Origin of the sequence: Neisseria sp. 27098_8_139 (assembly GCF_041433195.1) — a bacterium.
GTDB lineage: Bacteria > Pseudomonadota > Gammaproteobacteria > Burkholderiales > Neisseriaceae > Neisseria > Neisseria subflava.
The window spans coordinates 113,836-171,506 of sequence record NZ_JAPWBA010000002.1 but is presented as its reverse complement, the minus strand read 5'-3'; the positions used below and the strand labels follow the sequence as shown (position 1 = coordinate 171,506).

General features: G+C 49.3%; 52 protein-coding genes, 4 tRNA genes, 1 other RNA gene and 2 pseudogenes (1 of these 59 running past the window's edge). 43 read left to right on the top strand and 16 right to left on the bottom strand.

The window, feature by feature from the left end:
* The 13 genes from plsX to O3660_RS03440 all read left to right on the top strand — a co-directional run.
* Nucleotides 1–757: the 3' portion of a phosphate acyltransferase PlsX gene (gene plsX, locus O3660_RS03500; protein ID WP_049351994.1), read on the top strand. Its footprint begins 314 nt before the window's first position; 757 of the gene's 1,071 nt are visible here — the last part of the coding sequence; its start codon lies off the left edge, out of view; its stop codon occupies nucleotides 755–757.
* Between the two features lie 152 nt (nucleotides 758–909).
* The gene (locus O3660_RS03495) at nucleotides 910–1,872 is read left to right on the top strand and encodes a beta-ketoacyl-ACP synthase III (protein ID WP_049351992.1); all 963 of its coding nucleotides are present in this window, start codon (nucleotides 910–912) and stop codon (nucleotides 1,870–1,872) included.
* Between the two features lie 51 nt (nucleotides 1,873–1,923).
* Nucleotides 1,924–2,271, top strand: a complete 348-nt coding sequence (locus O3660_RS03490) for a DUF1294 domain-containing protein (protein WP_036472721.1) — start codon at nucleotides 1,924–1,926, stop codon at nucleotides 2,269–2,271.
* A 9-nt stretch (nucleotides 2,272–2,280) separates the two neighbouring features.
* Nucleotides 2,281–3,207: an ACP S-malonyltransferase gene (gene fabD, locus O3660_RS03485; protein ID WP_049351989.1), complete on the top strand. Its 927-nt coding sequence runs from the start codon at nucleotides 2,281–2,283 to the stop codon at nucleotides 3,205–3,207.
* A gap of 298 nt (nucleotides 3,208–3,505) precedes the next feature.
* Nucleotides 3,506–4,555, top strand: coding sequence for a hypothetical protein (locus tag O3660_RS03480; protein ID WP_049328892.1), 1,050 nt, complete (start codon nucleotides 3,506–3,508; stop codon nucleotides 4,553–4,555).
* Between the two features lie 121 nt (nucleotides 4,556–4,676).
* A complete protein-coding gene (locus O3660_RS03475; RefSeq protein WP_049351986.1) occupies nucleotides 4,677–5,525 on the top strand; it encodes a glycosyltransferase family A protein in 849 nt (282 codons plus the stop codon).
* A 6-nt stretch (nucleotides 5,526–5,531) separates the two neighbouring features.
* On the top strand, nucleotides 5,532–6,356 hold the full coding sequence (locus O3660_RS03470; protein WP_049351969.1) for a capsular polysaccharide synthesis protein: 825 nt from the start codon (nucleotides 5,532–5,534) through the stop codon (nucleotides 6,354–6,356).
* 81 nt (nucleotides 6,357–6,437) lie between these two features.
* Entirely contained in the window at nucleotides 6,438–7,184 is a 747-nt protein-coding gene (gene fabG, locus O3660_RS03465) for a 3-oxoacyl-ACP reductase FabG (RefSeq protein WP_003682193.1), read from the top strand.
* Between the two features lie 268 nt (nucleotides 7,185–7,452).
* On the top strand, nucleotides 7,453–9,435 hold the full coding sequence (locus tag O3660_RS03460; RefSeq protein ID WP_049351965.1) for a monovalent cation:proton antiporter family protein: 1,983 nt from the start codon (nucleotides 7,453–7,455) through the stop codon (nucleotides 9,433–9,435).
* 69 nt (nucleotides 9,436–9,504) lie between these two features.
* Nucleotides 9,505–9,580, top strand: a tRNA-Val gene (locus O3660_RS03455).
* 33 nt (nucleotides 9,581–9,613) lie between these two features.
* Nucleotides 9,614–9,690, top strand: a tRNA-Asp gene (locus O3660_RS03450).
* Nucleotides 9,691–9,729: 39 nt separating this feature from the next.
* Nucleotides 9,730–9,805, top strand: a tRNA-Val gene (locus O3660_RS03445).
* A 32-nt stretch (nucleotides 9,806–9,837) separates the two neighbouring features.
* A tRNA-Asp gene (locus O3660_RS03440) sits at nucleotides 9,838–9,914 on the top strand.
* A 289-nt stretch (nucleotides 9,915–10,203) separates the two neighbouring features.
* On the opposite strand, the gene dacB is transcribed toward O3660_RS03440, so the two are convergent.
* Together dacB and O3660_RS03430 are read right to left on the bottom strand one after the other, a co-directional pair.
* Nucleotides 10,204–11,616 (bottom strand): D-alanyl-D-alanine carboxypeptidase/D-alanyl-D-alanine-endopeptidase, encoded by a 1,413-nt coding sequence (gene dacB / locus O3660_RS03435; RefSeq protein ID WP_049352497.1) that lies wholly within the window; start codon nucleotides 11,614–11,616, stop codon nucleotides 10,204–10,206.
* A gap of 71 nt (nucleotides 11,617–11,687) precedes the next feature.
* A pseudogene (locus tag O3660_RS03430) lies at nucleotides 11,688–13,115 on the bottom strand (MFS transporter).
* Nucleotides 13,116–13,251: 136 nt separating this feature from the next.
* Between O3660_RS03430 and O3660_RS03425 the strand changes: the two are divergent.
* From O3660_RS03425 to O3660_RS03415, 3 genes are all read left to right on the top strand, one after another.
* Complete coding sequence (locus tag O3660_RS03425) at nucleotides 13,252–13,818, top strand: NADPH-dependent FMN reductase (RefSeq protein ID WP_049328898.1); 567 nt, start codon at nucleotides 13,252–13,254, stop codon at nucleotides 13,816–13,818.
* Between the two features lie 146 nt (nucleotides 13,819–13,964).
* Nucleotides 13,965–14,642 carry a response regulator gene (locus O3660_RS03420; RefSeq protein WP_049352498.1) on the top strand — a complete coding sequence of 226 codons (678 nt, stop codon included), beginning with the start codon at nucleotides 13,965–13,967 and terminating at the stop codon, nucleotides 14,640–14,642.
* 29 nt (nucleotides 14,643–14,671) lie between these two features.
* The gene (locus O3660_RS03415; protein WP_049352500.1) at nucleotides 14,672–15,985 is read left to right on the top strand and encodes an ATP-binding protein; all 1,314 of its coding nucleotides are present in this window, start codon (nucleotides 14,672–14,674) and stop codon (nucleotides 15,983–15,985) included.
* 129 nt (nucleotides 15,986–16,114) lie between these two features.
* Here O3660_RS03415 and aroB read toward each other — a convergent pair whose 3' ends face one another.
* The 7 genes from aroB to pilM form a co-directional block, all read right to left on the bottom strand.
* Nucleotides 16,115–17,194: a 3-dehydroquinate synthase gene (gene aroB, locus O3660_RS03410; RefSeq protein ID WP_371464561.1), complete on the bottom strand. Its 1,080-nt coding sequence runs from the start codon at nucleotides 17,192–17,194 to the stop codon at nucleotides 16,115–16,117.
* Nucleotides 17,195–17,216: 22 nt separating this feature from the next.
* Entirely contained in the window at nucleotides 17,217–17,729 is a 513-nt protein-coding gene (locus tag O3660_RS03405; RefSeq protein WP_003684491.1) for a shikimate kinase, read from the bottom strand.
* Between the two features lie 132 nt (nucleotides 17,730–17,861).
* Entirely contained in the window at nucleotides 17,862–19,994 is a 2,133-nt protein-coding gene (gene pilQ, locus O3660_RS03400) for a type IV pilus secretin PilQ (RefSeq protein ID WP_049328902.1), read from the bottom strand.
* Between the two features lie 20 nt (nucleotides 19,995–20,014).
* The gene (locus O3660_RS03395) at nucleotides 20,015–20,557 is read right to left on the bottom strand and encodes a pilus assembly protein PilP (protein WP_003684527.1); all 543 of its coding nucleotides are present in this window, start codon (nucleotides 20,555–20,557) and stop codon (nucleotides 20,015–20,017) included.
* A gap of 15 nt (nucleotides 20,558–20,572) precedes the next feature.
* Nucleotides 20,573–21,244 (bottom strand): type 4a pilus biogenesis protein PilO, encoded by a 672-nt coding sequence (locus O3660_RS03390; RefSeq protein WP_003684514.1) that lies wholly within the window; start codon nucleotides 21,242–21,244, stop codon nucleotides 20,573–20,575.
* The gene (locus O3660_RS03385; protein WP_049328903.1) at nucleotides 21,244–21,867 is read right to left on the bottom strand and encodes a PilN domain-containing protein; all 624 of its coding nucleotides are present in this window, start codon (nucleotides 21,865–21,867) and stop codon (nucleotides 21,244–21,246) included. Before O3660_RS03385 ends, O3660_RS03390 begins: the two co-directional genes overlap by 1 nt.
* Before the next feature lie 4 nt (nucleotides 21,868–21,871).
* Nucleotides 21,872–22,963, bottom strand: a complete 1,092-nt coding sequence (gene pilM, locus O3660_RS03380) for a type IV pilus assembly protein PilM (protein WP_070749533.1) — start codon at nucleotides 22,961–22,963, stop codon at nucleotides 21,872–21,874.
* Between the two features lie 153 nt (nucleotides 22,964–23,116).
* Between pilM and O3660_RS03375 the strand changes: the two genes are divergently transcribed.
* The 3 genes from O3660_RS03375 (at nucleotide 23,117) to O3660_RS03365 (ending at nucleotide 26,853) form a co-directional block, all read left to right on the top strand.
* Nucleotides 23,117–25,513, top strand: coding sequence for a penicillin-binding protein 1A (locus tag O3660_RS03375; RefSeq protein WP_371464559.1), 2,397 nt, complete (start codon nucleotides 23,117–23,119; stop codon nucleotides 25,511–25,513).
* Between the two features lie 65 nt (nucleotides 25,514–25,578).
* Nucleotides 25,579–26,415, top strand: coding sequence for a PHP domain-containing protein (locus O3660_RS03370; protein WP_049352508.1), 837 nt, complete (start codon nucleotides 25,579–25,581; stop codon nucleotides 26,413–26,415).
* Nucleotides 26,416–26,853, top strand: a complete 438-nt coding sequence (locus O3660_RS03365; protein ID WP_241479500.1) for a hypothetical protein — start codon at nucleotides 26,416–26,418, stop codon at nucleotides 26,851–26,853.
* Between the two features lie 46 nt (nucleotides 26,854–26,899).
* Here the strand turns inward: O3660_RS03365 and O3660_RS03360 are convergent, their stop codons facing one another.
* The 7 genes and pseudogenes from O3660_RS03360 to O3660_RS03330 form a co-directional block, all read right to left on the bottom strand.
* Complete coding sequence (locus O3660_RS03360; protein WP_318250443.1) at nucleotides 26,900–28,087, bottom strand: hypothetical protein; 1,188 nt, start codon at nucleotides 28,085–28,087, stop codon at nucleotides 26,900–26,902.
* A gap of 111 nt (nucleotides 28,088–28,198) precedes the next feature.
* On the bottom strand, nucleotides 28,199–28,723 hold the full coding sequence (locus O3660_RS03355) for a hypothetical protein (RefSeq protein ID WP_318250442.1): 525 nt from the start codon (nucleotides 28,721–28,723) through the stop codon (nucleotides 28,199–28,201).
* 31 nt (nucleotides 28,724–28,754) lie between these two features.
* A complete protein-coding gene (locus tag O3660_RS03350; RefSeq protein WP_107810729.1) occupies nucleotides 28,755–29,501 on the bottom strand; it encodes a hypothetical protein in 747 nt (248 codons plus the stop codon).
* Between the two features lie 284 nt (nucleotides 29,502–29,785).
* The gene (locus O3660_RS03345) at nucleotides 29,786–31,000 is read right to left on the bottom strand and encodes an MFS transporter (RefSeq protein WP_049350753.1); all 1,215 of its coding nucleotides are present in this window, start codon (nucleotides 30,998–31,000) and stop codon (nucleotides 29,786–29,788) included.
* Nucleotides 31,001–31,265: 265 nt separating this feature from the next.
* Nucleotides 31,266–32,705 (bottom strand): surface lipoprotein assembly modifier, encoded by a 1,440-nt coding sequence (locus O3660_RS03340; RefSeq protein ID WP_371464556.1) that lies wholly within the window; start codon nucleotides 32,703–32,705, stop codon nucleotides 31,266–31,268.
* 121 nt (nucleotides 32,706–32,826) lie between these two features.
* Nucleotides 32,827–33,270: a Slam-dependent surface lipoprotein gene (locus tag O3660_RS03335; protein ID WP_318250428.1), complete on the bottom strand. Its 444-nt coding sequence runs from the start codon at nucleotides 33,268–33,270 to the stop codon at nucleotides 32,827–32,829.
* Nucleotides 33,269–33,400 (bottom strand): annotated as a pseudogene (locus O3660_RS03330) (hypothetical protein); the annotation flags it as partial. The pseudogene O3660_RS03330 and the gene O3660_RS03335, both read right to left, overlap by 2 nt.
* Before the next feature lie 452 nt (nucleotides 33,401–33,852).
* On the opposite strand from O3660_RS03330, the gene O3660_RS03325 reads away from it, so the two are divergent.
* The 24 genes from O3660_RS03325 (at nucleotide 33,853) to O3660_RS03210 (ending at nucleotide 57,388) form a co-directional block, all read left to right on the top strand.
* Entirely contained in the window at nucleotides 33,853–34,695 is an 843-nt protein-coding gene (locus O3660_RS03325) for a class II glutamine amidotransferase (RefSeq protein ID WP_049350755.1), read from the top strand.
* A gap of 199 nt (nucleotides 34,696–34,894) precedes the next feature.
* Nucleotides 34,895–35,347 carry a transcriptional regulator NrdR gene (gene nrdR, locus O3660_RS03320; protein WP_049350756.1) on the top strand — a complete coding sequence of 151 codons (453 nt, stop codon included), beginning with the start codon at nucleotides 34,895–34,897 and terminating at the stop codon, nucleotides 35,345–35,347.
* Between the two features lie 14 nt (nucleotides 35,348–35,361).
* Nucleotides 35,362–36,465, top strand: coding sequence for a bifunctional diaminohydroxyphosphoribosylaminopyrimidine deaminase/5-amino-6-(5-phosphoribosylamino)uracil reductase RibD (gene ribD / locus O3660_RS03315; RefSeq protein ID WP_049350757.1), 1,104 nt, complete (start codon nucleotides 35,362–35,364; stop codon nucleotides 36,463–36,465).
* A 573-nt stretch (nucleotides 36,466–37,038) separates the two neighbouring features.
* Complete coding sequence (locus O3660_RS03310) at nucleotides 37,039–38,346, top strand: nucleotide sugar dehydrogenase (RefSeq protein ID WP_049350758.1); 1,308 nt, start codon at nucleotides 37,039–37,041, stop codon at nucleotides 38,344–38,346.
* 167 nt (nucleotides 38,347–38,513) lie between these two features.
* Nucleotides 38,514–39,941, top strand: a complete 1,428-nt coding sequence (locus O3660_RS03305) for an oligosaccharide flippase family protein (protein ID WP_049350759.1) — start codon at nucleotides 38,514–38,516, stop codon at nucleotides 39,939–39,941.
* Nucleotides 39,942–39,983: 42 nt separating this feature from the next.
* On the top strand, nucleotides 39,984–41,294 hold the full coding sequence (locus tag O3660_RS03300) for an O-antigen ligase family protein (protein ID WP_049350760.1): 1,311 nt from the start codon (nucleotides 39,984–39,986) through the stop codon (nucleotides 41,292–41,294).
* Complete coding sequence (locus O3660_RS03295) at nucleotides 41,291–42,361, top strand: glycosyltransferase family 4 protein (RefSeq protein WP_049350761.1); 1,071 nt, start codon at nucleotides 41,291–41,293, stop codon at nucleotides 42,359–42,361. Before O3660_RS03300 ends, O3660_RS03295 begins: the two co-directional genes overlap by 4 nt.
* A gap of 14 nt (nucleotides 42,362–42,375) precedes the next feature.
* The gene (locus O3660_RS03290; RefSeq protein WP_049350762.1) at nucleotides 42,376–43,548 is read left to right on the top strand and encodes a glycosyltransferase; all 1,173 of its coding nucleotides are present in this window, start codon (nucleotides 42,376–42,378) and stop codon (nucleotides 43,546–43,548) included.
* Nucleotides 43,541–44,158, top strand: coding sequence for a sugar transferase (locus tag O3660_RS03285; protein WP_049350763.1), 618 nt, complete (start codon nucleotides 43,541–43,543; stop codon nucleotides 44,156–44,158). The genes O3660_RS03290 and O3660_RS03285 overlap by 8 nt, the downstream gene beginning before the upstream one ends.
* The gene (locus O3660_RS03280; protein ID WP_049350764.1) at nucleotides 44,145–45,119 is read left to right on the top strand and encodes an ATP-grasp domain-containing protein; all 975 of its coding nucleotides are present in this window, start codon (nucleotides 44,145–44,147) and stop codon (nucleotides 45,117–45,119) included. The genes O3660_RS03285 and O3660_RS03280 overlap by 14 nt, the downstream gene beginning before the upstream one ends.
* A complete protein-coding gene (locus tag O3660_RS03275) occupies nucleotides 45,112–45,804 on the top strand; it encodes an HAD family hydrolase (RefSeq protein WP_049350765.1) in 693 nt (230 codons plus the stop codon). Before O3660_RS03280 ends, O3660_RS03275 begins: the two co-directional genes overlap by 8 nt.
* 13 nt (nucleotides 45,805–45,817) lie before the next feature.
* Nucleotides 45,818–46,597, top strand: coding sequence for a methionyl-tRNA formyltransferase (locus tag O3660_RS03270; RefSeq protein WP_049328301.1), 780 nt, complete (start codon nucleotides 45,818–45,820; stop codon nucleotides 46,595–46,597).
* On the top strand, nucleotides 46,590–47,765 hold the full coding sequence (locus tag O3660_RS03265; protein WP_371464553.1) for a DegT/DnrJ/EryC1/StrS family aminotransferase: 1,176 nt from the start codon (nucleotides 46,590–46,592) through the stop codon (nucleotides 47,763–47,765). The genes O3660_RS03270 and O3660_RS03265 overlap by 8 nt, the downstream gene beginning before the upstream one ends.
* Before the next feature lie 108 nt (nucleotides 47,766–47,873).
* Nucleotides 47,874–49,775, top strand: coding sequence for a polysaccharide biosynthesis protein (locus O3660_RS03260; protein WP_371464552.1), 1,902 nt, complete (start codon nucleotides 47,874–47,876; stop codon nucleotides 49,773–49,775).
* A 43-nt stretch (nucleotides 49,776–49,818) separates the two neighbouring features.
* Complete coding sequence (locus tag O3660_RS03255) at nucleotides 49,819–50,946, top strand: polysaccharide export protein (protein WP_003684536.1); 1,128 nt, start codon at nucleotides 49,819–49,821, stop codon at nucleotides 50,944–50,946.
* Between the two features lie 171 nt (nucleotides 50,947–51,117).
* A complete protein-coding gene (locus tag O3660_RS03250) occupies nucleotides 51,118–51,567 on the top strand; it encodes a low molecular weight protein-tyrosine-phosphatase (RefSeq protein WP_049328305.1) in 450 nt (149 codons plus the stop codon).
* A 26-nt stretch (nucleotides 51,568–51,593) separates the two neighbouring features.
* Complete coding sequence (locus O3660_RS03245) at nucleotides 51,594–53,753, top strand: polysaccharide biosynthesis tyrosine autokinase (protein ID WP_049350769.1); 2,160 nt, start codon at nucleotides 51,594–51,596, stop codon at nucleotides 53,751–53,753.
* A gap of 135 nt (nucleotides 53,754–53,888) precedes the next feature.
* Nucleotides 53,889–54,878, top strand: a complete 990-nt coding sequence (locus O3660_RS03240) for an NAD(P)H-dependent glycerol-3-phosphate dehydrogenase (protein WP_049350770.1) — start codon at nucleotides 53,889–53,891, stop codon at nucleotides 54,876–54,878.
* 74 nt (nucleotides 54,879–54,952) lie between these two features.
* Nucleotides 54,953–55,276, top strand: coding sequence for a hypothetical protein (locus O3660_RS03235; RefSeq protein WP_036494022.1), 324 nt, complete (start codon nucleotides 54,953–54,955; stop codon nucleotides 55,274–55,276).
* Nucleotides 55,277–55,287: 11 nt separating this feature from the next.
* On the top strand, nucleotides 55,288–55,590 hold the full coding sequence (locus O3660_RS03230) for a cell division protein ZapA (RefSeq protein WP_003681511.1): 303 nt from the start codon (nucleotides 55,288–55,290) through the stop codon (nucleotides 55,588–55,590).
* Between the two features lie 8 nt (nucleotides 55,591–55,598).
* Nucleotides 55,599–55,779, top strand: a non-coding RNA gene (gene ssrS / locus O3660_RS03225) — 6S RNA.
* A 178-nt stretch (nucleotides 55,780–55,957) separates the two neighbouring features.
* Nucleotides 55,958–56,389 carry a 50S ribosomal protein L13 gene (gene rplM / locus O3660_RS03220; RefSeq protein ID WP_049350771.1) on the top strand — a complete coding sequence of 144 codons (432 nt, stop codon included), beginning with the start codon at nucleotides 55,958–55,960 and terminating at the stop codon, nucleotides 56,387–56,389.
* 12 nt (nucleotides 56,390–56,401) lie between these two features.
* Entirely contained in the window at nucleotides 56,402–56,794 is a 393-nt protein-coding gene (gene rpsI, locus O3660_RS03215) for a 30S ribosomal protein S9 (protein WP_003681515.1), read from the top strand.
* An 84-nt stretch (nucleotides 56,795–56,878) separates the two neighbouring features.
* Nucleotides 56,879–57,388 (top strand): protein disulfide oxidoreductase, encoded by a 510-nt coding sequence (locus O3660_RS03210; RefSeq protein WP_318250425.1) that lies wholly within the window; start codon nucleotides 56,879–56,881, stop codon nucleotides 57,386–57,388.
* Nucleotides 57,389–57,671 lie beyond the last annotated feature (283 nt).

Sequence of the window (57,671 nt, the reverse complement as noted above, 5' to 3'; positions counted from 1 at the left end):
CGGAGCACTGATGGCGACCGCCCGATTCGTCCTCAAAACCATTCCCGGCATTGAGCGCCCTGCCATCGCCAAATTCCTGCCTTCCGACAGCGAACACGTTACCCTGGCTTTGGATTTGGGTGCCAACGTCGACTGTACGCCCGAACAACTGGTTCAATTTGCCATCATCGGCAGCGAGCTGGTACACGCGCTATACCCTGAAAAAGGCAGCCCTCGTGTCGCCCTTTTGAACGTCGGCACTGAAGACATCAAGGGCACGGATGCCGTCAAACAAACCTTTCAACTGTTGAGCAGCAGCAAACTCAACTTTATCGGCAATATCGAAAGCAACAGCGTTTTGTATGGCGAAGCCGATGTCGTTGTCGCAGACGGATTTGTCGGCAACGTTATGCTCAAAACCATCGAAGGCGCGGTTAAATTCATGAGCGGCGCCATCCGCCGTGAATTCCAAAGCACCCTGTTCAACAAACTTGCCGCCATTGCCGCCCTGCCCGCGCTCAAAGGTTTGAAAGGCAAATTGGATCCGCGCAAATTTAACGGTGCCATCCTTCTTGGTTTACGCGGCATCGTGATTAAGAGCCACGGCGGAACTGACGAAGTCGGCTTCCGTTATGCTTTGGAAGAAGCCTACCACGAAGCCAAATCTGCCGGCCTCGCCCAAATCGAACAAGGCGTAGCCACCCAGTTGGCTGCTTTGGAAGCCGCCAAAGCAGCAGCCGAACTGGAAGAAGCCGCTACTCCAGCAACGGAAGCTTAAGGCTGATATACACAGGCCGTCTGAAACTTCAAAATGTTCAGACGGCCTGTTTTTATCTTTGATTACCGGCTTCATTCTTAATATTGGGAATTTTCCCATTTTCGCTTACAATACCCGACTATCTGAATCAATTCTCTAAAAAGGCCGTTCTCATGCAATATGCCAAAATTTCCGGTACAGGCAGCTACCTTCCTGCCAACCGCGTCAGCAATGACGACCTTGCCAAAAAAGTGGACACTTCCGACGAGTGGATTACCACGCGTACAGGTATCAAATTTCGCCATATTGCAGACGACAGCGAAAAAACCAGCGATTTGGCCGCCGAGTCAGCACGCCGCGCCTTGGCAGATGCCGATTTACAGGCTGACGATATCGACCTGATTATCGTCGCCACAGCCACTCCCGATATGCAGTTCCCTTCTACGGCAACCATCGTGCAGCAAAAATTGGGCATTGTCAACGGCTGCCCTGCCTTTGACGTACAAGCCGTGTGCGCCGGTTTTATGTATGCCCTGACCACTGCCAATGCCTACATCAAAAGCGGCATGGCGAAAAACGCTTTGGTTATCGGCGCGGAAACCTTCAGCCGCATCGTCGATTGGAACGACCGTACCACCTGTGTCCTCTTTGGTGACGGTGCGGGCGCGGTTGTCTTAAGCGCATCTGACGAACCGGGCATCATCCACAGCAAACTCAAAGCCGATGGCAACTACCTCAATCTTTTAAACGTCCCCGGACAAATCGCCAACGGCCAGATTTGCGGTTCACCCTACATCAGCATGGACGGCCCCGGCGTATTCAAATTTGCCGTCAAAATGCTGTCTAAAATCGCAGATGACGTTATCGAAGAAGCCGGTTACACTGCCGATCAAATCGATTGGATTGTGCCGCACCAAGCCAATAAGCGCATTATCGACTCTACCGCCAAACACTTAGGCTTGAGCATGGACAAAGTCATCTTGACTGTCCAAGACCACGGCAACACGTCCGCTGCCTCCATTCCACTGGCACTGGATGTCGGTATTAAAAACGGCCAAATCAAACGCGGACAAAACCTCTTGCTCGAAGGCATCGGCGGCGGTTTTGCCTGGGGTGCGGTTTTGGTGAAATACTAACGGTTGGGCCGTCTGAACACCCTTTTCAGACGGCCTATTCTGCTCAAACCCATGAAATCCCTAACATTTGCACTCTGCATCAGCAGCCTGTTTTTAAGCATAACGGCAGCAATATTGCCCAAACTGGCAACCGCCTATCTCGCACTGAGTGCATACATTTTCCTGCTTTACTGCCTAGACAAACAGCGCGCACGCAATCACGGCAGACGCATACCCGAAGCAAAATTACACCTGCTCAACCTGCTTGGCGGCTGGCCGGGCGGTTATTGCGGCAGCCTCGCATTCAGGCATAAGACCAGCAAACCTAATTTTGTCCGCACCTTCCGGCTGACCGCCGCAACCAATACTGTCGCCACCCTCCTTCTGCTGGCAGACACCCTCAAACATTCAAACCAATAAGGAATTACCATGTCTTTCGCATTCTTCTTCCCCGGACAAGGCTCACAAAGCCTAGGCATGATGAACGGCTTTGCCGAGCAAGCCATCGTTAAAGCCACATTTGACGAAGCTTCCGCCGTATTGGGTCAAGACCTGTGGGCAATGATTAACGGCGAAGATGCCGAATTAATCGGACAAACCGTCAACACCCAGCCCATCATGCTGGCTGCCGGCATTGCTACCTACTGCGCCTACTTGGAAGCCGGCGGTAAAATCCCTTCCGTCGTTGCAGGCCACAGCCTCGGCGAATACACCGCCCTCGTTGCTGCCGGCGCATTGGATTTCGCAGACGCGGTCAAACTGGTCCGCCTGCGCGCCGAACTCATGCAATCTGCCGTACCGCAAGGCGTAGGCGCAATGGCCGCTATCTTGGGTTTGGAAGATGAGCAAGTCAAAGCCATTTGTGCCGAAGCTGCACAAGGCGAAGTCGTTGAAGCCGTCAACTTCAACTCCCCAGGCCAAGTTGTGATTGCCGGCAATACCGCCGCAGTCGAACGCGCCATGGCCGCCGCCAAAGAAGCCGGAGCCAAACGCGCCCTGCCGCTGCCTGTTTCCGTTCCTTCACATTGCAGCCTCATGAAGCCTGCAGCGGAAAAGCTTGCCGAAGCATTGAAAGACATCACCATCAAACAACCGCAAATCCGCGTCATCCATAACGCCGATGTCGCTTCTTACGATGATGCCGACAAAATCAAAGATGCCTTAGTACGCCAACTGTACAGCCCGGTGCACTGGACAGAAACCGTCAACGCGCTTGTTTCCGAAGGCATCACCGAATCCGCCGAATGCGGCCCCGGCAAAGTCCTTGCAGGCCTCGCCAAACGCATCAACAAAGAAGCCGCGTGCAGCGCATTGACCAATGCCGACCAAGTGGCTACATTTATCGAAGCCCACTAAAACGTTTTTAGACGGCCTTCCTCAAAAAGGCCGTCTTTAATTCTTGAATATAAACCAGTAAAATAACAACAAAAAAGATGGGGAAGAAATCCTAAATCAGAAAATATAGGCATTTACAAGAAGATTCATCTTAATAACCGTTTTTAATGCATATTTCAAACTAAGTAACTTTGCCAGACTCCTGCCTGAATGAATATAAATATCAAAATTGTAAATACTGGAATTAAGTCGCCTAACTTATTGGCAACTTGATTACGAAAACACCTTCAACAAGTTCTAATCAATATAAGAAATAGTTATGAGTAAAACAATATTATTTGGAATGCCTACTGTATCCGGATTGTATAAACTAATTGATAAAAATTTGAAATACCATGGTTTTAAAGTTATTAATATTACAGAAGACTTTGAAAACTTCCGTTATCCTTCTATTTCTAGTTGGCTAAAAGTAAAATGGAGTAAATTTATTTACAAAGATATATCTGCTAAAAAAAATTTGAAATGTTCAACATTACAGAATATTATTACAGAGAAAATTAAGAATATTGGCGAATTAGACTACGCTTTATTAATTAGTGGCGACATATACAATAATGATTTTATTCAATTTCTTAATAAAATAAGTCAAAATGGTGTAGTTAATTATCAATTTGACGGTTTACATCGATTTCCTTCAATTTATCCCTTAATAAATGAATTTAATAGATGTTATGTTTTTGATTCAAATGATTTATATTATTCGGAATACCATCTCTTTCCTGCAACAAATTTCTATTTTGACTATGAGCTAGATAACCTTCCCGAAAGAACAGTAGATTTCTACTTCACAGGTGTTCATATGGACTCCCGAGCAAAAGTAATTGCTAATTTTGGACGCTATGCAAAAACAAGGAATAAGAGTACTGACATAAATATATTTTGGAAAAGATACGCAGATGGCAGAAAAATATACCCTGATGAGAGCATTACACTTATTGATAAAACAATCAGCTTTGAGGAAAATATTAAACGTGCCCAACATGCGAAAGTATTAATTGACTTTGTTATTGATAAGCATAATGGCTTATCTTTTCGCACTTTCGAAGCACTAGGAAATAAACAAAAGCTGATTACCACAAATACACAAGTAAAATACTATGATTTTTATCACCCTAATAATTTCCTAGTTTGGGATGGATATGATTTTGCACAACTAGATGAGTTTTTAGCAAAACCCTACGTTGATATTGATGAGAAAATTCGACAAAAGTACAGTTTTAAAAATTGGATTAGTTATATACTACAAATTCAACCATATAAAGAAATAAAGCTTCCAAATCCAATAGAAGATATAAAAGTCAAACCATAATGATAGGCCCATATAAAAAATCAAAAACTTACTATCATATTTTGGGATAAATGTCTTTTAAATTTCTATTAACATGGAAATTAAACTTATAATTTAACTGAAAATTAAAAACAGGGCGAAAATGCATAAACATCAACCTCTTATATCCATTATTATTCCATGCTATAACTCAGCTAATTACATTAAGGAAACTTTATTAAGTATTTATCACCAGTCTTATCAAAACTTTGAAATTATAGCTATTGATGATGGTTCAAACGACAATACCTTAGAAATTCTATATGAAGAAGCAAAAAAAGAATCTAGATTAAAAGTACTTTCACAAGAAAATACTTACTGCGTCAAAGCTCGTATTCATGCTATTCAATATGCCCGTGGCGATTACCTTGTTTGTCTAGATTCAGATGATCTTTTGGGAATAGACTATTTGAAAGTATGTGTAGATGCAGCTGAAGCTGATAAGAAATTAGCAATTGTATATACCGATGCCTTTCTTTTTGGTGCGAGAAATGAACCATGGAAGTTACCTAAATTTGCCTTACCAGACTTTTTACTGCAGAACTGCATCTATATTACCGCCTTAATCCGAAAAAAAGATTACGATGCAGTGGGTGGCTTTGATAGCAACATGACTTTTATTGAAGATTGGGAACTGTTTATTTCCATCATTAAAAATGGTGGGAAAGTCAAACAAATTCATCAACCTTTATTTTACTACCGACAACGACTCGACGAATCATCAGTGAGTAATTTAGCCTCTGATATAAAAGTCTCAGACAACCTACTAAGAATTTATAACAAACACTATGATTTTTACAAAGAAAACGGGATTTTTCTACAACTTTTAACTTCATACACACTAAAACAATATGAATTAAAACGAAAAAAATATAACAACCCTTTGAGAAAATATTTTTATAAATGGTTCAACCCCAGAAGATATCAAAAAATCCAACCCTACTTGGAGTAGTAGCTAATGAGACGAATATTAAAAAAAATATTTCATACTTGGAAAATACAACGTCAGCTTCAAGCAAATTATCGTTTCATTTCAAGTAATCCTTATATATATAAATCAGAAAACTATCCAGATAGTTTTCTAAGTAAAGTTATTAAGCAAACAACATTCATAATTGACAAGAATCCCGTTCCTAGAAAAATTTACACTTTTTGGACTGGTAACAATCCAATGTCAGAATCCCGTCAATCGCATTTTGAGCTTCTGAAACTAGTTTCAGGAGTAGAAGTGGTATTGATTACTCCAAATAATTTATCAGAATATATTTTACCTGAGTATCCACTGCACCACGCATTCAAATACTTATCCTTAGTACATAAAGCTGATTATCTACGTTGCTATTTTATGCATCATTACGGTGGAGGTTATAGTGATATTAAAGCTGCTCAATACAATTGGAGTCCTGTTTTTGACACTTTAGATTGTAGTAATGCATATTTTATTGGCTATCCTGAGATTAAAGCAGAAGACTTAGCACCTGTTGAAGGCAAGATTGGCGAAGATATGCAATGTTATTTTAGTATCATAGCTGGAAATTGCGCCTATATTTTTCGCAAACAAACCCCTTTTACTCAAGAATGGTACAACGAACTATTAAATAGAATGGATAATTACGCTGAGCAACTGGAGAATAATCCTGGTAACGTTCTAGGTAATAACCCCGGATACCCTATCCCTTGGACAAATATATTAGGAGATATATTTCACCCTTTATGCTTGAAATATACTGATAAAATTCTCCTTGATAATACTTTACGTCCAAATTTGGAAAACTATCGTTAAATTAATAGCGTGGTTGACATCCAAACATTTAACTACTATTTATACAGCATGTGATATAAATAGTATCAAAAAGGAAACAGCATGAGTACACAAGATTTGAGCGGCAAAATCGCTTTGGTAACCGGCGCTTCTCGCGGTATTGGTGCGGCGATTGCCGATACTTTGGCGGCGGCCGGTGCAAAAGTTATCGGCACGGCTACCAGTGAGAGCGGTGCGGCTGCAATCGGCGAACGCTTGGCACAATGGGGCGGCGAAGGCCGTGCATTGAATTCTGCCGAGCCTGAAACCATCGAAAACCTGATTGCCGACATCGAGAAAGAATTCGGCAAACTGGATATTCTGGTCAACAACGCCGGCATTACCCGCGACAACCTCCTGATGCGCATGAAAGAGGAAGAGTGGGACGACATCATGCAGGTCAACCTCAAATCTGTGTTCCGCGCCTCCAAAGCGGTATTGCGCGGCATGATGAAACAGCGTGCCGGCCGCATCATTAACATCACATCCGTTGTCGGCGTGATGGGCAATGCCGGTCAAACCAACTATGCGGCCGCAAAAGCAGGCTTAATCGGCTTCTCCAAATCTATGGCGCGTGAAGTCGGCAGCCGCGGCATTACCGTCAACTGTGTTGCCCCCGGCTTTATCGACACCGATATGACCCGTGCCCTGCCAGAAGAAACCCGCAAAACTTTTGAAGCGCAAACTTCTTTGGGCAAATTCGGTGAAGCGCAAGATATTGCCGATGCAGTCTTGTTCTTAGCTTCTGATCAGGCAAAATACATTACCGGTCAGACACTTCATGTCAACGGCGGCATGTTGATGCCTTAAACCGTTTGTTTATTTAAAGGCCGTCTGAATATTTCAGACGGCCCTTTTTGTCAACCAAAACACTACTTTACATTCTATCTTGATATAATCTTAATAATCCGTTAGATAACGCTCGAAACAGTAAGTCCAAATAAACATGATACGGGAAATCAAATCGCAGAAATGAAGTTCGTTCTGTGCGTTTTTATTTGGGTTTACTGTCGGTTTTCGACGTGTTTCAGACGGCCTATATAACAATAGCTACTTTTAACGAAAGGCCGCCCACTCTATGCACGAATTCTCCCTCGGTCCCATTGTCATTGTCCTGTTGGTTTCCGTCATTACGGTTATCTGCTGTCGCAAGTTCAACATTCCTTCCATGCTCGGTTATCTTTTGGTCGGTTTTATTGCCGGCCCGGGCATGTTCAAACTGATTCCGCAAAGCCACGCTACCGACTATTTGGGCGAAATTGGCATTGTATTCTTGATGTTCAGCATCGGTCTCGAATTCTCCCTGCCCAAACTCAAAGCCATGCGCCGCCTCGTATTCGGCTTGGGTGGTTTGCAAGTCATCATTACCATGCTCTCGATTATGGGCATTTTGATGGCAATGGGCACGCCGTTTAACTGGGCGTTTGCCACTGCGGGCGCACTGACCATGTCGTCCACCGCCATCGTCAGCCGCATTCTGTCGGAGAAAACCGAGCTGGGTCAGCCGCATGGTCAAATGGCCATGGGTGTTTTGCTGATGCAAGATATTGCCGTGGTACCGCTGATGATTCTGATTCCGGCACTTGCTGGCGGCAGCGAAGGCAACTTGTGGGTAGAGCTTGGCTTGGCCGGTTTGAAAATGTTGCTGACCTTGGGCATTTTGTTCGTTATCGGCAGCCGTGTGATGTCGCGCTGGTTCAGACTGGTTGCCAAACGCAAATCGTCCGAACTCTTCATGATCAATGTTTTGCTGGTTACTTTGGGCGTGGCCTATCTGACAGAGCTTGAAGGCCTGTCTATGGCATTGGGCGCATTCGTCGCCGGCATGTTGCTTTCCGAAACCGAATACCGCATTCAGGTAGAAGACGACATCCGTCCATTCCGCGATATCCTGCTGGGCTTCTTCTTCATTACCGTCGGCATGAAGCTGGATATTCAGGCACTGATCGGCAACTGGCAGCAAATCCTGATTTTGTTGGCAATCTTGTTGGTCTTGAAAGCACTGGTCGTCTTCATCATCGCTTTACGCATGAAAAACCCTGTGGGCGACAGCCTCAAAAGTGCGCTTTATTTGGCACAAGGCGGCGAGTTCGGCTTCGTGATGCTGGCCATTTCCAGCAAAATCAATATGGTTTCGCCCGAATTGGAACAAGCAGCCACTGCAGCCGTCTTGCTCTCCATGATTGCCGCGCCATTCATTTTGGGCAGCAGCGATGCCATCGTCAGTCGCTTCGTTAAATCCGACTGGGACATGAAAGCCTTGGACTTACACTCCATGCTGGTGGAAACCATGAGCAAATCCGAACACGTCCTGATTATCGGTTTCGGACGCGGCGGTCAATCGGTTGCCCGTGTATTGGCGCAAGAAGGCATCCCCTACTTTGCCCTTGACTTGGACATTGCCCGCGTACAAGTGGCACGCAACGCAGGCGAACCGGTTTCCTTTGGCGATGCCAAACGCCGCGAAGTCTTGGAAGCCGCCGGCTTGGGACGCGCCAAAATGGTGGTCATCACGCTGAACAATATGCACGAAACCCAACATGTTCTCGGCAACATTATGTCCATGCATCCGAGCATGCCGGTTTATGTTCGCGCCACCAATGACGATTACGTTAAAACCTTTACCGAAATGGGTGCGGAAGAAACTGTCTCCGATACCAAAGAAACCAGCTTGGTACTGGCAAGCTATGCCATGTTGGGCCACGGCCTCTCCTACAACCATGTTTATCAAACCATAACCCACATCCGTCACAGCCGCTATGCATCTTTACAAGACTTATTTGTCGGCAGTGATGATGACAGCTTCTCCGACGAGGACAGCAAGGCCGTCTGCCGCCATGCCTTCCCATTGCAAGGCAAGGCACACGCCATCGGTAAAACCATCCGTGAATTGCCATTGGCAGCGCATTATCTGAAACTATTGTTTATCCGCCGCAATACTGGAAAAATCCAGGACCTTGACCCTGATTTTGTTCTGGAACCCGGCGACATTTTGGTTGTCGCAGGCAAGCAGGAAGAAATTATTTCCTTTGAAAACTGGTGCTTGCAGGGAGATATCTAATTATTGGCAAATAAATCTTGCGCGCATCAGGATTTTTTGGTTTAATAGCGTCTTCGCAATTTTTCGCATGGGTGATTAGCTCAGTTGGTAGAGCGTCTGCCTTACAAGCAGAATGTCGGCGGTTCGACTCCGTCATCACCCACCAAGTTTCTTTTTCATTGTCTTTGACAGTGGATGCGCGGTGGTAGCTCAGTTGGTTAGAGTACCGGCCTGTCACGCCGGGGGTCGCGGGTTCGAGCCCCGTCCGCCGCGCCATTATTTAGAAATGCTGATTCCTCAGTATCTCCCTTTTTCGGGTGATTAGCTCAGTTGGTAGAGCGTCTGCCTTACAAGCAGAATGTCGGCGGTTCGACTCCGTCATCACCCACCACTTTCCTTTTCATTGTCTCTGGCAATGGATGCGCGGTGGTAGCTCAGTTGGTTAGAGTACCGGCCTGTCACGCCGGGGGTCGCGGGTTCGAGCCCCGTCCGCCGCGCCATCAAGTTAAAAATAAAAAATACCGGTTTTTACCGGTATTTTTTTCGTCTATACCCTATCCTTTTTATAAAAAATCGAGCTTTTTAAATAGTATAAACAGGACAGCACAATAAAGCAGACATATGGTTTAAATCCTGAAAGACCATATATTTCAAGCTGATTCACACCAAACGCTTATTCATCAAATCCCTAGATCATCTTCCAAAATAGACATAGATACTTACCTCCCCTTCTTACACAAAGGCCGTCTGAAAACGTCAATACATTTTCAGACGGCCTTTTTTAGCTTATCAAGCCTGATACCTAATCATGCAGGAAGCCTTAGCATCAATCCAATGATCTCCGCCCGGCTGAACAATTTTAGACACCAGCTTATCCAAGTCGCGTAAATAATCGGTTGATTTTTGGCTGTTGATAATCACGACAACCAGCAACGGCTTTTCGCCCAACCAATACCCTGCCAATGCGCGGACATCTTTAAGCGTACCGGTTTTGAGGCGCAGGTTTTCACCGGGCTGTTTCAAGCGTGTTTTAAGCGTACCGTCTTTACCGGCAATCGGCAGCGTACTGATAAACTCGTTTTTAAACGGGCTGAAGTAGGCTTTTTCCAACATTTGCGCCATCATGCGCGCATTGAGTCGTTCGACGCGAGACAGGCCTGAGCCGTTTTCCAACACCAGCCCTTCCGTATTGATACCTGCAACCGCCAGCTCGCTTTTTACAATAGAGGCAGCCTTGGCCTGCGCCAGCTTGTAATCAGACATGTTTCCGGCAAATTTAAGGAAAACCGAACGGGCAATCAGATTATTGGAATGCTTGTTCATATCGGTGAGGATATCGGTAAGCGGTTTGGATTGATGGCTTGCCAACACATGCGCATCATGAGGCGCGACACCTGTCGTCAGGCCGTCTGAAACCGTACCGCCTTGTTGACGCCATTGGTTCACAAAACTTTTGCCGACATATTCTTTCATGCTGTACATATTCAGATACAGCTCTTTGCCCAAGCAGCTTTCCGGCAGCTTGCCCGACACGGTCAGCGTATTGTTTTTATAGGAAGTCTTCATGTGGCTTTTTAAAACACTGCACTTCCCTACTTTATTCTCAAGCGTCAATTTGTTTTGAATATTCAGATTCGGCAGCGGCGGATTGGTACGGATGACCAAGCTTCCGTCTTCTTCTTTTTCAGCACGCAGTTCAACGGTTTTATACGCCAACATATTGGGATCAGGCGGTGTCATAAAGCTTTCGGCAGAGTCGGAAGCAAAATCATCCGGATTCTTCACATCGCCCCACAGGCTGCGGTCGAGTATCAGATGTCCGTCAATATGGCGTATGCCCTTATCGCGCATCTGTTGCTGCATTTGCACCAAATCATGCTGGTCAAACACAGGATCGCCGCTCCCCACCCAATACACATTGCCTTTCAGTGTATCGCCTTTGATTGAGCCGTTGGTTTTAAACTCCGTTTTCCAACGATAATCGCCGCCCAACATACGAAACGCGGTAAACGCCGTTACCAGCTTCATGGTCGAAGCAGGATTGCGCAATTCATCGGCACGGTGTTCGGCAATCACTTTGCCGCTGTCCAATTCCTGCACATAAACGGAAATTTCATTTTCAGGAATACGCCCGAAATCCAAAGCCCATGACGGACAAACCGCCACCATCAGGCTGATTGATAAAATACTTTTCAACTTCATTATGTTACAAAAATCTTATAAATTCTTACGAGGTACTTAGGCCGTCTGAACGTTTCAGACGGCCTTTTTATTTATTTCTGATGCGCTTTCAAACGCAAAGCAAACATGACGACCACAACCCCGACAACCAAAGCGCAACCCATCGCCAAATGAATACCATCCAACATTGCCTGTTGCGGCATATCTGCGCTGGAAAGTTTCTCACCGATATTGGTCGCACCGACAAAAAACGCCGCACCGATGGCACCGGCAATCGGGTTGATGGTAGTCAGAATCGCCGCGCCGTGCGGATTGAGCGTTTTCGGCAACGCATTCAGACCATGGGTTTCGCCGGTTACACAAGCAGACACGGAAAGCGCCAACAGCGTAAACATCGCCGTCAACATTACCACTTGCGTATCAATCCGCAGAAACAGCCACAATACCGCCAGCGACACCACCAGCATCACTGTTGCCGGCAAGACGACAAAACGTCCGCCCTTTTTGTCCAACAATTTGCCAAACAACGGCGCGGCAACCGCTTGGGCAATACTCGCAGGCATCAGGATCAAACCGGTTGCCGTACCGGTCAGCATCAGCACTTGCTGCGTGTACATCGGCACCATCAATTCCAAGCCCAAGAACAGGAATATCGCACCGGCCAAAATCACAACGCAATATCTGAACTGTTTGTATTCAAACGCACGAAGGTTCAACAACGGCGTAGCCAAACGGAATTGACGGTGCGCAAACCAACCCACCAGTACAACGGAAGCGGCAAAGAGCAGGATAAATTCCAGCAGCGGCATATGGGCAAAATTACTACTCGCATAAACCAGCCCGCCGAAGCCCGCAATCGACAGCACAGCTGACAACATATCGATTTTCGGACGGCTGATGTTGCTTAAATTAACCGTCAAATATCTACCCACCAACACCATCGCCGCCAACATAAACGGCGCGGTAAAACCGAACAGCACGCGCCAATGCGTATGGTCGATAATGATGCCCGACAGCGTCGGCCCCATTGCAGGCGCGGCGGTAAACATCATGGTAATCACACCCATCGACGTTCCGCGCCTGTTGGGAGGGAAAATCGACAATACGCCGTTAAACAGAAGCGGGACAAAGAACGCGGCAGACACTGCCTACACCATCCGACCGACCACCAATACGCCAAACGTCGGTGCAAACGCGCAAATCAGCGATCCTGCTAAAAACGTTGCCTGCATAAACAGCACCATTTTGCGCGTTTCAAACCATTGAATCACGCCTGCCGTAATCGGCGTAAATGCACCCATGACCAGCAAAAAGCCCGTCGTCAGCCATTGAACCGTAGTCTTATCGACACCAAAATCCTTCATAATCGGCGTGAGCGCGACATTTAGCAGCGTGTCGTTGAGATAGCCGAAAAATGCGCCGATGAATAAGGTAGCGACAATGGTTTTAGCAGGAAAGTCGGGATTGTCGGCGTAGTATTCGTGTGCCGTTTCGCCCTCTTGCGAATCAGAAGCGTGCATAATAATTTGAAATATCAGCGAAACCGTTATTTTAGCATAAACCGTTTTGACAGGCCGTCTGAAACCTTGACCGCTTCCCCAGATAACACTAAAATTTAGAATCGTTTTCATTTTTATTATTAAATAGGAGAAAAACATGTCAAAGAAAGTCAGCATCTTGGTCGGCAGCCTGCGTAAAGGCTCGTTTGCACGAAAAATCGCACAAAACGTCATTTCCATGTTCCCCGAAGGCTACGAAGCGCAAATCGTCGAAATCGGCCATTTGCCTTTGTACAACTTCGACTACGACGATCCTGCCGTTACCGACTTCCCTACTCCGTCCAGCTATACCGAGTTCCGTGAAACCATCAAAGCTTCGGCCGGCGTATTGTTCGTGACTTCTGAGAACAACCGTACCGTACCGGCCTGCCTGAAAAACGCCATCGACATCGGTTCCAAACCCAATGCCGATGTTGCCTGGAAAAAAACACCGGCCGGCATCATCAGCCATTCAGTCGGCAAAATGGGCGGCTATAGCGCGCAAAAAAATCTGCGCCTTGCCCTTTCGTATTTCGATATGCCGCTGACCGGCCAGCCGGAAGTGTTCCTCGGCAACTCGCCTACCCTGTTTGACGACAACGGCCAGCTCATCGAGTCTGCGCGTGGATTTGTTCAAGGCTATATCGACCAATTGGTTGCCTTGATTGAGAAAAACCCTAAATAATCAGGATTGAAACATACAGGCCGTCTGAAAAACAAAATTTCAGACGGCCTCATCTTTTGCAAAAAATCAGTTTTTCGACAGTTCCTAAATTTTTACTAATTGAGTGCAGTTATAATCACTATCCACCCACCCTCCGGAGAACTTCCATGCGCGTATTATTGGTTGAAGACGATGCCATGATTGCCCAAGCCGTCAGTGCCAACCTGAAAGACACCGGCTACGCTGTCGATTGGGTCAGCCGCGGTTCGGAAGTTACCGCAGCAGTGGCGGCGCAAGCATACGATTTGCTGCTCTTGGATTTAGGTTTGCCTGGCAAAGACGGTTTGGACGTATTGGCGCAAATCCGCAGCGGAGGCTGTACCGTTCCTGTCTTAATCGTGACCGCGCGCGACGATTTGCACAGCCGCCTCAACGGCTTAGACGGCGGTGCAGACGACTACATCGTCAAACCCTTCGACATGGCAGAACTGCAAGCCCGTATGCGCGCCGTATTGCGCCGACACGGCGGACAGGCGCAAACGCTGCTGAGCAACGGCATCATCACACTCAACCCTTCCACCCATCAGGCAGAAGTGGTCGGGCAGGAACAGGCCATCATGCTCAGCAACAAAGAATTTGCCGTCCTCCAAGCCCTGCTGCTGCGCCCGGGCATGATTCTGTCGCGCAGCGATTTGGAAGATAAAATCTACGGCTGGGGCGAAGAAGTCGAAAGCAACGCCGTTGACTTCCTGATTCACGCCTTACGCAAAAAACTCGGCAAAGAAGCGATTCAAAACGTCCGCGGGGTCGGCTGGCTGGTTGCACAAAACAACCAGGCCGTCTGAAAAACCAAAGCAACACCAACACACATACCATGCAACGCCTTATCCACACCATCAAACAATCCCTGCAAGTCCGGATCAGCCTCGCCCTGATCTGTATGCTCCTGCCCCTCTCCATTCTTGCAGGCATATTTTCATATTACGATACTTATCACGAGACCCAAGAGGTTCAAGACGACCTGTTGCGCCAAGTCGCAAACTATCTCGACCCGAGCGATGCCGATGACGAGAAGCACTCGCTCGACAACGACAACAAGATTTCCGTTCAATTTCCCAATACGCCCAACCCCATTGTCAGCCTGCCTGAGCAGATTTCAGACGGCCTGCACACCATTCAGGCCGATGACGACGACGATTACTACCGCGTTTATACCCGTAATACCAAGCAAGGCCGCATCGCCGTCATGCAGGAAAGCGACTACCGTGAAGAGCTGGCCGAAATGGCCGCCGTGCAGAGCATCCTCCCCATGCTCCTCGCCCTACCCCTGATTATCCTGCTCACCGTCTGGATTACCCACCGCGCCATGCGTTCCGTCAAAACCCTGTCCAACGATTTAGAACAGCGCCAAATCAACGACCTCTCGCCGATGGACACGCAAGACATTCCCAGCGAAATCCAAGGCTTTGTCGTCGCCATCAACAACCTGTTGCAGCGTACCGACGAAAACGTCCGCCAACAGCAACGCTTTATCGCCGATGCCGCACACGAATTGCGCAGCCCCATGACTGCCCTTTCCCTTCAGGCAGAACGGCTCAACAATATGCAGCTGTCCGCCGAAGCGCGCGAGCAGTCCGCCCTGTTGCAACAAAGCATACAGCGCAACCGCCACCTGCTGGAGCAACTCCTCTCCCTCGCACGCGTCCAAGCACCCGAAACCCAACGCCCCAAAACCCTGATCAGCCTGCAAAACCAATTCCGCCGCGTCCTACAGGAACTCATGCCGCTGGCGCTAGCTAAAGGTCAAGACATCGGCGTCGCCGTTGAAAACGACTGCCAAATCCACGCCGACGACACTGAAATCTACACCCTTATCAAAACCTTTACCGACAACGCCATCCGCTACACCCCCAAAGGCGGCCGCATCGATTTGGGCTTTGACGAAACCGCCGAATACCTCAACATCTGGGTGGAAGACGACGGCCCCGGCATTCCCCCAAGCGAACGCCAACGCGTTATCGACCCCTTCTACCGCATTCTCGGTACCGAACAACAAGGCACCGGCCTGGGGCTTTCCATCGCAAACACCATTGTCAAACGCCATCAAGGCCGTCTGAAACTGGCCGACAGCCGACGCTTTGACAGCGGCTTGCTGATTATTGCCGAGTTGGATAAAAAGACGCTTTAAATAATCGACCCGCCCAAATTGGTTTATCTAGCTTTAAGCCGATAAATGAAAACGCTTTAAAACCAAAGGCCGTCTGAAAATACCTTTCAGACGGCCTTTTTATATTTTAAAGCAAACCTCATTCATTCCTCACAAATACGGCTGCAAGGTTTGGCGGAGGATTTCCATATCGGTAATTTCGGTGATATTGGCTTTACCCAAGTATTCCAAACCGACAAAACGCATGATGCCGCTGCTGACTTTTTTGTCGTGGCTCATATGTTCAATCCATTTTTCAAATGAGAAAACAGGCGGTGCGGACGGGAGGGAGGCGGCTTCCATTAAAGCAGCAATGCGGTCGGTATCGGCTTGTTGGGTTTTGCCCAAAATTTGCGACAAACGGGAAGCGAGAACGCAACCGGCGGCAACTGCTTCACCATGCAGCCATACGCCGTAGCCCATTTCGGCTTCGATGGCATGGCCGAAAGTGTGGCCGAAATTAAGCCATGCGCGGACTCCCTGCTCGGTTTCGTCTTGGGCAACAATATCGGCCTTCATTTTGCAGCAATGATAAACGGCTTCTGCAATTTTTTCTTGGTGTTGCGCCATCAGGTCGGCCATATTTTCTTCCAACCAAGCAAAAAATTCAGCATCGCCCAATGCGCCGTATTTGATGACTTCAGCCATACCTGCGGAAAGTTCGCGTTGCGGCAGAGTTTGCAGGGCGGTCAAATCGGCCAGCACGGCTTGCGGTTGGTAGAACGCGCCAATCATGTTTTTACCGAGCGGATGGTTGATAGCGGTTTTACCGCCGACCGAGGAATCGACCTGGCTGAGCAATGTAGTCGGCACTTGGATAAAAGGTGCGCCACGCTGATAAGTCGCCGCGGCGAAGCCGACCATATCGCCTATCACACCGCCGCCCAAAGCGATTAAAGTGGTTTTGCGCTCGGCACGGTTTTGCATCAAGCCATCGTAAATCAGGTTAAGCGTCTGCCAGTTTTTATATTCTTCGCCGTCGGGAAGGATAATGCTGAAATGCGGCACACCCAGTCTGTCTAAGGCCGTCTGAAGCTGTTTGAGATAAAGCGGCGCAACGGTTTCGTTGGTAATGATGGCTGCTTTTTTGCCTAAATAGGGCTGAAGCAGCGTATCGGCCTGCTCAATCAGTTTATGCCCGATAAAGATGGGATATTGATGGGACGGGGTTTGGACAGTCAGTGTGCGCATGGTGTTCCTTTGCAAAGCGTGTTTATTCGCCTAAAGCCTGTATCAGGCGTTTGAGCGTTTTGTGACAGCTGTCGGATTCGATGACGAGATGGGCGGTTTGACGGTACAGCGTATCGCGTTGGTCATACAGCTCTTGCAGTTTGGCCAAAGGGTTGGCAACTTGCAACAGCGGCCGGTTGCTGTCGTAACGGGTACGCTCCAGCAAGGTTTCGGGACTGGCATGCAGATAAACAACCGTGCCGTTTTGGCGCAAAATCTGTCTGTTTTCACTGCGTAAGACAGAGCCGCCACCGGTCGATAAAACGATGTTGCGCCGGGAAGCGAGCTTCTTCAGCATATTGGTTTCACGGTTGCGGAAGCCTTCCTCCCCTTCCATCTCAAAAATGGTCGGAATGGTTACACCCGAAGAAGTGCAGATTTCGTAGTCGCTGTCGTAAAACGGGCATTCAAACATTTGGGCAAGCTGCTTGCCCAAAGTGGTTTTGCCCGCGCCCATCAGCCCGATTAAGATTAAATTGCCGTTGATTTTTTCCATGTGGGTCATTTTATACGATATGGTGGTTTCGTGGAAAAGTTCGTCGTTTTTCAGATGACCTTTTCATCTCAGGCCGTCTGAAAACCAAAACAGGCATACCTTTGCAGATATGCCTGTTTGTCATTTTAAAAATCAGTAACGCAGATTATTACCCACATTATCCATAATGCGCGGCGTGATGAAGATCAACAGCTCACGGCGGTTTTCACGTTTGCCGCGTGATTTGAACAGATTGCCGACAACGGGAATATCGCCCAAAACAGGTACTTTGTTCACCGCATTGGTGCTTTCTTCCTCGTAAATACCGCCGACAATCAGCGTGCCGCCATCTTCAACCATGGCTTGGGTATTCAAGTGTTTGGTGTTGATACACTTGGTCATCAGAGAATCTACGGTACAGTCGATCGGGGTATCGCGATTAATCTTCACAGTCATGATAATTTGACCGTCAGGCGTAATGTTCGGCGTTACGGTCAAACCCAAAACGGCTTTCTTGAAGGTAATCGAAGTCGCACCGCTGGAAGAAGCCTCTTGGTAAGGAATTTCCGTACCGGATTCAATTTTGGCTTCTTTACGGTCTTGTGTCAGCACGCGCGGATTGGAAATGGTTTTGCTCTTACCTTGTTCTTCAGACGCACTGATTTCCAAGCCCAATGCGCCGGACGAGAACGCACGCACCAGCGCAATGCTGTTGACTGCGGCTGCGGTCGGCAGACTGACATTCGGATCCAAAGTCCATTTGCGGTAGCCTACGTCGCCACGGTTAAACGAGGCATTGGTATTGTAGTTGGTTTGCGCATTGCTCCAGTTGCTGCCCCATGCCGTACGGCCGATCGCACCACCGGAACCGAATTTAACGCCCAAGTTGCGGAAGAAGGTATCTTCAGCTTCCACAATACGCGCTTCCACCATCACTTGACGGGTTGGAACGTCCAATTCATCAATCAGTTTGCGGAATTTCTCAATCACGCCGCGGTTGTCGGTCACAATCAGCGTATTGGTGGCCGGATCGATTAAGGCGCTGCCTCGGTTGCTCAACAGAGTGTTGCGGGTGTTGGAATTATTGCTGTCGTATTCTTCCAAACGCAGAATTTTGCGGAATTCATCCACGTTTTTGTATTTCAACTGGAAGGTTTGAGAATACAGCGGACCCAATTCGGCAATCTCTTTTTCAGCCTGCAAGAAGGCTTTGTCTTTTGCCAACAATTCATCGCGAGGTGCGATATTGATAATGTTGCCTTGACGGCGCATATCCAAATTGCGCGCCTGCATAACCAAGTCTAAAGCCTGATCCCAAGGTACATCTTTCAGGGACAAAGTCATAGTGCCTTTGACGGTATCGCTGGCAACAATATTCATGCCGGATTCTTTTGCCAAAATCTGCAAGATGGTACGAACTTCTACATCTTGGAAATCCAAAGAAATTTTACGGCCTTTGAACGATTTGTTCGCATTGTGGTTTAAGCCGCCGGATTCGGTATTGGCGGCTTTAGGCGATACTTCAAATACAAAGCGTCCGGAAGAAGCTTTGGTATTGATGTCCCAATTCGTATTATTGTTGCGGATAATAAGCTGGGTAGAATTGCCGATACGTTTGAGCGTAACATTTTGTACAGGTGTATTAAAGTCAGCCACATCCAAACTGCGTTGCGCTTGTGTCGGCAAAGTATGGTTTTTCAATGTCACAACCACGCGGTCGCGCTGCTGTTTAATATCCGGCTGTCCGCTGAAACCAGGGGCGGACAATTCAATAATGCCGGAATTGCGTGCGCCTTTGCGGAAATCGATATTGGCTGCTGAAACGGCTTGATAAGTCTGAGCAGCGCGCGCGGTAGACGGAGTAGCCGCACGTTCATTTGCAACGGCCGCATTGGTTTGATCAGTAGATTCGTTTACAAATACCCAAACTTCGTTGCCGCGAATCTCAGTATTGTATTGGCTGATTTTGTTCAAACCCAAAACCACGCGTGCACGGTCATTGTTTTGCGCCGCAGTAATTTGATTCAGCAATGGGTCGGCATATTCCAAAACAGGCTGAGGCAAACGGATATTGGTGTTGGCAAAATCCAATGCGATACGCGCCGGCGTAGATGTTACAAAACCATGAGGTGTGGTGACATCTTTGTCGAAACGGATTTTGATGATTTTTTGGTTGTCAGGCAAAGTAGAAACGTTAATATCGGTAATATTGCCTGCAAAGGCCGTCTGAACAGCGAGGGCAACGCTGAAGCCGGCAAATAATTTTGTCATGTGCTTGGTTTTCATAATCGAGTGAGACCCCTAAATTAATTTGAATTCGAACTATCTGAGCTATTGGAAGAATCCGCCTCTTTACTGCTCAATGGCAATTCGGCCTTCCGGTACACCCAGTTGCCGTAGCTGTCTTCAACTTGCTCGGTCAAGATAATTTTATCTTCGGTAATACTTTGGATTCTGCCGTAATTCTGACCGATGTAGTTTCCGGGATAAACGGTATAAACATGGTCGTTAACCTTGATAAATCCGGAAACTTTGCCGCCGCTTTGAAGCGTTCCGACAAAGGCCATATTCTCCAAACTGAAGGCTTCCAATGTTTCTTTCGGACGGTTCACATCCGGCGCATTGCCGCCTTTAGGGGCAGTGTCCAAACGGCGTGAATCAAACGCATTCATGCCTTTAAAGTTCGGCGGGCTATACGGCTTAGGCAATGTAACCGTCGGCTCTTCAAACGGAATAATCTTGGATTTTGCTTCCTGACGGGTTTGCGTCATCCATTGAGTCAAATCTTCATAGCTTTGCGTACAGGCTGCCAAGGGAAGAAGACTTAAGAGTAAGATGATTTTTTTCATGATTTCCCTATTCTTTTATTTTTGCTCATTCTCGGCAGGTTTGCCTTCTTCTTGTGCCTGTTGCGCAGCCAATTCGGCAGCAATCTCTTCGGCCGGACGGGCTTTGTAAGTCGTCGCAATCGCACTCAATGTCAACTCGCCTTTATTGCCTTTGCCTTCTTTGTCCTCGCCTGCGTTCACGAGTTTCAAAGAATCTAACGTAATAATGCGCGACAAATCGCCTACATCACGGGTAAATTGGCTGATTTGAGAGTATTTGCCCGTGATGGAAATCTGATACGGCAGTTTTTGAATCGGACCATCGTTTTCAGGTTGGAGCGGTGCAACGCTGTCCAAACGCAGTCCGTTGGTTGAACCTGCCTGATGCAGCTCTTGAATCAGGTTCGGAATTTCCGCATCGGTCGGCAGTTGTTTCAACAAAACGTCAAATGCAGAACGGATAGAAGCCAATTCAGCCTTCAAATTATTCAAGCTTGCCGCCTGAATGCTTTTACGCGTAAAGGTTTCCTTCAGTTCTGCTTCTTTGGCTTCCTGCGTATTCAAGGTTTCAATCTGATCTTTAAATACGCCGACATAGCCCAACGCCAACATACCGACAATCAACAAACCTCCCAGCAAAAGTTTTGAAGGCATATTGAGCAGGTACAGGTTTTGTACGTCCAATTGTTTCAGGTTTTTAGATGCCATTATTGAGCCTCCGGAGCAGGTTCTGCCACAGGTTCGGCTATTTCACTGCTGCTTTGTGCAGTCGGTGCAGGAGCCGGCGTATTCACTTGGTTGATTGAAGATTTCAAAGTAAATTCTTGGTAGTTATCTACTTTTTTGATGCTCAACAATTCAGGCTGCAAGAAAATACCTGTACTTGGCAGGGAGCGCATCATAACGGCGATTTTATTGTCGCTGACGGCATGGCCGCTAATTTTATAGCTGGTCGGGCTTTCTGCTTCCAACGCAGTCAAATAAGTATTATCGGGCGTAAGCGCATTCAAAGAATCAAGGATATAAGCTGCTTGATAGCGTTTTTCCTGCAACTCTTCCACTTTCAGCTTCTTGGCCAAGAAGGCTTCTTTTTCTTGCTGAAGTTTATCGATTTCGCCCAATTCTCTATCAAGTCTGTCGATTTCGGTTTGCAGGAAGTTGTTGCGGCCTTCTTGATTGCTGATGGCGCTATCAATACCGAGATAGGTAGCGGCTGCCAAGCCCAAACCCACTGCAAAAGCGCCAAGCATCAATACTTTGAATTGCTGCTGCTTGCGCTGTTTAATCTCTTCCCGATACGGAAGAAGGTTGATTCTGGTTAATTCGATCATGTTCTCAAAGTCCCCTTAATGCCAATCCAAACGCCAACGTCAGTGACGGCGCATCAATTTGAAACTGCGGCAATTCTACTTTTGCACTGCGTTCCACATATGAAATCGGATGCAGGTATTCTGTTGCCGTATTGGTTTGCGAGAAAATGCTTTCCGCCAAACCTGCCTGCTGAGCGGTAAAGCCGGTCAGTAGGATGTGTTTGATATTGGCGAAAGAATCAGTGGCCTGCGTGGTATAGTAAAATTGCAAAACCCGCTGAACTTCTTGCGCAACCTGCACATTAAAACGGTCGGCAATCTGAGACTGGTAGTCGGAAGGTTTGTTTTGGGAAGCCATCATTTGAGCGGCTTTTTCTTCCGTTACCCGATAAGTACGCTGAATCAGCTGATTGAGCTGCTCTGTGCTGACCGGAGTTTCTTGTTTATAGAGAATGCGGCCGTTTTGCAGAATCAGGGCATACATTTGCGTCGCATGAATGCCGAACACAGCAACTTTTTCCTCTGCCATTTCGGGAGCATGCGTATTCATCCAATAAACGAAGGCATTGCGTTGCGCCAGTAAGTCCAAATCCAAAGCGGACAAAGGCAAGCCCGCATTTTCAAACATTTCAATGCGCGGTTCGACATCGTCTTTTTTAGCGGCAACAGCTAAAACATGCTGGCCCGAACCGACTTCTTCGGCTTGAAAGTCGTAGTTCATTTCTTCAATAGGCGCAAATTGGCCGACTTCCGCCTCGACAAACTCTTCCAAGTCCAAATCGGTATCACGCGGGTTGTAAATAATTTGCTCGACTGTCGCCAAATTTTGTGGCACAGCCGCAACAATATTTTTGCAAGAACTGCGTAATTGTGTGTAAGTATGTTGGATGTAAGTGGCAAGCTGATCGTAGTCTTGAATTTTGTTGCCTTTGACAATATTTTTAGGCAATTTGGTAATAACGTATTTTTCCAGCTGAATTTGGTTTAAACTACGGCCTGTCAGTTGTACCATCTTAATGGCATGTTGGCTGATGTCGACGCCGATGGCAGAGCGGTTGTTCAATCCGCTAGAAGCCTTGCCTGTTTTGGTATCTTTCGTGCTTTTAAATAAGCGCATGATTTGACTTCCCTGTATCATTTAGGAGTGAGTAACTGTTTCGTTATCCGTAAAGGACTTCTTATTCTTTACACAGTATTGACTGTGGCTGATAGAAATCGTTTCCCATTTTACTTTATTTATCGCCATTAATGGCAAAATTATTACTTAGTCATGATTAAAAAAATTATAACGACCTGTATGGGTCTCTTATTAGGACTGGCTCTTTTCGGTGTAGGTCTGATTGCAATTGCAATTCTGGTAACCTATCCAAAACTGCCGTCTTTGGACTCTTTACAACACTACAAACCAAAAATGCCGCTGACGATTTATTCTTCAGACGGCCAAGTCATTGGCGTTTACGGCGAACAACGGCGTGAATTTACCAAAATCGGCGACTTCCCCAAAATTTTGAAAGACGCAGTGATTGCCGCCGAAGACAAACGCTTCTACGACCACTGGGGTGTGGATGTTTGGGGCGTGGCGCGCGCCGCAATCGGCAACGTCATAGCCGGCGGTGTTCAATCCGGTGCCAGTACGATTACGCAACAAGTTGCCAAAAACTTCTACCTGAGCAGCGAGCGTTCGTTCACCCGTAAGTTCAACGAAGCCCTGTTGGCCTACAAAATCGAGCAGTCTTTAAGTAAAGACAAGATTTTGGAGCTGTACTTCAACCAAATCTATTTGGGTCAACGCGCTTATGGTTTTGCCTCTGCCGCCCAAATTTATTTCAATAAAAATGTTAATGAATTAACATTGGCTGAAGCCGCCATGTTGGCCGGCTTGCCTAAAGCACCTTCCGCCTACAATCCGATTGTAAACCCTGAGCGTGCCAAACTGCGCCAGGCTTATATTCTGAACAATATGCTGGAAGAAGGCATGATCACCCTGCAGCAACGCGATCAGGCTTTGAAAGAAGAGTTGCATTACGAGCGTTTTGTACAAAACATCGACCAAAATGCCCTGTATGTTGCCGAGATGGTGCGTCAAGAGCTGTTTGAAAAATACGGCGAAGATGCCTACACACAAGGCTTCAAGGTATATACCACCGTCGATACCGCACACCAGCGCGTCGCCACCGAAGCCCTGCGTAAAGTTCTGCGCAATTTCGACCGCGGCAGCAGCTACCGCGGTGCAGAAAACTACATCGACCTGAGCAAAAGCGATAACGTAGAAGAAACTGTCAGCCAATATCTTTCTACACTTTACACCGTCGATAAAATGATTCCTGCGGTTGTATTGGAAGCCTCACGCAAAGGTGTACAGATTCAGTTGCCAAGCGGCCGTAAAGTCACGCTGAACAGCCACGCTTTAGGCTTTGCCGCCCGTGCCGTCAACAGCGAAAAAATGGGGGATGACCGTATCCGTCGCGGCTCCGTCATTCGCGTTAAAGGTAGCGGCGATACTTTTACCGTCGTTCAAGAGCCTTTGTTGCAAGGCGCATTGGTGTCTTTAGATGCGAAAACCGGTGCAGTCCGTGCATTGGTCGGCGGCTACGACTACCACAGCAAAACCTTCAACCGCGCAACTCAAGCCATGCGCCAACCCGGCTCGACGTTCAAACCGTTCGTTTATTCCGCTGCTTTGGCAAAAGGCATGACTGCCTCCACCATGATTAACGATGCGCCGATCTCCCTGCCGGGCAAAGGTGCAAACGGTAAAGCGTGGAACCCGAAAAACTCTGACGGCCGCTATGCCGGTTACATCACGCTGCGTCAGGCTTTGACCGCGTCGAAAAACATGGTATCCATCCGCATCCTGATGTCGATCGGCATCGGCTACGCGCAACAATATATCCAACGCTTCGGCTTCAAGCCATCTGAAATCCCTGCCAGCCTGTCTATGGCTTTGGGTACAGGCGAAACCACTCCGTTGCGTATTGCAGAAGGTTACAGCGTCTTTGCCAACGGCGGTTACAAAGTATCTGCCCACGTCATCGACAAAATCTACGACAGCCAAGGCCGTCTGAGAGCGCAAATGCAGCCGTTAGTGGCCGGTGAAAACGCACCTCAAGCCATTGACCCGCGCAACGCCTACATCATGTACAAAATCATGCAGGACGTTGTCCGTGTCGGTACCGCGCGCGGTGCAGCCGCACTGGGCCGCTCCGACATCGCCGGTAAAACCGGTACCACCAACGACAACAAAGACGCATGGTTTGTCGGCTTCACCCCTAGCGTTGTGACTGCCGTCTATATCGGCTTTGACAAACCGCGCAGCATGGGCAGTGCAGGCTACGGTGGCACAATCGCCGTACCGGTTTGGGTAGAATACATGCGCTTCGCCCTGAAAGGCACCAGCGTCAAACCGATGAAAGCACCTGAAGGCGTGGTTACAAACGGCGGCGAAGTGTATATGCGCGAACGCATGACCACCAGCTCCGACCTGGCCTTGGACAACAGCGGCGTTGCTCCGCGTCCTGCTCAACCTGCCCGTCGTGCCGTTCCGAATGAAAACCGCCGCAGTGCCGAGAGCAACACTGCGCCAGCCCGTGAAGAATCAGACGAAACCCCAGTTCTGCCAAGCAATACCGGCAACAATAACAGACAACAACTAGACTCTCTGTTCTAATGTTCTCAAACAAGGCCGTCTGAAACGTTCAGACGGCCTTGTTTGAGAAAATTCAAAGCAAAACCATGATTGATTTACACTGCCATTCGACCGTTTCAGACGGCATGTTGTCCCCAACCGAAGTTGTCCGACTCGCCCGTCAAAACGGTTGCACCCTGCTCGCCCTGACCGACCACGACCATACCGGCGGACTTGCCGAGGCACGCACCGAAGCCGATACCCTCGGCCTCCCCTTCGTCAACGGCGTGGAGATATCCGTCACTTGGCGCGGCCGCACCATCCACGTTGTCGGCTTGGACTTTGACGAACACAACGAAGCACTGCAGAACCTGCTTGCCGAAGTCCGCAAAGGCCGTCTGAAACGACTGGAATCCATTGTGGCCAAACTGGAGAAAAAAGGCATAACAGGCGCGTATGAAGGCGCACTGGCATTGGCCGCCAACAAAGAAATGGCCAGCCGCACCCACATTGCCGAATTCCTCATCCGCGAAGGCCATGTCAAAAACAAACAGCAGGCATTTACCAAATATCTGGGAGACGGCAAATCCTGTTCCGTCAGACATGAATGGGCCACACTGGAAGACTGCGTAGCCGCGATTACAGGCGCGGGCGGCATGGCCATTATCGCCCACCCGATGCGCTATGAATTATCCGCCACCGCCAAACGAAACCTGTTTCAAGAATTTAAAAATCTCGGCGGCGCAGGGATTGAAGTGCACAGTGGCAACTGCTGTAAAAACGACCGCCTCAACTATGCCCTGCTTGCCGACCGTTTCGACTTTCTCGCCAGCTCAGGCAGCGACTTTCACCGCCCCAACGACTTCAGCGGCGGCATACTCGGCGCCTGTCCCGACTTACCCGAACAATGCCGCCCTGTATGGAAACACTTTAAGGCCGTCTGAATGCCTCACGCAAAAGGATTATCCTGCCAAAAAAGCAGCCTGCACCCCATCTCCCACCGAAAGACCCGAACCATGTGCGATTACTGCGCCGACCTTCGTCCCACCGTCCGCATCAAAACCCCGCAAAAACTGTCGCAAATGCTACTGCGCGCCGCCGACCGCCTGGCAGACGGCACGCTGGCCGACATCACCCTCGCCTATGCCAAAGTCCGGCGTATCAGTCCCGACTATGTTCAAACCTTCGCCCGCAGCGGTTACATCATCGACACCGACCCACAGGGCAACCGCCGCCTGCACGGCTGGTACGATTTCCTGACCCACTATTTCCAATGCACACACTGCAAAGCCGTGTTCGAGATTGATGCCGAAACCTACCACGGCAGCGGCGGAGAATGGAAAATGCTGGAAGAGGCGGCCAAGCGTTTTCAGGCTACCTGAAAATAAAAAATCAGCATATCTTTGGAAGCCATATCTGATAACGTGTTTATACAGCCGGGATATATGCAGTATTTTCTCCGGGCAGTATAACCGATGTTGAAATTTCCGTCGGATACACGACATCAGCGGCTGTCTCTGCTGAAATTTCACCTGCCAACTCATTGTAAATTCCTTTGTCGTTTTGGAAATCAATATCGGCAACCTTGCGCCTTTCCCCATTTTCCAAAACCACTTCTGATTCAAATAATATTTTATTATCGGCTTCATCTTTCAGATTGATTTCTGCAAAATCCAAAGAGATCGACTGGATATCCCAGTCGGACAATAGAGAAAGCTCTCCTTCCTCCGTTTTCCCGTTACTGTTTTCGTCATGCCAGATTCTTAGCTCGCCCCACAATTCATCATATTGATTAATGATATTATTATTGTCGCTGTCCAAATCTTTCAAAGCTTCTACGCCGTTTTCTGCGCGCTTGCCGTCAGACATAACTGTTGCCTCACCAAACATCTCCGTTCCGTCGTTTACCATGCCGTCTCCATTTTTATCCCAAACCAAAAAACCGCTGCCTTTTTTGAGCCAAGCCGTCTGTTCGGCCATCCCGTCGCCATCCATATCAAAACTCACTCCATCCTCCACCGAAGTCGTGAGCAACTCTTCTCCATACAGCTCGATAGCAAGAGGAGTATGGTAATTTTTGGCAATTTGGTCAAAATTCTGCTGAAGATTATCCACTCCGCCCTGTAAATCAAGTGAAATATTGGCTTTGTTCAGTAAATCCTGCAAAGCTTTCAAAGCTTCGTTTTCATTATGAATTTCTTTGCCTTTTCCTGATGCCTGTTCGGATTTTTGCTGTTCGACCAAAGCAGCCAAGCGGTTAACTGCATTGGAATGAAGCCTGCTGGCTGAAGTAATCAGTGCCGCATACGCACTTTTTGAGTAATTTACTAAATTATCGTTGAAGCTGACACTCTTGCCCGCGCTACCGATACCGAATTCAATCGCCCCCTGCTTTCCGCCTGAAGAATAATATAACGCTGTTCTTGCAGCCGTCGTTACCGTACCGTCTGCCAAACGGCTGTTTGCAGGTACAAATACCACCATCAACATAGGATTTCCACGTGTCATCATCGGCATCAGACTAAGCGGCATATTTGGATCGGTTTTCTGAAAGCGAACCCGCTCGTCACCTACGCCAAACAGTCTGTTGGGATGGTCAGGCGCTGCTTCATCCATTCCTGATTGCAGAATTTTTTGCTTTTCGGCTGGAGTTTTACCGTTTAGCAGGTTTGGATTGGTTTCCTTAAGGAATACAGATTTCGCCCATGTCCAATAAGTATGGCTGGGCTATCCGCTGGGGTTTTGGGTTTTCATTTTGTGGGCAAAATAATCAACAGCCTGTTGTTGGTTCATCGCCTTGATTGCTGCCGTATCCGATCCGTATTTGGTTTCTTTTGGGTTGTTCCGCAAATCAAACTGAAAACGGTTGTATTCGGCTTTTCCTTCTTCATAAACAAATCTTCGTGCATATTCATTCGCTGTTATATTGCGATTTCCATCAATATCAAGATCAAGCTTGGAAATTGTTTTCGACAAACCATGTCCTAACTCATGAGCCCAATCAGAAGCAGTCAGATATCTTTTGTCTGCCGTACCGAATACAATACTTCTATTTTCTTTACTGCCAATTAGTTTGCTTTGGAAAAATATGCCGGAATATTTAGTGTTTGCTTGAATACTCCCTAACCCCCATTGATTGATAAAGTTATGGGTTTGCCCCAGTAAAATTGAATCCCGAATAATCTGATTAACTTCCGAAACAGGCATCCCTAATTTTAAAAAATGCTGCCGGATTTGTGCTGTTGTAGCCATACCATATACCTTTAAAATTAAATACTATCGACTATCTGATAAGAAAGATGCTGGAAATATCATTAATGCATTTGTCTGTTGGATGCTGAAATAATATTCCTGCACCTTTCTCCTCCCTTATAACCAAATGTCTATCACTCCCGATCAAATGGTTGTTTTCATCTACTGCTACTTGTTTTACTACCGTATACCTAGGAAAAACTTGTTCTGTTCCATTGTTAAAGCATACGCTGACCGGGCTTAGGATATGAGATGAAACATAGGGTTTCGGCAAATCATCAGGATAACGGTCGTCAGGAAACAATGAACGGTATCGTTTTATATAATCAGGCGTTGCTTCGATTTCTAAAAAAGTGCTGCCGTCGTAGTCGGTCTGATGCACTACCGTAAAGCCGTCGGTCGGCCGTTTTAGCTTACGCCGCCTGTGTTTGAGCCATTTCTGCCGCTCTGCCTTGTCTTTCCATCTGAGTACCGCCTGTTTTTCTCCGTCAGGCCGCAAACGGCCGGAAAGCCGCAGATAGCGCCGGTACACGGGAATCTGCCACTTTTTCGCTAAATCTTCAGGCGGCATATCAAGCAAACAGGCACTATGCAGCGTGCCGGCCATCTGTCTGAACAAATTCTCGAAGCTCTCTACAGGATAAAGCTGCCCGCAGCCCGTTGCGTCATCCGCATATGCTTGAGAAACAGAGACCGTCTGAATGCCGCTATCGGCATGAGACAAAATGGGCAGCAACATGGCCGGCCACAGCAAAGCAGCTAAAAATTTCACACTCATCTCCTTCTTGATAAAAATTATTACTTGCATTGATATTATTTCCAATATTTTTTCACTGCAAGCACATTTGCACGCTAATTGAGACCTTTGCAAAATTCCCCAAAATCCCCTAAATTCCCACCAAGACATTTAGGGGATTTTTCATGAGTACCTTCTTTCAGCAAACCGCCCAAGCCATGATTGCCAAACACATCGACCGTTTCCCACTAATGATAGAAAAAGGTCGTCTGAAAACCGTTTTTCCGTTTTCAGACGACCTTTGTTCTTTGCTTGGTTTAAGCGGGTTACGCCGTTTTCTTTTCGCGTATCGGCAGGTTCAGCAAAGCCGCCGCCCCCGCCAGCACCGCATCGGCATACCACATCCAGCCGTAATCGTTGAATTGATAAATCACGATGCCGCCGATATACGAGCCTAAAAAGCCGCCGATTTGGTGGCTCAACATGGTCAGCCCGAACAGCGTCGCCAGATAGCGCGTGCCGAACAGTTTGCCCGTAATTGCAGCGGTCGGAGCGACGGTGGCGAGCCAAGTGAAGCCGAGCGCAGCGGCGAAAATGTAGAAATTGACGTCGGTTCTCGGGGCGGCAAGGTAGATCAGCACCATCGCCACGCGCGAGGCGTAGAGTCCGGATAAAACGTATTTGCCCAAAAACCGCCCCGTACACCAGCCCGAAAAAATGCAGCCCGCGATGTTCGCCAAGCCGATAATCGCGATCGAAGTCGAAGCGACCGAAGCGGGCAGACCGCAGAGCGCGATTTCGTTGGGCAGGTGGGTTACCAAAAACGCGATGTGGAAACCGCAGGTAAAAAAGCCCAAGTGCAGCAGGATGTAGCTTCGGTCTTTAAACGCGGTTTTGACCGCCTGCCCCAGCGTTTGCCCGTTTTCAGACGACGTGTGGTGCGTGGCGACAGCGTTTTTGCCGCCCGCCAGCCACCACGAAATCGGCAGGATCAGAAGTGCGATGCCGCTCCAAACGTAAAACGTTCCCGTCCAGCCGACGGCGGGCAACACCAGCAAACCCTGCACCAGCGGCGCAAACAAAAACTGCCCCGCCGAACCGCCCGCGTTGACCAGACCTGAAGCCAAACCGCGTTTGTGCGGTGGTACTTTCGCCGCGACCTGCCCCATGATGATGGAGAAACCGCCCGCGCCCGTTCCGAATGCAAAAAGCAGCCCAATTGCCAGCATCAGCCCCCAATAAGTCGGCATCTGCGGCACCATCAGACAGGCAGATGCCAACAGCAGCGCACCGCCGCCCAACACCTTAAACGCGCCAAAGCGGTCGGCAAGCGCGCCGGAAAGCGGCTGGGACAAGCCCCACATCAACTGGAAAACGGCGATAATCAGGCTGAACTCTTGGATACTCAGCTCGGTAGAGTCGACGACCGGACGGACAAACAGCCCCATAGTCATGCGCATACCGATGGTAATCAGCAGGATGGAGGCGGCAGCAGTGATAACCAGCCAAAGGTTAGGGGATTTTTGCTGTGTGTGTGTCATGGTTATGGTTTGTTTCTATGAAAAAATGCCGCCAAAACAAGCGGCAGGATAAAGGATTTTAGCAAACGGGCTGACGCAGGCTAAATAACACCTAATGCTTTGATTATAGCCAAAACCTCTATCCGCGCCACGTTGTCCGTTTCCTTTCTATCTGAAAGGCAGGGAATGGGATACGGGCAGAAATACGGCACATAAAAAACGGCAAAGGTCGTCTGAAAACCCGAAATCCGATTTTCAGATGACCTTTGTGTTTCTGCGTCCTGCGTTAGAACGATTTGACCAGCGACAGACCGACTTCGTTTTGTTTGTAGCTGTACAGCCAGTCGGTGTTGCCGTGGACGCAGCGGTGTTTGTAGCTGAGGACGGGTTTGAGACCGACGAATTTCCAGCGGTCCACGCCTATGCTGAGGCGGTAGGTTTGCTCTTTGTCGCGGCGGCGTTGTTCGAGTACGGCGTTTTCTTCGCGGTGGCTGCGGATGCCGAAGGTGGCGGAGGCGGAGGCGTCGAAGCCGGCTTCAAACATTTTTGCCGCGCCCAGCCGTGCGGAGATGAGGCGGTAGCTGTCCACCGGTTCTTTGGCTTTGCGCTGCTGCCAGTCTATGCCGCCATAGAGCATGATGTCGTTGCGCGGGAAGTAGGACAGGGTGTTGTAAACGGAGAAGAGGCTGCCGTCGAGCAGGCGGGTTTTGTCGGAATAGGAAAGGTGTTTCCACTCGGCTTCGGTGTTCCACGTCCAGTTGCCTTTGTCGAGGTTCCACTCGCTGCGCACGCCGTAGGCGCGGTTGAGGGTTTTGCCGCCGCTGCCGTTCCATTCGACAAGCGGGGCGAGGGCGAAGGTGTGGCGGTGGTTTTCAAACTGATAACCGGCGCTGAGGTTGAGCGTGTGTTCGTTGAAGTCTTTATGGTCGCGGTAGAAGCGGCCGTAGCCGAGCGCGCGGGCGGCGATGCCGTGATGTCCTTTAATCTGCCAGCGGCGGACGGCGGCGGCTTCGTATTTGATGCCGTTGGCGGAAACGGGCTGGTCGCCTGAAAATTCTTCCCAGCATTCGCCGGCGATTTGGGTTTTACACCACACTTTGCCGCTGGCTTCGTTGATGTTGCTGTTGTGGACGGCGCCGACGGAAAGGCTGCCCTGCCAGCTTTGGCGTTGGTTTAGAGAGTCGCGGAAATGGCCGATGTTTTCTTTGACGGCTTCGGGCAGGTCTTCGTTTTGAAGGCGCATAAATTCGGAAGTGGCTTCGCGGTTCAGACGACCTTCAAAGAGCAGGCGGGCGTAATCGAGCCGTCCGCGCGTGAAGTCGGGATGGCGTTGCAGCAGGGTTTCGTAGTCTTGTTTGGCATCTTTCCACCTGCCTTCGCCGCGGGCGAGCGAGGCGCGGGCAAAGAGGGCGATGTCGGGGTCGTATTCGGTTTGCTGGGTATAACGCTCGAGCAGCGGGCGCACGGTTTGCCAGTCGCTGCGGTTGACGGCGTTAAACAGGGCTTCGCCTTGGTCGGCTTCGGGGTCGGTTTCGGCTGTCTGCCCGATGTGTTCGGCGGGAATGTCGAGACGGTATCCGCGCACTTTTTGTTCCTGTTCCTGCATGGTTTGGCGGGTGTCCTGCCACAGGCGTTGCGCGGTACGGTCGTCTGAAAAGTCGGAGCGTGGCGCGGCAAGGACGGGGGCGGCGAGAAAGAGGATAAGGCAGGCAGACGGTTTGTACATGGTGTCGGCTTTCCGGTCGGCGGTTTCAGACGACCTTGAGAAGGTTGGCGGGCTGGTGTTTAAAAAAGCCTGCGTGAAGCAGGCTTTATTTTACTTAACTCATTTTACTTAACTAGGGATTTTAGCGTTTTACACCGCCGTATGCCGTATCCAAGTTGCGGTCGGTTTTAAATTTGGCAACACCGGCCAGCGCGCTTGCGTTGTGACCGAAGAAGTGACCTTCGGTTTTACCGAAGTGGCCGTTGGCGCGGGCGTAGCCTTCAAACGATGCGCTGGACGGTTTGATGCGGGCATGGACATCCATGTTTACCGCGTTGTTTCTCATAGAACCCGCCAAGACGCGTTGACCGAAGTCTGCGCGCAAAGTACCCACCATCGAGTTGTTGCCGGTGTAGTTGTTGATACCTTTAACTGCGTAGTTGGCTACGCCTGATACCGGCATAGAGGTAGCGCGTTTGTCGCCAGAATAGAAAACGCCGCGATTTGGTGCCTTTAGCGTATTCTTTGCCGACCCACTCGCCGTAGTACACTTCAGAGCCGCCGCTCTTGATGGTGTTGAACGCATAGCGGCCGAGGTTTTGACGGGTGTATGCGTCGTTAACCTGTACGGTTTTCACGCCGTTGCGGTCTGCTTTTGCCGGAATGCGGTTTACGTTGGTGTAATACACTCCTGAACGGTAGGCTGCATTTTTCATCACTTTTTCGCCTTCGGCTTCAGATGCAGGCTTACCCCATTTTTTGCCGTATTTGTGATTTTTGTAGCCATACTCGAATGGGTTATAGGCATTATTAGCGGCAAATGCGCCTGCGCTGAACACAACAGCCAAAACAGCAGCGGTGGTTTTTTGCAGATTCAGTTTCATTGAACACTCCTTGAGGTAAAACGATGGTGGGGAAAATTATGTTTTCGTTGTGAGTAGAACATATCGTTATGTGAGGAGGTCTTTTTGTTCTACAAAACATTTTATAGGGGAAGTGTTAGCACAGAATTAGCAAATATCCTAAAAATCTCCAATAAGGCGAAAATATTTATTTTTAATTCGATACGACCTATATCACCTGCCCCCAAACGGCAAAGAATATATTGAAACTGCCTGCCCGATACACCATAATAACCCTATAAATACCCAGAACAAAGGTTAACGCCATGTGCCAACTGCTCGGCATGAATTGCAACACTCCCACAGACATCATGTTCTCTTTTGAAGGCTTCCGCCGCCGTGGCGGCATTACTGACCACCACGCCGACGGCTTCGGTATTGGCTTTTTTGAAGGCAAAGGCGTACGCTTGTTTCACGACGACAAGCCCAGCGCCAACTCGCCCGTTGCCGACTTGGTACGCGCCTACCAAATCAAATCTGAAAACGTTATCGCCCATATCCGCAAGGCCTCACAAGGCCAGACCTCGTTGGCGAACACTCATCCCTTCATGCGCGAGATGTGGGGCGAATATTGGCTGTTTGCACACAACGGCCATTTGATTGATTTTTTCCCCGAGCAGGGCGAGTACTACCATGCCGTCGGTTCAACCGATTCCGAACGCGCGTTCTGCTTTATCCTCAACCGCCTGCGCAGCCGCTTTGCCACCAAGCCCAAACCTGAAGTTTTGTTTGACGCCATTGCCGGCCTAACCCATGAAATCCGCCGCTTCGGTTTGTTCAACTTCGTCATGTCCAACGGCGACTGCCTGTTTGCCCACGCCAGTACCTTACTGCACTACATCGTGCGCAAAGCCCCGTTTGGCAAAGCGCGTTTGCTGGACGATGACGTGATGGTTGATTTTTCCACAGTGACCACGCCAAACGACAAGGTCTCCGTCATCGCCACCCTGCCCCTGACGCGCGATGAAACTTGGTCGCAGTTGGCAGTCAATGAATTGGTGATGTTTCAAGACGGCGATATCGTCCGCAGCGACCGCCCCGAAAATCCGGTTTATATGAGTGCGGAAGAAGGTTTGGAAATTGCCCGCGCCGTCGGCGTATCGGTTTAACGGTTGATTGACTGAAAAACTCAAGGCCGTCTGAAAAGCTCAACTTCACTCAAGTTGCCCTTTCAGACGGCCTTTTTATACTTAATCCAGCGAAAAAGCCTTTACTATACGAAAATAGCGCAATCCGCTACAATAATAGGTCACAAACAATAAATTCAATTGCTTAGCGACCTTGCCGAGCGTATGACAAGGAAACCCGATGAAGTGCCCGTTTTGCCAACACCCCAACACACAAGTAACCGACTCGCGATGGCTGGAAGACACCAACAGCATCCGTCGCCGTCGCAAATGCTTGGAATGCGGTCAACGCTTCAGCACCTTTGAAACCGTTGAAATGCGGATGCCGCAAATCATCAAATCCGACAGCACACGGGTTCCCTTCAATCCGCACAAACTGCAGACCAGCCTTGAGCGCGCGCTGCACAAACGCCCTGTTACGCAAGAACAAATCGATGAAACCGTTGCCCTTATCGAGCAACGCCTCTACCGTTTGGGCAAAAAAGAAGTCGCTTCGCACATCGTCGGCGAAATGGCGATGGAAGAGCTGGCAAAAATCGACCAAGTCGCTTATGTCCGCTTCGCGTCTGTCTATAAAAGCTTTAAAGACGTTTCCGAATTCACCCAAGTCATCGCCGAATGCAAAGCCAAATAAGGCCGTCTGAAACCATGTTTTCCGCACTTGATACCCAAATGATGCAAACCGCCCTCGAGCTGGCTAAGCTTGGGCGGTTTTCTACTTCCCCCAATCCCCGCGTCGGCTGCGTAATTGCACACGGTGCCCAAATCGTCGGACAAGGTTTCCACGTCAAAGCAGGCGAACCGCACGCTGAAGTTCATGCGTTGAGGCAGGCCGGAGTGGCGGCAAAAGGCGCAACCGCCTATGTCACGCTGGAACCTTGTAGCCATTATGGTCGCACACCGCCATGTGCCGAAGCGCTGGTTCATTCCGGCGTAACGCGCGTGGTCGCCGCCATGACTGACCCTAACCCGTTGGTCGCAGGCAAAGGCTTATCTATGCTGGAAGCCGCCGGAATACGTACCAAAAGCGGTTTGTTGGAAGCTCAGGCGCGCGAACTCAACCGCGGTTTCCTGTCGCGTATCGAACGCGGCAGACCGTTTGTCCGCCTCAAATGCGCCGCCAGTTTAGACGGCAAAACCGCCCTTTCAGACGGCCGCAGCTTTTGGATTACCGGCGAAGCAGCACGCGAAGACGTACAAATTCTCCGTGCCGAAAGTTGCGCCGTTTTGACCGGTATCGGTACCGTACTTGCCGACAACCCGAAACTCAACGTTCGCAGCTTCCCCACTCTACGCCAACCTGCGCGTATCGTCTTGGACAGCCGACTGCAAACTCCTTTAGACTGCCACCTCGTTACCGATACCGAAAGCCCGACCGTTATCGTTACCCTTTCCTCAGACGAACAACGTTTGCAGGCTCTACGCACATTTGAACATATCCGCATCATCAGGCCGTCTGAACACATCAACGGCCGTATCAATCTTCTTTCACTCATGCCGCAACTGGCAGAGTTTGGCTTTGGCGAAGTTCTGGTAGAAGCCGGCTCCACACTTGCTTCAGCCTTCCTGAAGGATGACTTGGTAGATGAAATCGTCCTCTACCAAGCGCCGAAACTGTTAGGCGCAGGCAAACCTCTTTTCTCCCTTTCTGAAAATCCGGCCGTCCTACTTTCAGACAGCCCTTGGCAAAGTCAATCAGTAGAAATCATCGGACAGGACATTAAATGGGTTCTCCGGAAAAAATCCATCTAATTGCCTAAACTTAATAATAAAATTACTTTCAATAGAATATATATATTATTTACATAGCAATAAATGTAATTTTTTCGTCAATATATTATAATGACTTTAGTGTATTCCAATTTAAAACTTTGACTTAAGTTAACTATCCTCAAGCTGATTGTCGACAAGTTTTCCTTTTTTTCATCACGAAATAATGGATTATTAAGATAAGTTAAGCCACGAAAATTTATTAAAAGTTTTTATTCTAGAAGGGTTTTAAACGGCATAAACGGTAGTTTCATTTCATGAACCATGCATTTGACAAAACAATATCTAAAATCAAAACATGTGGTTGAATGTAATTTCTAAAAATTAAGTATTCAAAAATACCGTTTCCATACCATAGAGGCCGTCTGAACGACCATTAAACTTTTTTGATTGAGACGAATCAGATAAGTGCTTATGATTTTGTCTAATGTAATTATAAGTATGGTTTTAAGGCTTCACACAATACGGCAGCCGGCTATGGCTATGCGGTTGCAGCAAACAACTCAGGCATCGGGCAAACATCTCGATTTACTCATTCATTAAACGAAAGACATCATGAAAAACATTACGATACAAAAATTTGCCGATAAGACCGCAAAAATCGGCATCGTTGGCTTAGGCTACGTCGGTTTACCACTGATGTTGCGCTATGTGGATATCGGTTACCAAGTTTTGGGTTTCGACATTGACACCAACAAAGTCGACAAGCTCAACAAAGGCGAAAGCTACATTGAGCATATCCCTTCCGACAAAATTGCCGCTGCTTCCAACAGCCTGTTTGAAGCAACGACCGACTTCTCCCGCATCGGCGAAGTAGAAGCCGTTATTTTGTGCGTACCGACTCCGCTGAACAAATACCGCGAGCCGGACATGAGCTTTGTGATCGACACTACAGATGCGGTAAAACCCTACCTACGCGCCGGTCAAGTGCTGTCTTTGGAATCCACCACCTACCCCGGCACTACCGAAGAAGAATTGCTGCCGCGCATGGAAGAAGGCGGCTTGAAAGTTGGTCAAGACGTATTCTTGGTTTACTCTCCTGAGCGTGAAGACCCTGGTAACCCTAACTTTGAAACCCGTACCATTCCAAAAGTCATCGGCGGCCACACCCCTGATTGTTTGGAAGTCGGCCTTGCGCTGTACCAACCTGCCATCGATAAAGTTGTTCCAGTAAGCTCCACCAAAGCTGCCGAGCTGACCAAACTTTTGGAAAACATCCACCGCGCCGTAAACATCGGCTTGGTGAACGAGATGAAAATTGTTGCCGACAAAATGGGCATCGACATTCACGAAGTCATCAATGCCGCTGCAACCAAACCGTTCGGCTTCGTTGCTTATTACCCGGGCCCTGGCTTGGGCGGCCACTGTATCCCTATCGACCCGTTCTACCTGACTTGGAAAGCACGCGAATACGGCGTAAACACCCGTTTCATCGAGCTGGCTGGTGAAGTGAACTCCCATATGCCCGACTACGTTATCGAAAAAGTCGGCCTGGCTTTGAATGACCACAACCGTTCTATCAAAGACAGCAAAATCTTGGTATTGGGTATCGCCTACAAGAAAAACGTGGACGATATGCGTGAAAGCCCGTCTGTGGAAGTGATGGACCGCCTGCACAAACTGGGCGCAGTGGTTTCCTACTCTGACCCGCACGTTCCAGAGTTCCCGCACATCCCCGGCCACCACTACTTCGACCTGAAGAGCGAAGCGCTGACCCCTGAAACTGTCGCCCAATACGATTGCGTGGTTCTGACCACCGATCACGACAAATTCGACTATGACATGATTACTGAACATGCCAAGCTGATTGTCGATACACGCGGCAAATTCCCAGTAAAAAATCCTAAAGTCATCAAAGCATAATCTTGCTTCAGACGCATCCGGCTGCCCCGGTTTCCTCAACCGGCACGGCGGCCGGTTTCCCAAGGCCATTTGTTTTTCAGACGGCCTTGGCAAACCGGCAACGGTAACAACACATACCTTACGAAAAACGCTCAGCTCGAACTTCTGGCCGTCTGAAAACAAATAATATGAACGCGAAAAAAATCCTCGGCTTCGCATTGGGCCCGGTAGGAAGCGCCGCTTTCGGCCTGCTTTCCCTGCCACTCATCTCATGGTACTTCCCTGCGGAAGACATCGGCCGTATCGTACTCTTGCAGACCATTGCCGGACTGAGCATTCTGCTCTTGGGCTTGGGACTGGACCAATCCTATATTCGCGACTATTACGCCGTTAAAGACAAGGCCGCGCTGTTCAAATCCGTTTTTTTATCGCCATTGATTCTGACGGTGGCGGTTGTGGTTTTAGTGTTACTGATAAACGCATCATGGCCGTCTGAAATCATTTTTGACATCACCAGTGCAAATTTGGGGATTCTCTTTCTGATTTTCTTGGTCACCACGCTGATTACCCGTTTTTTAGCCCTGATTTTGCGGATGAAAGAGCAGGCATTGGCTTTTTCCGTCAGCCAGCTTGCGCCGAAATTCTTGATTCTGGTGTTGGTTTTTGCCGTGATTGCTTCCGGCCTGCCCGCCAATACCACTTCGCTGGTTTTTGCCTACACCGCAGCCCAAGTGCTGACCGTTGTGCTGTTAATCTATCAACTGCGCCGAGACCTGCAAGCTGTTTCCCATGCGAAATGGTCGTCCGAGCTGCATCGGGACGGCCTGCGCTACGGCCTGCCGCTGGCATTCGGCAACCTGGCCTATTGGGGCCTGACTTCGATTGACCGCTTCGTCCTCAAAAACATCTCGGGCTTGGACGAGTTGGGTATTTATTCGATGGCGGTCAGCTTTGGCGCCGTCGCCCTGATTTTCCAAAGCGTGTTTTCCACCATTTGGGCGCCTTTGGTGTTCAAATGGGTAGAAGAAAAAACCAATCTGGACAAAATCGGCGACATCACGCTTTCCATGACCGTCCTCATCAGCGCAATGATTTGCCTTATCGGGATTTTCTCGCCGATGGCGACTTGGATACTGCCGGAAAAATACACGCAGGTTCAATTTATCCTGCTCTCGTGTATGCTCTTCCCCCTGTTTTACACGCTGACCGAAGTCAGCGGCATCGGTTTGAACGTCGTCCGCTCGACTTGGCTGATTACCGCCATCAACATCGTTGCCTTTATCGCCAATACCGCCCTGCTCTATCTGCTGGTGCCGAAATTTGGTGCAAAAGGTGCGGCTATGGCCAGCGCAACGGCTTTTTGGCTGTTTTTCATCTTTAAAACCGAATTCTCTTCACGCCTGTGGCAGCCTTTGCCGCGCCTGAAGATTTATACCAACTCAACGCTCTGCCTGATAATCTGCCTTGCCTACACTTGGCTGGGTACGCGCGACAACTACATTTGGTTTGCGCTGGTATGGGCAGTCGGACTGGGTTTCCTGTTCCTAAAATACAAACACGCACTATTTGCCGCAACCGAAAAAATCAAAGCCAAATTAAACCGTTCGGCAAAATAGCCAACCTGAGATTCACGTCTCTACGACAACAACAGAACGACCATGAAAATAAAACGTCTGAACTTATACACTTACATCCTATACATCATGCTCGCAGCCTATATGCTGGGGCCTGTGCTGTCCTTTAAGGTCGGCGTGCCGCGTATCGACAACCCGTTGACCCTGATATTTGTACTGCTTGGTTTTGTCGTATTTTTTCTGGAAAGCAAGCATATTCCGCGCAAGATTTTTGCCATGCTCTGCGCCCTGACCGCCATGTGCATCTGGCCTGCCATCCACATAGGTATTACGTCACTGACGCCGACGCAGTACATGGATATTTTGTTTTTTATGGCGATTCCGGCTTTCTTCTACTTGTTTTACCAAGTATTGAAGCGCGCCGACGACCCTTTGGGAACGATTCAAAAGTTCCTTATCGTATTTACGCTGTTTATCGCCGTGCCGCCTTTTGCAGAGTTGGCCACCGGCATTCAGTTTGTGAGCGCCAGCGATGAGTTGGCTATTGATGAAGGTTCACTCAAAGGCTTGTTCTTTAACCCGAACAACCTTGCCGCCACCGCAGTCTGCCTTGCACCTGCCATTTTGTTTTTCTTCCAACTCCAAGGACGAAAACACAAAGAAAAACTACTGGGCTGGGGTTTGTTCCTGCTGTTGGGCATGGCCATTTTCGCCAGTGTATCGCGTACCGCCATCGGCTGTTACCTGTTGATTTTGCTGGTTTATACGGCCTATCGCAAAAACGGTTTTATTACAGTCGGCGTAGCTGGTTTGCTGGCGTTAGTGTTGTCGATGATTCCGTCACGCGCGATTGCGGAATTTTTGCTGTCGCTCAACGGCAACCAGTTTTTGGAACGTTTTTCCAGCCGCGTGTACCTCTTCCTGTACGACTTGGGCAGCGACAACTCCGTGTCCTACCGTCAGGAGATTTACAACTACTTCTGGAACAATCCGCCCCTGCTGCTGACTGGTTACGGTCCTAAAAACTTCCGCGAATATTTCGGCGGCCACTTGAGTAACAGCGTGGGTTTTGAAAATCCGCACAGTTTTATCATCGAACTGTATTTGGGTTTCGGCATAATTTCCCTGCTCGGCTTTATTGCATTTGTAGCGTTTTATTTCCTCTACACTGCCTCAAGCCGTGCACTAACCAATAAATCACGCGTACTGGCTTGGGTTGCCTTGGGCATTTTCCTGCTGGCCGGTTTTATTCCATCCACCATTTTGCGTATGCCGTTTATCTGGCTGCCCTGCCTGCTGATTTTTATTTACAGCGTATTTGTTGCGCCCAAGCTGAAAGATATGGCTGCTTACGCATACAACGAAACACTATACGATACGAAGAAACCATCATGAAAATCATCCTGACTACCTCCATGTCCGGTCTCGGTGGCACTGAAAACGCCACTTTCCGCCTCGGCCGCCTGCTCAAACAACGCGGACACGATATCGTATTGGCCTCTTCAGACGGCCCTCTGATTCAGGAAGCGCAAGCATTGGGCATCCGTTGGCAGCCGATTGATTTTTACCAAGGCGGTCTTTTGGGTTACGTCAAAGGCATGTTTGCCTATATGAAGCTGCTGAAAAAAGAAAAACCTGATGTGATTCACTGCCAAATGGCGCGTATCGTTCCAGCCTGCGCCATTGCGGCCAAGCTCGCTTCGCCGAAAACCAAAGTGTTCTACCACGCGCGCGGCCTTGATCCGGAAACTTATCCAAAAATTGCCAAGCTTTTCGACAAGCTGGGCGTGTACATCATCGGCAACTGCAAACACGAACGCGAAAAACTCATCCGTTATGGTTTCCCTGCCAACCGCATCACCTACACTTACAACGCCCTGCACAAAGCGGATTACGTTCCTGAAAAAATAGTCAAAGACTATGTCCAACTGGGCACGCTTTCCCGCTTGGACACCGTCCGCGCCGTGCATCTGATGTTGGATATTTTGAAGAAAATGGTTGACCGCGGTATGCCTGTACGCCTCAACGTTGCAGGTATCGGCGAAGAAATGGACAACCTCAAAGCCCAAGCCAAACGTTTGGGCATTGAAGACAAAGTCACCTTCCTCGGCGGCGTCCGCGACTTGACCGGCTACTTCAAAGAAGTCGATATTTTGGTGAACACGCCGCATTGCGTGGGCGACCACGGCGCAGGTGTCGGCAACAATATTTTGGAAGCCGGCCTTTACGACACGCCTGTCGTGACCTACAACATGGCGGGTATTTCCGAAATGGTCATTACCGGCCAAACCGGCTACTGCATTCCTTTTGGCGATGACGAAGCGTTTATCGAAGCCGTCGATACACTCATCAAGCAGCCCGAGTTGCGCGAAAAGATGGGCAAAGCCCTGCATAAACACGTTGAGACCTTGTGTTCCGATGATGAAATCTATCGCACCACAATGGCCGCTTACGATATGTGAGGTCGTCTGAAAATATGAACATCACCATCGTCGCCCCCTACTGTTCGCTGCCGTCCGAGCCGCACTTCAACCGCTTCTGGTATCTTGCCGAGCTGTTGTCGCAGTCTCATGACGTGCTGCTGATTACCAGCAATTTCAAACACTACGACAAATCTTTCAGACGACCTGAAGATGCCGAATCTGCCTCGCAAGGTCGTCTGAAAGTCATGCTGCTGGAAGAGAGCGGCTACGGTAAAAACGTCTCGCTGGACCGCGTCAAAAGCCATCATGTGTTCGTCAAACATTTTGAGCAATGGCTGAACAACTGCCGTCCGGGCGAGCAAGACGTCATCTTTTCCGCCTACCCGCTGATCGCCACCAACCTGCTTTTGGGCGAACACAAAGCGCGTTTGGGCTACAAGCTGATTATCGACGTACAGGACGTATGGCCGGAGTCTTTCTCCTCGGTCGTGCCGTTTTTGAAAAAAATCCCGCACAACCTGCTGCCCTTCTCCTCCCGCGCCAACCGCGCCTACCGCTACGCCGACGCGCTGGTTGCCGTATCGCAGACTTATCTCGACCGCGCCAAAGAAGCCAATCCGAACGTACCCGGTGAAGTCGTCTATATCGGTGCTGACTTTCCCAAACTCGATGCCGCGCCTGCCAAAGATTTTGGCGACGATAAAACCCGCTTTTTCTACTTGGGCACGCTCAGTTACAGCTATGACGTGGAAACCGTGTGCAAAGGCGTTCGGAAACTTTTGGGCGACGGCGAAAATGTAGAGCTGCACATCATGGGCGGCGGCCCCGATTTGGACAGGCTCAAACAATACGCCTGCGACGGCATCAAGTTCTACGGCTACATTCCTTACGCCGAAATGATGTCGGTCGCCAAAGGCTGCGACATCTCCGTCAACGCCATCCATTCTTACGCCATGCAGTCGATTACCAACAAACTGTCCGACTATATGGCTTTACAAAAACCGATTCTGAACAGCCAAGTCAACGACGAAGTTGCCGAAGTCCTTACCCTGCTGCCGCATGCGAACTACCGTTCCGGCGATGTGGACGGTTTCGTTCAAGCCGCCAAAGATATTTTGAAGCGCAAAAACGATCCCGTTCAGTCCGAAGAAATCGTCCGCCGCTTCAAACGCGACGTTGCCTATCAAAAAATCGTCAACCTGATTGAAAGATTAGCTCATGAATAAATTTTTCAAACGCCTGTTTGACATTGTTGCCTCCGCTTCAGGGCTGATTATCCTGTCGCCTGTGTTTTTGATTTTGGTGTACCTCATCCGCAAAAACCTAGGCTCGCCCGTGTTCTTCATCCAAGAGCGGCCGGGCAAAGATGGCAAGCCGTTTAAAATGATTAAATTCCGCTCCATGCGCGATGCAATCGATAAAGACGGCAACCCGCTACCGGACAGAGAACGCCTGACCGATTTCGGCAAAAAATTACGTGCCACCAGTTTGGACGAACTTCCTGAATTATGGAATGTCTTAAAAGGCGAGATGAGTCTAGTTGGCCCTCGTCCGCTGCTGATGCACTACCTGCCGTTGTACAACGACTTCCAAAACCGCCGCCACGAAATGAAACCGGGCGTGACCGGTTGGGCTCAAGTCAATGGCCGCAACGCCATTTCATGGGATGAGAAATTTGCCCACGATGTTTGGTACATCGACAACTTCAGCTTTTGGCTGGATATCAAAATTTTGTTCCTGACGGTTAAAAAAATCTTCGTCAAAGAAGGCATCTCAGCCGAAGGAGAAGCCACCATGCCTTATTTCACGGGTAATAAAACTGATGAAAAAAAATAACATACTGATTCTGTCGGCAGGTCGCCGTGTCGAATTGGTGCAGGACTTTCAAACCGAAGCCGCACGTTTTTCAGACGGCATCGGCGTTTTTGCCACTGACCTCAACCCACACATGTCTTCTGCCTGCCATGTTGCCGACCGCGCTTTCAGCGTGCCGCGTATCGATGCAGCCGAATACATTGACAGCATTCTCGAGCTGGCCCAACAACACGACATCGGTCTGATTGTGCCAACTATCGATACCGAGCTGCTCAAACTGGCCGAAGCACGTGACCGTTTTGAAGCTGAAGGAATACATATTGTCATTTCCGATGCAAAGCTGATTACCCTGTGCTGCGACAAGCGCCTGACCGCAGGCCTGTTTGCACAATACAGTATCCGTTCGCCTGAAATTTACGAACGGGACCGCCTGGTTTTCCCATGTTTTGCCAAGCCTTATGACGGCAGCCGAGCCATCGGTGCGAAAAAAATCAACACACCGGCTGATTTGACTGTCGACATTACCGAAGACCCGAAAATGATGTTCGCCCAATACATCGATATCGAGAATACTTTCTCCGAATTTACCGTCGATATGTATTACGACCGTCAAGGCCGTCTGAAATGCGCCATTCCTCGCGAACGTTTGGAAGTGCGTACCGGCGAAGTCAGCAAAGGCGCAACCCGACGCAATGCCCTATATGAAGAGCTGGTTGAAAAAATGGCCGTATTGGAAGGCGCACGCGGCTGTATTACCGCGCAATTCTTCGTCAGCAAAACCGACAACACGACCTACGGTGTGGAAATCAACCCGCGTTTCGGCGGCGGCTTCCCGCTGACTTACGCCGCAGGCGGCAACTATCCGGGCTGGCTGATTCAAGAATACATCGGCGGCCAAGACATCCCTTTCTCCGACGACTGGGAAAACAATTTAATCATGCTTCGTTACGATGCTAAAGTTTTGGTAAGAGAACATGATTAAGCCGGAAGAATCCGTCATCGTCTTCGATCTTGACGATACGCTTTACTCTGAGTACGACTACAAATGCTCCGGAATACAGGCAGTTGTAGGGATAATTACGTCGCTTTATCCTCAATACAATGCTGACGTACTAAATGAAATTGCAGACAATAAAAGTAAAGACTGGCTCGATAATTTGTGCCATCATTGCAAATTAAACGAATTAGAGAAACAATCACTTTTGTGGCAATATCGACTACACAGGCCTGTTATCCGACCCTATGTCGAACCGTCTTTTTTACGGAAGCTGATGCGCCCTTTTGCCGCACGCGCCCTGATTACAGACGGCCGCAGTCTGACACAGCGTTTGAAAATACAGGCCTTGGGGTTGACCGATTTGTTTGACGACATTTTGATTTCGGAAGCCATGCAATCGGAAAAACCCGAAGATAAGCGTTTTGTCTTCCTGCAAAACAAATATCCGGCTGCAAAACATTTCATCTACATCGGCGACAACATCAAAAAAGATTTTGTCGCACCCAACAAACTGGGGTGGCTCTCCATTGGCATCATGCCTAAGCCGCACAATATTCATCAAGCCGATCCCGAGCAATACGGTCATGAATACCAGCCCACCCTTTGGATAAACACCCTGGAAGAATTGACTACACTGACAACTTCCGCCACCGAAAAAGCAAATGCATAAGGGACATTTCTCCATGAAAATCTTATTTATGGGTCGTAAACAGGTTTCCGCCAACCTGCTTCGTTTTTTGACCAAACAAGACCATATCGAAATCGTCGGTGTCTTGACCGACAGCCATCTGCAAGGCTCGCCGACCACGGCAGCCGCGCAGGAATTGGGCTTGCCCCTGTACACCTTCGATACGGCTTTGGAAGCAATGCGAGAAGGCCGTCTGAAATACGATTTGGGCTTGTCCGTCCTTTACTGGCGCAAGCTGCGTGATGAATTCCTGAGCATTCCGACTTTAGGCACGATCAACTTCCACCCTGCGCTGTTGCCCGAATACAAAGGCACGGGCGGCTACAATCTGGCCATCATGGACGAGCTGAACGAATGGGGCAATACCGCCCACTACGTTGATGCTTCCATCGATACCGGCGAAATTATCGAAGTGGACCGCTTCCCTATTGACGCTGAAACAGAAACCGCCCAATCGCTCGAACGCAAAACCATGCAGGCATTGGAAGATTTCGCACGACGCATCATCACCCGCGCCATCGAGTCGAAAACCAAATTGCCAACCACGCCAAACATCGGTGGCCGCTACGTCAGCCGTGATGAGATGGAAGCCATGAAGCAAATCCGCGACGGCGACGATGTGGAGAAAAAAATCCGTGCGTTTTGGTTCCCGCCTTACGACGGCGCATACGTCGAAATCAAAGGTCAGAAATACACCCTGATCAACCGCCAATTGCTGGAAGAAATCGCCCCCAAAGGCTCAACCAGTCTTTTCGCAGGAAAAACAAATGCTTAATACATCACTCTCCCCATGGCCAAGCTTTACTCAAGAAGAAGCCGATGCCGTTTCCAAAGTCCTGCTGTCCAACAAAGTCAACTACTGGACAGGTACGGAATGTCGTGAATTTGAAAAAGAATTTGCTGCTTTTGTCGGCACGCAATACGCCGTTGCCCTTTCCAACGGTACGTTGGCTTTGGACGTAGCCCTCAAAGCAATGGGCACCGGCCAAGGCGATGATGTGATTGTCACTTCGCGTACTTTCTTGGCTTCCGCATCCTGCATCGTGACCGCCGGCGCAAATCCGGTGTTTGCCGATGTTGATTTGAACAGCCAAAACATCAGCGCCGAAACCATCAAAGCCGCTTTGACGCCAAACACTAAAGCCATCATCGTGGTTCACCTCGCCGGTATGCCCGCCGAAATGGACGGCATCATGGACTTGGCAAAAGAACATGATTTGTGGGTGATCGAAGACTGCGCCCAAGCGCACGGCGCGAAATACAAAGGCAAATCCGTCGGCAGCATCGGACACGTCGGCGCATGGTCGTTCTGCCAAGACAAAATCATGACCACCGGCGGCGAAGGCGGCATGGTCACCACCAACGACAAAGAGCTATGGAGCAAAATGTGGTCGTACAAAGACCACGGCAAAAGCTATGATGCCGTGTACCACCGCGAACACGCACCCGGTTTCCGCTGGTTGCACGAAAGCTTCGGCACCAACTGGCGCATGATGGAAATGCAGGCGGTCATCGGCCGCATCCAGCTCAAACGCATGCCTGAATGGACTGCCCGCCGCCAAGCTCACGCCGCCAAACTGGCTGAAAGCTTGGGCAAATTTGCCAGCATCCGTTTGGTTGAAGTAGCCGACTACATCGAACACGCGCAATACAAGTTCTATGTTTTTGTCAAACCCGAACACTTAAAAGACGGCTGGACACGCGACCGTATCGTCAACGAACTGAACGCGCGCAAAGTCCCATGCTATCAAGGCAGCTGCTCCGAAGTGTATTTGGAAAAAGCCTTCGACAACACGCCTTGGCGTCCGAGAGAGCGTTTGAAAAACGCTGTAGAGTTGGGCGACACCAGCCTGATGTTCTTAGTACACCCAACCCTGACCGATGAAGAAATTGCGTTCTGCAAAGAAAACATCGAAGCCGTATTGACTGAAGCCTCAGCATAATCATTTTCAGACGGCCTGCAACTTCAGGCCGTCTGAAAAAATAAAACAGCCTGCTTCAAACAATCCGTACCAAGCCACATTACAACACTCAGACACAAGAAATATAAAATGAACTTGGAAACCCTGCTGGCTCTGCCGCGCAACCTTAAAAAAACCTTTTTCGTCATCCACGATATCTTGATGATATTCGTGGCGTTTTGGTTTGCTCAAAGCCTCAAAGTACAATATTCCGACGAATGGTTGAGCATCGCCAACTGGCTGGCTTTTGGTAGCACCGCTGTGCTGACCATCATCCTTTTCATCCGTATCGGCCTCTATCGCGCCGTCACACGCTTCGTCAGCATCCGCGTCCTGACTTCAGCCGCATTCGGCAGCATCATTTCAGCGATCTTGTTCTGCCTGACCACCCTGATTTTTGAACAAAAACTGCATCTTGCCCTGCCCATCGTCTATTTCTTGGTCTTGGTAGTCGGCGTAACCAGCTCGCGCATGATCCTGCGCGCGATTCTGACCGACCATCACCGCAAACAGATGACCCCCGTCATCATCTACGGCGCAGGCCAATCCGGCCGCCAGTTGTTGGAAGCCATCAAACAGGTTAACGAATACTCGGCCATCGCCTTTGTCGATGACAACCCGAAAATCCAACGTACCGTCATCTATGACCTTGCCGTCCACAACCCCAACGAAATCCCGATGCTGATCAGCCGCTACGGCGTCCGCAAAATTCTGCTGGCGATTCCAAGTTCTACGCCGGAAGAACGCAAAGACATCATCCGCCGCCTCGAAGCATACAAATGCGAAGTCCTGACCATTCCGGGCATGAAAGATTTGGTAGACGGCAAAATCAACGTCAGCTCATTGAAAAAAATCTCTGTGGTCGATTTGCTCGGCCGCGCCCCTGTGGCACCGCGCCCTGAATTGATGAGCGCCGACATCAGCGACAAAGCCGTGATGGTAACCGGCGCAGGCGGTTCTATCGGCTCCGAACTTTGCCGTCAGATTCTCAACTGCCGTCCGACCAAACTGCTGTTGTTTGAATTGTCCGAATTTGCCCTGTACAGCATAGACAAAGAATTGCGCGAAACCCAAGCCGCGCAAGGCAGTCAAGTCGAAGTCGTACCGCTTTTGGGTTCGGTTCAAAACAAAGAACGCCTTAGCAGCATCATGAAGGCCTATCACGTCGACACCGTCTACCATGCTGCGGCCTACAAACACGTCCCTATGGTCGAGTTCAACACCATCGAAGGCATTCAAAACAACGTGTTCGGCACACTCTGCTGCGCGCAGGCTGCCGTAGATGTAGGCGTTTCCACCTTTGTTTTGATTTCCACCGACAAAGCCGTCCGTCCGACCAATACCATGGGCGCCAGCAAACGCATGGCCGAACTCTGCCTGCAAGCCCTTGCCGCCGAACCGGAACAAAAAACACGCTTCTGCATGGTACGTTTCGGCAATGTATTGGGTTCGTCCGGCTCCGTTGTCCCTGTATTTGAAAAACAAATTGCTGAAGGCGGTCCGATTACCCTGACCCATCAAGACATTACCCGCTACTTCATGACCATTCCCGAAGCAGCGCAACTGGTTATCCAAGCCGGTGCAATGGGTAAAGGCGGCGACGTATTCGTCCTCGACATGGGCGAATCCGTCAAAATCATCGACCTTGCCCGTCAAATGATTGTCCTCAGTGGCCTCAAAGTCAAAGACGAGCAACACCCACACGGCGACATCGAAATCAAGATTACCGGCCTGCGCCCGGGCGAGAAACTTTATGAAGAACTGCTCATCGGCAACGAGGTACAAAAAACCACTCATCCCCGTATTATGACCGCCAGTGAAGTAATGCTTCCATGGACGCAATTATCTGACATACTGTCGGAACTCCATACTGCCTGTCTCCAAAGCGACCAAAACAGCCTGCGCCAGCTTCTGCTGCGCGCACCGACAGGCTTCGTATCTAAAGACGGTATCTGCGACTTGGTTTGGCAACAAAACAATAAGGCCATCTGAACATTTTCAGACGGCCCGGACACCATCCCGCAAGGACTACTACATGAAAAAAACGCTCTCCCTGCTTACTCTATTCGCACTGACTGCCTGTAACAGCACGACAGTCATTCCTGGTTCAACCATCAAAACCAGAACCAAAACCATTGTTTACACCGATACCGACACCGCAGCCGACACCAACCTCGACAGCCGCGTTGCCGTTTACCCCATCACGCCCAACCTGATTGAAAAAATGCGTAAGCCGCCTGTACTTTCCCAAAACAACCAAGGTTTGGAGCAAAGCAAAAGCGCTTACCGCTACCGCATCGGCAGCGGCGACGTCCTCAATATCATGGTTTGGGCGCACTCCGACCTTAACTCCCCTATCCAGCAAAGCAACCCGCAAACCAACCAAGTCAGCCGCGGGGCCTGGGTAGATGAGGGCGGTTATATTACTTACCCGCTGGCAGGCAAAATTCAAGCCAAAGACAAAACTTTGGACGAATTGCAAAACACCCTGACCAACCTTCTGAAACGCTACATCAAAAACCCTCAAGTAGCCATCAACGTTACCGAATTCCGTTCGCAACGCATTTCAGTATCCGGTGCCATCAACCAAGCAGGTCAGCTGCCGATTACCAATATCCCGATGACCATTTTGGATGCCATCAACCAAGCAGGCGGCGTTACCCAAAGTGCCGACACCCAACACATCAAATGGACGCACAACGGCGTCGACCGCACCATCTCCCTGCAAGACATGCTGCAATACGGCGATATGTCGCAAAACCATCTCCTCAGCCATGGCGACATCGTTTACGTTCCTAACAGCAGCAACAACAAAATCTACATCATGGGCGAAGTCGGCAAACAAGCCACACTGCCGATTGGCAATCACGGCCTCAACCTGACCCAAGCGCTCGGAGAAGTCGGCGGTATGAACCAAAACTATGCTGACGCAACCGGCGTATTCGTAATCCGCCGCGCACCAGAAGACGCGGCCAAACCTATCCACATCTATCAGCTCAACCTGAAAGATGCGACTTCTTACGCATTGGGCAGCGAATTCAAACTGCGTTCGGAAGATACCGTTTACGTTACCGCCGCCCCGGTTACCCGTTGGAACCGCGTAATGTCACAAATTACCAACTCCATCAGCAACGTCAACACCCTCGACAATACGTTTAGATAAACAGTGGTTCCTGCTGTCAGACCCTTGTTTGACAGCAGGATACAAAATCACGCACAATCCAAGCTAATTACATAAACGGCATACAAAAGCCGTACACACCGCACAAACGGAAAAGCAGTATCTTATAGTCTGACTCACGTTTTTTTCAGACCATAAACCGAAAACAATATCATGTACCACAACATACTCATCGTCTGCCTAGGCAACATCTGCCGCTCCCCCACTGCAGAGCGGATCATGCAGAAAAAACTACCCGGCCATCAAATCAGCAGCGCCGGCATAAAAGCACTGGCAGGTAAGGATGCCGATTTCCAGGCCATTAAAACCGCACTCAAACACGGCGTCATCGTTGCAGGCCATACGCCACGCCAACTGACCGCCCCGATGTGCGAACAGGCCGATTTGATTCTCGTCATGGAGCCCAGTCAAATCGACATGGTGGCCGACATCCATCCGCCGGCACGCAGCAAAACCATGCTGTTTGCCCAATGGTTGCCTAAAAAAACCATACCTGACCCATACAAACAAAGCAGCGAAATGTTTGAAGCCGTTTTTGAACAGCTCAATGCTGCCGCAGACACTTGGAAAACCAAACTAAACGGAAAAACTCAACCGGTATAAAACCGGCATGAACAAGAAAGCAAGCAATGAAAAAAACGACCTACACACCTTACAGCGCAGACAACGACGACATCGACTTCGGCCAACAGCTGCGCGTAATTTGGACAAATAAATACAAAATCCTCGCCGCCCTGCTTGCAGGCGGCATTCTTGGCGCAGCCTTCAGCCTGGCATCCACTCCGCAATACCGTGCCGACGCCATGCTGGAAATTGAAACGCGACAAAACCAAATCCTGACCGAAATCAACAGCATCTTCAACAACCAAACCACGCCGTCTGAAGCAGAAGTCGAGCTGGTTCAATCACGCTTGGTACTGGGTAAAACCGTTGACGACCTTCAGCTTGACCAAGAAGTCAAAGCCAAATACACACCCGTTATCGGCAGCCTGATGCACAACGTCAGCGGCGACCCTGATCCCAAACTGACCGTCGGCAGCTTTACCGTACAAGACGAATGGTTCAACAAAACCTTCACGCTGACCGCCAAGAGCAACAAAGCCTATACCCTTACCCTGCCTGACAAACGCGTTGTAGAAGGCAAGGTCGGCGTACCTCTGAAAATCAACAATCAAACCACCCTCAAAATCGATCAAATCTTAGCCAATCCGGGTCAAGAATTTGCGTTGACCAAGTTCTCGCGCATCAGCGCCATCGAAAACATCCAAAACAAACTGGCGGTCATCAGCAAAGGTAAAACCAGCCCCATCATCAACCTTACCTTTACCGGCACTGACCCTAAACGTACCAGTGTCATCCTCAACAGCATTGCCGACAACTACGTTGCGCAAAACCGCGAACGCGACGTCCAAGTTGCATCCAGCGGTTTGGCCTTCATCAGCGAAGAATTGCCACGCTTGAAAGAAACCTTGCAAGACGCTGAAAACAAACTCAATGCCTACCGCCAACAATCAGGCTCCCTCGACATTCCGCTCGAGTCCAAAGGCGCATTGGAAAGCCTGACCGGCATCGAAACCCAAATTACCCTGCTCAAAACCGAAGAAGCAGGCTTGGCCGAGCTATACACGCCGGAACACCCTTCCTATAAAGCCGTATTGGACAAACTTGCCGTTCTCGAGCGTGCTAAAAACAAAATCAACCAACAAATTGCCGAGTTGCCGAATACCCAACAAGAAGTTATCCGCCTGACCCGCGACGTAGAAACCAACCAAGCAACCTACGTCCAACTGTTGAGCAAACAACAAGAACTCAACATCATGAAAGCCAGCGCGCAAGGTAATGTCCGCATCGTTGATTATGCCTATGTCCCTGAAAACCCCGTTGCCCCGCGCAAAGCTGTCATCACACTCCTGAGCGCACTTGCCGCAGGTTCATTGACCGCTTTGTGGCTGATGATTCGCAACCGCATGAAAAACGGCATTACGTCATCTGAAGAAATCGAAAACCTCAATTTGGAAGTCGTCGCTCTTGTTCCACACTCCAAAACCCAGCAAAAACGCGACTTCTTCAAAAGCAAATTCAAGAAAACCGGTGGCCGTTCCAACTATCTGCTGGCCAGCGAAGACCGCGCCGACACGGCCGTCGAAGCCATCCGCGCCCTGCGCACCAATATCTACTTCTCCATGCTGGACGCACCTAACAACATCCTCATGATTACCGGTGCTGCGCCTGAAGCAGGTAAATCCTTTATCTCCGCCAACCTTGCCACCGTAATGGCGCAGTCAGGCAAACGCGTTCTGCTTATCGATACCGATATGCGCAAAGGCTACCTTGACCGACTCTTCGGCCTTACCCCCGAGTTCGGCTTGTCTGACATCCTCAACGGCAAAGCAGCTCCGGCTAAAGCCGTACAAGAAACCGGCATTGAAAACCTCCACCTCATCAGCAGCGGCAGCTATCCTAGCAATCCGTCTGAGCTTTTGATGGACAACCGTTTCAACGAGTTGCTTGCCAACGCTAGCCAACGCTACGACTACGTCATCTTGGACACGCCGCCCGTATTGGCCGTGACCGACGCCGTCATCATCGGCCAACATGCAGGCACCGTCCTGATGATCAGCCGTTATGCACATACGCGTGCACGAGAGCTTGAGGCCAGCGTTGAACGCCTCAAACAAAACCACATCAACATCAAAGGTGTCGTCCTCAACGGCATGAAGCGCGAAGCCAACAACAGCTACGACTACTACGCCTACGATGCCTACCATTCCGGTAACAATAAATCATAAACCGAAGCAGGCCGTCTGAACTTTCAGACGGCCTAAGGCTTTTTAAACGGCACAAAATATTTTTCACAAACGCTGCCCTTGCACCCCAAAGCCGTTTGTTTTAAAGTAAGCCCCGTTCCCATATGGAAGAGAAACATGAAAATTACTGTCATCGGCGCAGGTTCGTGGGGTACAGCTCTCGCGTTGCACTTTGCGCACCACAACAATGAAGTTGCCCTTTGGACACGCAATCCCGACCAAATCCGCACCCTGCAAGCAGATCGCGAAAACAAACGCGGCCTGCCCGGCTTCCCTTTCCCTGAGTCCCTGACCGTTCACGCCGATTTGGGCGAAGCGCTGAAAGACAGCCAACTTGCCCTGATCGTTACCTCCGTAGCCGGCCTCAGAAGCAGCGCCGAGCTGCTCAAACAGCATAACGCCGCCGATATTCCCGTTCTCGCCGCCTGCAAAGGTTTTGAACAAGATACCGGCCTTCTGACTTTCCAAGTACTGAAAGAAGTCCTGCCTAACAATAAAAAAATCGGCGTTCTCTCAGGTCCGAGCTTTGCCCAAGAACTTGCAGCCCAACTGCCTTGCGCCATCGTGCTTGCTTCCGAAAACAAAGACTGGGTGGAAGAAACCACTGCCCAACTGAACACCAACGTAATGCGCCTGTACGGCAGCACCGACGTCATCGGCGTCGCTGTGGGTGGTGCCGTTAAAAACATCATGGCGATTGCCACCGGCCTTTCAGACGGCCTCGAATACGGCCTCAATGCACGCGCAGCCTTAGTAACACGCGGTCTTGCCGAAATCACCCGCCTTGCCATCGCCATGGGCGCGCAACCCAAAACCATGATGGGCTTGGCAGGCATCGGCGACCTTATCCTGACCTGTACCGGCGCACTCTCGCGCAACCGCCGTGTCGGCCTCGGCCTCGCAGAAGGCAAAGAGTTGCATCAAGTGCTTGTCGAAATCGGCCACGTTTCCGAAGGCGTCAGCACCATTGAAGAAGTCTTCAACACCGCCGCCAAATACCAAATCGATATGCCCATCACTCAAACCCTGCTGCAACTCATCCGCAAAGAAATGACCCCGCAGCAAGTCGTTGAACGACTGATGGAACGAAGCGCACGCTTCGAATAAACTGTTGCGCCGTCTGCCATTCAGACGGCCTGACACACAATATGACGGCCATAAGGCCGTCTGAAGGGAAACACATGAACCAATCACTGAACAATCTGGAAATCAACGTTTACCAACTTGTCCAAAAATTTGAAACGCTGGTTTCAGAAAACCGCCGCCTCAACGAAGAAATCGACAGACTCAAACTCGAACAAGAGCAACAAAAACGCCAACACGACGCGGCCATTGACGAACTCAGCGAAGCCTTGCTGGTTCAAGTCGGCAAACTCAAAGAAGACCTGCAAAGCAAAATTGACAACCTGACTGCCGAAAAAGAAAACTACCGCAATGCGCTGGCCCAAAGTGCAGACCAAATCCGCAGCCTCATTGCCCGATTGCCCCAAGAAACACAACAATAAAAGGACGCCCCGTGAGTATCGAACAAGTCAATCTCGACATCATGAATGTCAACTTCACCATCAACACGCCGAGTGAAGAAAAAGCCACCCTCCTGCAAGCCGTTGAAATGCTCAACAAAAAAAGCGACGCGATTAAAGAAAGCGGCCGCATCGTCGGTACGGACAAAATCGTCGTCATGGCAGCCCTCAACGTCGTACACGACCTCTTGAAAACCACCCTCAACGACGATTTGGCAATCGGTGAATTTGAGCGTAAAATAACCGACATGAACAACGCGTGCCAAAAAGCACTGGCGCGCTTGGAGCAAAACTGATTTTCCCCTTTTCCCTGCGGTGTTCGCGAAGGCATATATTCCTTTGAACCAATACGTTCGCTTTAGGTTGCCGGGAGCTGTAGTGGGCGCGAGTGTCCGTTTATCGGACGCACCCGAAACTACCCGAGGTGACCGCCTTGTCAGCAAGGTTCAAGCGGATTCAGCCTAAACGGCACTCGTGGGGATTCCCTAAAAAAGCCATACCGACAGGTGTGGCTTTTCCCTTTCTAAGTAAAGACTTTCGTAAAGATTTCCGGCCGTCTGAAAAAACCGCATATTCATGCATCAAACACACTCAATTAAGATTGACAAAAGCCAATCTCCTCTTTAAAATCCATAACTTTCTATATATATCTGGATTCCAACCATGAAAACCTTCTCTGCAAAACCCCACGAGGTGAAGCGCGAATGGTTCGTCATTGACGCAGAAGACAAAATTCTGGGTCGTGTCGCAGCCGAAGTCGCACACCGTCTGCGCGGCAAACACAAACCCGAATACACCCCTCACGTTGATACCGGCGACTACATCATCGTCATCAACGCAGACAAACTGCGCGTGACCGGTGCTAAATTCGAAGACAAAAAATACTTCCGTCACTCTGGTTTCCCAGGCGGCATCTACGAGCGTACTTTCCGCGAAATGCAAGAGCAATTCCCAGGCCGCGCTTTGGAACAAGCCGTAAAAGGCATGTTGCCTAAAGGTCCTCTGGGCTACGCCATGATCAAAAAACTGAAAGTGTACGCCGGCGCCGAACACGGCCACGCTGCACAACAACCTAAAGTTTTGGAACTGAAATAATAAGGACACGACATGAACGGTAAATACTACTACGGCACAGGCCGCCGCAAAAGTTCAGTGGCTCGTGTATTCTTGACTAAAGGTACCGGCCAAATCATCGTAAACGGCCGTCCCGTTGACGAATTCTTCGCACGTGAAACCAGCCGCATGGTTGTACGTCAACCTCTGGTTCTGACTGAAAATGCCGAATCTTTCGACATCAAAGTTAACGTAACCGGTGGTGGCGAAACCGGTCAATCCGGCGCTATCCGTCACGGCATTACCCGCGCCCTGATCGACTTCGATGCAGCTCTGAAACCAGCTCTGTCTCAAGCAGGCTTCGTTACTCGCGATGCTCGTGAAGTTGAACGTAAAAAACCTGGTTTGCGCAAAGCACGTCGCGCAAAACAATTCTCCAAACGTTAATACGTTTTCAGAATCGAATCAAAAAGCCTTGCTATGCAAGGCTTTTTTTCATTTATAAAACAATAATCCAATATCCCGCAATATATGATGAAAACCCTGATCCACTACGCCAAATCATTGCTTCAGGCTGTGATTATCTTCATCTTCTTATCCCTGATTGTCGACTGGGTGCGCAAGCCTAACCAACCCTTACAATCAGCAGCACAAACCATCACTTTAACCGATGGGCAAACCACCTCCCTCCAATCCTTCAGCCAAAATCGGGTTGCCATTGTTTATTTTTGGGGCAGCTGGTGTCGTATTTGTTCATACACATCGTCCACCATAGAAAAGCTGCACCAAGACAATATCCCAACACTGGGCATAGCCTTGCGTTCCGGAAGCGACGCAGACATTGCCCACCATATGCAACAAAACAATCTATCCTTTCCAAATTTCAATGATTCAGACGGCCTGATGGCTCAAAAATGGAATATAGCCGTCACGCCGACCATTATCATATTAAAAGATGGCAAAATGATTCATCACACATCCGGACTTTCCAGTTATATCGGATTAAAAATCAGAATTTACTTGGCAAATATCTTCAGCTAAATTCATTGAAAATCCACCAAAAATAGAAAATCTAAAGAATAATTTCACCTGAATATATTCAACCAATTCGATTTCATAAATAAATAAACTATCTCTTTCCCAATAACATATGATTTTGTTGAGATTATAAGGAAAATAGACTAAGATATAACCATAAGAACAATTGGAAACATTATTATCAAAACAAACTGTTAGAGATCTTCATCTAATATTGTGGCAGTGATGCTTTTGTTCCCATGACCCGGCTGCCGACGGCAGCCTTAAAACAGCAATATTCGCCTTT

Excerpts from the sequence above, each read along its gene's own strand:
- O3660_RS03495 (WP_049351992.1), top strand. The coding sequence starts at position 910 with ATGCAATATGCCAAAATTTCCGGTACAGGCAGCTACCTTCCTGCCAAC.
- O3660_RS03490 (WP_036472721.1), top strand. The coding sequence starts at position 1,924 with ATGAAATCCCTAACATTTGCACTCTGCATCAGCAGCCTGTTTTTAAGC.
- fabD (WP_049351989.1), top strand. The coding sequence starts at position 2,281 with ATGTCTTTCGCATTCTTCTTCCCCGGACAAGGCTCACAAAGCCTAGGC.
- O3660_RS03480 (WP_049328892.1), top strand. The coding sequence starts at position 3,506 with ATGAGTAAAACAATATTATTTGGAATGCCTACTGTATCCGGATTGTAT.
- O3660_RS03475 (WP_049351986.1), top strand. The coding sequence starts at position 4,677 with ATGCATAAACATCAACCTCTTATATCCATTATTATTCCATGCTATAAC.
- O3660_RS03470 (WP_049351969.1), top strand. The coding sequence starts at position 5,532 with ATGAGACGAATATTAAAAAAAATATTTCATACTTGGAAAATACAACGT.
- fabG (WP_003682193.1), top strand. The coding sequence starts at position 6,438 with ATGAGTACACAAGATTTGAGCGGCAAAATCGCTTTGGTAACCGGCGCT.
- O3660_RS03460 (WP_049351965.1), top strand. The coding sequence starts at position 7,453 with ATGCACGAATTCTCCCTCGGTCCCATTGTCATTGTCCTGTTGGTTTCC.
- dacB (WP_049352497.1), bottom strand. The coding sequence starts at position 11,616 with ATGAAGTTGAAAAGTATTTTATCAATCAGCCTGATGGTGGCGGTTTGT.
- O3660_RS03425 (WP_049328898.1), top strand. The coding sequence starts at position 13,252 with ATGTCAAAGAAAGTCAGCATCTTGGTCGGCAGCCTGCGTAAAGGCTCG.
- O3660_RS03420 (WP_049352498.1), top strand. The coding sequence starts at position 13,965 with ATGCGCGTATTATTGGTTGAAGACGATGCCATGATTGCCCAAGCCGTC.
- O3660_RS03415 (WP_049352500.1), top strand. The coding sequence starts at position 14,672 with ATGCAACGCCTTATCCACACCATCAAACAATCCCTGCAAGTCCGGATC.
- aroB (WP_371464561.1), bottom strand. The coding sequence starts at position 17,194 with ATGCGCACACTGACTGTCCAAACCCCGTCCCATCAATATCCCATCTTT.
- O3660_RS03405 (WP_003684491.1), bottom strand. The coding sequence starts at position 17,729 with ATGGAAAAAATCAACGGCAATTTAATCTTAATCGGGCTGATGGGCGCG.
- pilQ (WP_049328902.1), bottom strand. The coding sequence starts at position 19,994 with ATGAAAACCAAGCACATGACAAAATTATTTGCCGGCTTCAGCGTTGCC.
- O3660_RS03395 (WP_003684527.1), bottom strand. The coding sequence starts at position 20,557 with ATGAAAAAAATCATCTTACTCTTAAGTCTTCTTCCCTTGGCAGCCTGT.
- O3660_RS03390 (WP_003684514.1), bottom strand. The coding sequence starts at position 21,244 with ATGGCATCTAAAAACCTGAAACAATTGGACGTACAAAACCTGTACCTG.
- O3660_RS03385 (WP_049328903.1), bottom strand. The coding sequence starts at position 21,867 with ATGATCGAATTAACCAGAATCAACCTTCTTCCGTATCGGGAAGAGATT.
- pilM (WP_070749533.1), bottom strand. The coding sequence starts at position 22,963 with ATGCGCTTATTTAAAAGCACGAAAGATACCAAAACAGGCAAGGCTTCT.
- O3660_RS03375 (WP_371464559.1), top strand. The coding sequence starts at position 23,117 with ATGATTAAAAAAATTATAACGACCTGTATGGGTCTCTTATTAGGACTG.
- O3660_RS03370 (WP_049352508.1), top strand. The coding sequence starts at position 25,579 with ATGATTGATTTACACTGCCATTCGACCGTTTCAGACGGCATGTTGTCC.
- O3660_RS03365 (WP_241479500.1), top strand. The coding sequence starts at position 26,416 with ATGCCTCACGCAAAAGGATTATCCTGCCAAAAAAGCAGCCTGCACCCC.
- O3660_RS03360 (WP_318250443.1), bottom strand. The coding sequence starts at position 28,087 with ATGGATGAAGCAGCGCCTGACCATCCCAACAGACTGTTTGGCGTAGGT.
- O3660_RS03355 (WP_318250442.1), bottom strand. The coding sequence starts at position 28,723 with ATGGCTACAACAGCACAAATCCGGCAGCATTTTTTAAAATTAGGGATG.
- O3660_RS03350 (WP_107810729.1), bottom strand. The coding sequence starts at position 29,501 with ATGAGTGTGAAATTTTTAGCTGCTTTGCTGTGGCCGGCCATGTTGCTG.
- O3660_RS03345 (WP_049350753.1), bottom strand. The coding sequence starts at position 31,000 with ATGACACACACACAGCAAAAATCCCCTAACCTTTGGCTGGTTATCACT.
- O3660_RS03340 (WP_371464556.1), bottom strand. The coding sequence starts at position 32,705 with ATGTACAAACCGTCTGCCTGCCTTATCCTCTTTCTCGCCGCCCCCGTC.
- O3660_RS03335 (WP_318250428.1), bottom strand. The coding sequence starts at position 33,270 with ATGCGTTCAACACCATCAAGAGCGGCGGCTCTGAAGTGTACTACGGCG.
- O3660_RS03325 (WP_049350755.1), top strand. The coding sequence starts at position 33,853 with ATGTGCCAACTGCTCGGCATGAATTGCAACACTCCCACAGACATCATG.
- nrdR (WP_049350756.1), top strand. The coding sequence starts at position 34,895 with ATGAAGTGCCCGTTTTGCCAACACCCCAACACACAAGTAACCGACTCG.
- ribD (WP_049350757.1), top strand. The coding sequence starts at position 35,362 with ATGTTTTCCGCACTTGATACCCAAATGATGCAAACCGCCCTCGAGCTG.
- O3660_RS03310 (WP_049350758.1), top strand. The coding sequence starts at position 37,039 with ATGAAAAACATTACGATACAAAAATTTGCCGATAAGACCGCAAAAATC.
- O3660_RS03305 (WP_049350759.1), top strand. The coding sequence starts at position 38,514 with ATGAACGCGAAAAAAATCCTCGGCTTCGCATTGGGCCCGGTAGGAAGC.
- O3660_RS03300 (WP_049350760.1), top strand. The coding sequence starts at position 39,984 with ATGAAAATAAAACGTCTGAACTTATACACTTACATCCTATACATCATG.
- O3660_RS03295 (WP_049350761.1), top strand. The coding sequence starts at position 41,291 with ATGAAAATCATCCTGACTACCTCCATGTCCGGTCTCGGTGGCACTGAA.
- O3660_RS03290 (WP_049350762.1), top strand. The coding sequence starts at position 42,376 with ATGAACATCACCATCGTCGCCCCCTACTGTTCGCTGCCGTCCGAGCCG.
- O3660_RS03285 (WP_049350763.1), top strand. The coding sequence starts at position 43,541 with ATGAATAAATTTTTCAAACGCCTGTTTGACATTGTTGCCTCCGCTTCA.
- O3660_RS03280 (WP_049350764.1), top strand. The coding sequence starts at position 44,145 with ATGAAAAAAAATAACATACTGATTCTGTCGGCAGGTCGCCGTGTCGAA.
- O3660_RS03275 (WP_049350765.1), top strand. The coding sequence starts at position 45,112 with ATGATTAAGCCGGAAGAATCCGTCATCGTCTTCGATCTTGACGATACG.
- O3660_RS03270 (WP_049328301.1), top strand. The coding sequence starts at position 45,818 with ATGAAAATCTTATTTATGGGTCGTAAACAGGTTTCCGCCAACCTGCTT.
- O3660_RS03265 (WP_371464553.1), top strand. The coding sequence starts at position 46,590 with ATGCTTAATACATCACTCTCCCCATGGCCAAGCTTTACTCAAGAAGAA.
- O3660_RS03260 (WP_371464552.1), top strand. The coding sequence starts at position 47,874 with ATGAACTTGGAAACCCTGCTGGCTCTGCCGCGCAACCTTAAAAAAACC.
- O3660_RS03255 (WP_003684536.1), top strand. The coding sequence starts at position 49,819 with ATGAAAAAAACGCTCTCCCTGCTTACTCTATTCGCACTGACTGCCTGT.
- O3660_RS03250 (WP_049328305.1), top strand. The coding sequence starts at position 51,118 with ATGTACCACAACATACTCATCGTCTGCCTAGGCAACATCTGCCGCTCC.
- O3660_RS03245 (WP_049350769.1), top strand. The coding sequence starts at position 51,594 with ATGAAAAAAACGACCTACACACCTTACAGCGCAGACAACGACGACATC.
- O3660_RS03240 (WP_049350770.1), top strand. The coding sequence starts at position 53,889 with ATGAAAATTACTGTCATCGGCGCAGGTTCGTGGGGTACAGCTCTCGCG.
- O3660_RS03235 (WP_036494022.1), top strand. The coding sequence starts at position 54,953 with ATGAACCAATCACTGAACAATCTGGAAATCAACGTTTACCAACTTGTC.
- rplM (WP_049350771.1), top strand. The coding sequence starts at position 55,958 with ATGAAAACCTTCTCTGCAAAACCCCACGAGGTGAAGCGCGAATGGTTC.
- rpsI (WP_003681515.1), top strand. The coding sequence starts at position 56,402 with ATGAACGGTAAATACTACTACGGCACAGGCCGCCGCAAAAGTTCAGTG.
- O3660_RS03210 (WP_318250425.1), top strand. The coding sequence starts at position 56,879 with ATGATGAAAACCCTGATCCACTACGCCAAATCATTGCTTCAGGCTGTG.